The sequence below is a fragment of the Variovorax sp. SG517 genome, from assembly GCF_013376045.1.
In the GTDB taxonomy this organism is placed as follows: domain Bacteria; phylum Pseudomonadota; class Gammaproteobacteria; order Burkholderiales; family Burkholderiaceae_C; genus Variovorax.
This window is the reverse complement of sequence record NZ_JABMJG010000011.1, coordinates 222,364-277,579: the sequence shown is the minus strand read 5'-3', so window position 1 is coordinate 277,579 and position 55,216 is coordinate 222,364. Positions and strand designations below refer to the sequence as shown.

52 protein-coding genes (1 of these 52 cut by a window edge) are annotated in these 55,216 nt (G+C 69.0%); 19 read left to right on the top strand and 33 right to left on the bottom strand.

Annotated features, from left to right (window positions below):
* Positions 1–28 precede the first annotated feature (28 nt).
* The 6 genes from FHT32_RS29650 to FHT32_RS29625 form a co-directional block, all read right to left on the bottom strand.
* Complete coding sequence (locus FHT32_RS29650; RefSeq protein ID WP_176668127.1) at positions 29–805, bottom strand: SDR family oxidoreductase; 777 nt, start codon at positions 803–805, stop codon at positions 29–31.
* Between the two features lie 18 nt (positions 806–823).
* The gene (locus tag FHT32_RS29645; protein WP_176668126.1) at positions 824–2,101 is read right to left on the bottom strand and encodes an L-fuconate dehydratase; all 1,278 of its coding nucleotides are present in this window, start codon (positions 2,099–2,101) and stop codon (positions 824–826) included.
* Between the two features lie 17 nt (positions 2,102–2,118).
* On the bottom strand, positions 2,119–3,021 hold the full coding sequence (locus FHT32_RS29640) for an ABC transporter substrate-binding protein (RefSeq protein ID WP_371132280.1): 903 nt from the start codon (positions 3,019–3,021) through the stop codon (positions 2,119–2,121).
* A gap of 105 nt (positions 3,022–3,126) precedes the next feature.
* Positions 3,127–4,161 (bottom strand): ABC transporter permease, encoded by a 1,035-nt coding sequence (locus tag FHT32_RS29635; RefSeq protein WP_176668124.1) that lies wholly within the window; start codon positions 4,159–4,161, stop codon positions 3,127–3,129.
* Between the two features lie 29 nt (positions 4,162–4,190).
* Positions 4,191–5,708, bottom strand: coding sequence for a sugar ABC transporter ATP-binding protein (locus tag FHT32_RS29630; protein ID WP_176668123.1), 1,518 nt, complete (start codon positions 5,706–5,708; stop codon positions 4,191–4,193).
* Positions 5,705–6,592, bottom strand: coding sequence for an amidohydrolase (locus tag FHT32_RS29625; protein ID WP_176668122.1), 888 nt, complete (start codon positions 6,590–6,592; stop codon positions 5,705–5,707). Before FHT32_RS29625 ends, FHT32_RS29630 begins: the two co-directional genes overlap by 4 nt.
* 161 nt (positions 6,593–6,753) lie before the next feature.
* Here FHT32_RS29625 and FHT32_RS29620 point away from each other — a divergent pair, with 161 nt between their 5' ends.
* Positions 6,754–7,569 carry an IclR family transcriptional regulator gene (locus tag FHT32_RS29620; protein WP_371132278.1) on the top strand — a complete coding sequence of 272 codons (816 nt, stop codon included), beginning with the start codon at positions 6,754–6,756 and terminating at the stop codon, positions 7,567–7,569.
* Between the two features lie 22 nt (positions 7,570–7,591).
* Here the strand turns inward: FHT32_RS29620 and FHT32_RS29615 are convergent, their stop codons facing one another.
* Positions 7,592–8,020 (bottom strand): helix-turn-helix domain-containing protein, encoded by a 429-nt coding sequence (locus FHT32_RS29615; RefSeq protein WP_176668121.1) that lies wholly within the window; start codon positions 8,018–8,020, stop codon positions 7,592–7,594.
* A 96-nt stretch (positions 8,021–8,116) separates the two neighbouring features.
* Between FHT32_RS29615 and FHT32_RS29610 the strand changes: the two genes are divergently transcribed.
* Complete coding sequence (locus FHT32_RS29610) at positions 8,117–8,986, top strand: class I SAM-dependent methyltransferase (RefSeq protein WP_176668120.1); 870 nt, start codon at positions 8,117–8,119, stop codon at positions 8,984–8,986.
* A 97-nt stretch (positions 8,987–9,083) separates the two neighbouring features.
* Here the strand turns inward: FHT32_RS29610 and FHT32_RS29605 are convergent, their stop codons facing one another.
* Positions 9,084–10,106, bottom strand: coding sequence for an SLAC1 anion channel family protein (locus tag FHT32_RS29605; protein ID WP_176668119.1), 1,023 nt, complete (start codon positions 10,104–10,106; stop codon positions 9,084–9,086).
* A 108-nt stretch (positions 10,107–10,214) separates the two neighbouring features.
* Here FHT32_RS29605 and FHT32_RS29600 point away from each other — a divergent pair, with 108 nt between their 5' ends.
* The gene (locus FHT32_RS29600; protein ID WP_176668118.1) at positions 10,215–11,168 is read left to right on the top strand and encodes a GlxA family transcriptional regulator; all 954 of its coding nucleotides are present in this window, start codon (positions 10,215–10,217) and stop codon (positions 11,166–11,168) included.
* Positions 11,169–11,223: 55 nt separating this feature from the next.
* On the opposite strand, the gene FHT32_RS29595 is transcribed toward FHT32_RS29600, so the two are convergent.
* Positions 11,224–12,186 carry a LysR substrate-binding domain-containing protein gene (locus FHT32_RS29595; RefSeq protein ID WP_176668117.1) on the bottom strand — a complete coding sequence of 321 codons (963 nt, stop codon included), beginning with the start codon at positions 12,184–12,186 and terminating at the stop codon, positions 11,224–11,226.
* Positions 12,187–12,368: 182 nt separating this feature from the next.
* On the opposite strand from FHT32_RS29595, the gene FHT32_RS29590 reads away from it, so the two are divergent.
* From FHT32_RS29590 to FHT32_RS29580, 3 genes are all read left to right on the top strand, one after another.
* Entirely contained in the window at positions 12,369–13,706 is a 1,338-nt protein-coding gene (locus FHT32_RS29590; RefSeq protein ID WP_176668116.1) for an MFS transporter, read from the top strand.
* 38 nt (positions 13,707–13,744) lie between these two features.
* Positions 13,745–14,272, top strand: coding sequence for a 2-oxo-4-hydroxy-4-carboxy-5-ureidoimidazoline decarboxylase (gene uraD, locus FHT32_RS29585; RefSeq protein WP_176668115.1), 528 nt, complete (start codon positions 13,745–13,747; stop codon positions 14,270–14,272).
* A gap of 134 nt (positions 14,273–14,406) precedes the next feature.
* Positions 14,407–14,883 carry a nucleoside deaminase gene (locus FHT32_RS29580; RefSeq protein WP_176668114.1) on the top strand — a complete coding sequence of 159 codons (477 nt, stop codon included), beginning with the start codon at positions 14,407–14,409 and terminating at the stop codon, positions 14,881–14,883.
* A 21-nt stretch (positions 14,884–14,904) separates the two neighbouring features.
* Here the strand turns inward: FHT32_RS29580 and FHT32_RS29575 are convergent, their stop codons facing one another.
* From FHT32_RS29575 to FHT32_RS29565, 3 genes are read right to left on the bottom strand one after another with little or no spacing between them, the layout of a single operon-like run.
* On the bottom strand, positions 14,905–15,882 hold the full coding sequence (locus tag FHT32_RS29575; protein WP_176668113.1) for a tripartite tricarboxylate transporter substrate-binding protein: 978 nt from the start codon (positions 15,880–15,882) through the stop codon (positions 14,905–14,907).
* Positions 15,883–15,914: 32 nt separating this feature from the next.
* Entirely contained in the window at positions 15,915–17,282 is a 1,368-nt protein-coding gene (locus tag FHT32_RS29570; protein ID WP_176668112.1) for a hypothetical protein, read from the bottom strand.
* Positions 17,279–20,026 (bottom strand): tannase/feruloyl esterase family alpha/beta hydrolase, encoded by a 2,748-nt coding sequence (locus tag FHT32_RS29565; protein WP_176668111.1) that lies wholly within the window; start codon positions 20,024–20,026, stop codon positions 17,279–17,281. The genes FHT32_RS29570 and FHT32_RS29565 overlap by 4 nt, the downstream gene beginning before the upstream one ends.
* Positions 20,027–20,147: 121 nt before the next feature.
* Here FHT32_RS29565 and FHT32_RS29560 point away from each other — a divergent pair, with 121 nt between their 5' ends.
* Positions 20,148–21,068, top strand: a complete 921-nt coding sequence (locus tag FHT32_RS29560) for a LysR family transcriptional regulator (protein ID WP_176668110.1) — start codon at positions 20,148–20,150, stop codon at positions 21,066–21,068.
* Positions 21,065–22,060 (top strand): tripartite tricarboxylate transporter substrate binding protein, encoded by a 996-nt coding sequence (locus tag FHT32_RS29555; RefSeq protein WP_176668109.1) that lies wholly within the window; start codon positions 21,065–21,067, stop codon positions 22,058–22,060. The genes FHT32_RS29560 and FHT32_RS29555 overlap by 4 nt, the downstream gene beginning before the upstream one ends.
* 17 nt (positions 22,061–22,077) lie before the next feature.
* Here FHT32_RS29555 and FHT32_RS29550 read toward each other — a convergent pair whose 3' ends face one another.
* The gene (locus FHT32_RS29550; RefSeq protein WP_256099213.1) at positions 22,078–22,650 is read right to left on the bottom strand and encodes a putative glycolipid-binding domain-containing protein; all 573 of its coding nucleotides are present in this window, start codon (positions 22,648–22,650) and stop codon (positions 22,078–22,080) included.
* Between the two features lie 85 nt (positions 22,651–22,735).
* Here FHT32_RS29550 and FHT32_RS29545 point away from each other — a divergent pair, with 85 nt between their 5' ends.
* The 5 genes from FHT32_RS29545 to FHT32_RS29525 all read left to right on the top strand — a co-directional run bounded on the left by FHT32_RS29545 (position 22,736) and on the right by FHT32_RS29525 (position 27,457).
* On the top strand, positions 22,736–23,308 hold the full coding sequence (locus tag FHT32_RS29545) for a C4-dicarboxylate ABC transporter substrate-binding protein (protein WP_256099212.1): 573 nt from the start codon (positions 22,736–22,738) through the stop codon (positions 23,306–23,308).
* Positions 23,309–24,787, top strand: a complete 1,479-nt coding sequence (locus FHT32_RS29540) for a TRAP transporter large permease subunit (RefSeq protein ID WP_176668108.1) — start codon at positions 23,309–23,311, stop codon at positions 24,785–24,787. It abuts the gene before it with no gap.
* A gap of 37 nt (positions 24,788–24,824) precedes the next feature.
* Positions 24,825–25,442, top strand: coding sequence for a YiiX family permuted papain-like enzyme (locus FHT32_RS29535; protein ID WP_176668107.1), 618 nt, complete (start codon positions 24,825–24,827; stop codon positions 25,440–25,442).
* 115 nt (positions 25,443–25,557) lie between these two features.
* The gene (gene dinB / locus FHT32_RS29530; protein ID WP_218088475.1) at positions 25,558–26,751 is read left to right on the top strand and encodes a DNA polymerase IV; all 1,194 of its coding nucleotides are present in this window, start codon (positions 25,558–25,560) and stop codon (positions 26,749–26,751) included.
* Positions 26,752–26,758: 7 nt separating this feature from the next.
* Positions 26,759–27,457 carry a TIGR02117 family protein gene (locus FHT32_RS29525; RefSeq protein WP_176668105.1) on the top strand — a complete coding sequence of 233 codons (699 nt, stop codon included), beginning with the start codon at positions 26,759–26,761 and terminating at the stop codon, positions 27,455–27,457.
* A gap of 3 nt (positions 27,458–27,460) precedes the next feature.
* On the opposite strand, the gene FHT32_RS29520 is transcribed toward FHT32_RS29525, so the two are convergent.
* The gene (locus FHT32_RS29520) at positions 27,461–28,006 is read right to left on the bottom strand and encodes a hypothetical protein (RefSeq protein ID WP_176668104.1); all 546 of its coding nucleotides are present in this window, start codon (positions 28,004–28,006) and stop codon (positions 27,461–27,463) included.
* Positions 28,007–28,008: 2 nt separating this feature from the next.
* Positions 28,009–29,058, bottom strand: coding sequence for a purine nucleoside permease (locus tag FHT32_RS29515; RefSeq protein ID WP_176668103.1), 1,050 nt, complete (start codon positions 29,056–29,058; stop codon positions 28,009–28,011).
* 138 nt (positions 29,059–29,196) lie between these two features.
* Here FHT32_RS29515 and FHT32_RS29510 point away from each other — a divergent pair, with 138 nt between their 5' ends.
* Positions 29,197–30,453, top strand: a complete 1,257-nt coding sequence (locus tag FHT32_RS29510; protein ID WP_176668102.1) for a DNA topoisomerase IB — start codon at positions 29,197–29,199, stop codon at positions 30,451–30,453.
* Here the strand turns inward: FHT32_RS29510 and FHT32_RS29505 are convergent.
* The 5 genes from FHT32_RS29505 to FHT32_RS29485 all read right to left on the bottom strand — a co-directional run bounded on the left by FHT32_RS29505 (position 30,396) and on the right by FHT32_RS29485 (position 36,456).
* The gene (locus FHT32_RS29505) at positions 30,396–31,076 is read right to left on the bottom strand and encodes a hypothetical protein (RefSeq protein ID WP_176668101.1); all 681 of its coding nucleotides are present in this window, start codon (positions 31,074–31,076) and stop codon (positions 30,396–30,398) included. The genes FHT32_RS29510 and FHT32_RS29505 overlap by 58 nt on opposite strands.
* 175 nt (positions 31,077–31,251) lie before the next feature.
* Positions 31,252–31,431, bottom strand: a complete 180-nt coding sequence (locus FHT32_RS29500) for a DUF3606 domain-containing protein (RefSeq protein ID WP_176668100.1) — start codon at positions 31,429–31,431, stop codon at positions 31,252–31,254.
* A gap of 155 nt (positions 31,432–31,586) precedes the next feature.
* Complete coding sequence (locus FHT32_RS29495) at positions 31,587–33,104, bottom strand: class I adenylate-forming enzyme family protein (RefSeq protein WP_176668099.1); 1,518 nt, start codon at positions 33,102–33,104, stop codon at positions 31,587–31,589.
* A gap of 3 nt (positions 33,105–33,107) precedes the next feature.
* Positions 33,108–34,094 carry a tripartite tricarboxylate transporter substrate binding protein gene (locus FHT32_RS29490; protein ID WP_176668098.1) on the bottom strand — a complete coding sequence of 329 codons (987 nt, stop codon included), beginning with the start codon at positions 34,092–34,094 and terminating at the stop codon, positions 33,108–33,110.
* Between the two features lie 40 nt (positions 34,095–34,134).
* Positions 34,135–36,456 carry an acyl-CoA dehydrogenase gene (locus FHT32_RS29485; RefSeq protein ID WP_176668097.1) on the bottom strand — a complete coding sequence of 774 codons (2,322 nt, stop codon included), beginning with the start codon at positions 36,454–36,456 and terminating at the stop codon, positions 34,135–34,137.
* Positions 36,457–36,562: 106 nt separating this feature from the next.
* On the opposite strand from FHT32_RS29485, the gene FHT32_RS29480 reads away from it, so the two are divergent.
* From FHT32_RS29480 to FHT32_RS29470, 3 genes are read left to right on the top strand one after another with little or no spacing between them, the layout of a single operon-like run.
* On the top strand, positions 36,563–37,348 hold the full coding sequence (locus FHT32_RS29480) for a citryl-CoA lyase (protein ID WP_176668096.1): 786 nt from the start codon (positions 36,563–36,565) through the stop codon (positions 37,346–37,348).
* Positions 37,349–37,368: 20 nt separating this feature from the next.
* Entirely contained in the window at positions 37,369–38,532 is a 1,164-nt protein-coding gene (locus FHT32_RS29475; protein ID WP_176668095.1) for an acyl-CoA dehydrogenase family protein, read from the top strand.
* Positions 38,533–38,545: 13 nt separating this feature from the next.
* Positions 38,546–39,907: an MmgE/PrpD family protein gene (locus FHT32_RS29470; protein WP_176668094.1), complete on the top strand. Its 1,362-nt coding sequence runs from the start codon at positions 38,546–38,548 to the stop codon at positions 39,905–39,907.
* A 15-nt stretch (positions 39,908–39,922) separates the two neighbouring features.
* On the opposite strand, the gene FHT32_RS29465 is transcribed toward FHT32_RS29470, so the two are convergent.
* From FHT32_RS29465 to yaaA, 10 genes are all read right to left on the bottom strand, one after another.
* Positions 39,923–40,648 carry an aspartate/glutamate racemase family protein gene (locus FHT32_RS29465; protein WP_176668093.1) on the bottom strand — a complete coding sequence of 242 codons (726 nt, stop codon included), beginning with the start codon at positions 40,646–40,648 and terminating at the stop codon, positions 39,923–39,925.
* A gap of 2 nt (positions 40,649–40,650) precedes the next feature.
* Complete coding sequence (locus FHT32_RS29460; RefSeq protein WP_176668092.1) at positions 40,651–41,664, bottom strand: tripartite tricarboxylate transporter substrate binding protein; 1,014 nt, start codon at positions 41,662–41,664, stop codon at positions 40,651–40,653.
* 71 nt (positions 41,665–41,735) lie between these two features.
* Entirely contained in the window at positions 41,736–42,890 is a 1,155-nt protein-coding gene (locus FHT32_RS29455; protein ID WP_176668091.1) for a mandelate racemase/muconate lactonizing enzyme family protein, read from the bottom strand.
* A gap of 111 nt (positions 42,891–43,001) precedes the next feature.
* Positions 43,002–43,889 (bottom strand): LysR family transcriptional regulator, encoded by an 888-nt coding sequence (locus FHT32_RS29450; RefSeq protein ID WP_176668090.1) that lies wholly within the window; start codon positions 43,887–43,889, stop codon positions 43,002–43,004.
* A 172-nt stretch (positions 43,890–44,061) separates the two neighbouring features.
* Positions 44,062–44,952, bottom strand: coding sequence for a LysR substrate-binding domain-containing protein (locus tag FHT32_RS29445; RefSeq protein WP_176668089.1), 891 nt, complete (start codon positions 44,950–44,952; stop codon positions 44,062–44,064).
* 79 nt (positions 44,953–45,031) lie between these two features.
* Positions 45,032–45,937 (bottom strand): SDR family NAD(P)-dependent oxidoreductase, encoded by a 906-nt coding sequence (locus FHT32_RS29440; protein WP_176668088.1) that lies wholly within the window; start codon positions 45,935–45,937, stop codon positions 45,032–45,034.
* Positions 45,938–46,054: 117 nt separating this feature from the next.
* Positions 46,055–46,939 carry an NADPH-dependent 7-cyano-7-deazaguanine reductase QueF gene (gene queF, locus FHT32_RS29435; protein WP_176668087.1) on the bottom strand — a complete coding sequence of 295 codons (885 nt, stop codon included), beginning with the start codon at positions 46,937–46,939 and terminating at the stop codon, positions 46,055–46,057.
* Positions 46,936–47,841: an alpha/beta fold hydrolase gene (locus tag FHT32_RS29430; RefSeq protein ID WP_176668086.1), complete on the bottom strand. Its 906-nt coding sequence runs from the start codon at positions 47,839–47,841 to the stop codon at positions 46,936–46,938. The genes queF and FHT32_RS29430 overlap by 4 nt, the downstream gene beginning before the upstream one ends.
* 33 nt (positions 47,842–47,874) lie before the next feature.
* Complete coding sequence (locus FHT32_RS29425; protein ID WP_176668085.1) at positions 47,875–48,717, bottom strand: 2OG-Fe(II) oxygenase; 843 nt, start codon at positions 48,715–48,717, stop codon at positions 47,875–47,877.
* 156 nt (positions 48,718–48,873) lie between these two features.
* A complete protein-coding gene (yaaA, locus tag FHT32_RS29420) occupies positions 48,874–49,659 on the bottom strand; it encodes a peroxide stress protein YaaA (RefSeq protein WP_176668156.1) in 786 nt (261 codons plus the stop codon).
* Positions 49,660–49,765: 106 nt separating this feature from the next.
* Here yaaA and FHT32_RS29415 point away from each other — a divergent pair, with 106 nt between their 5' ends.
* Together FHT32_RS29415 and galU are read left to right on the top strand one after the other, a co-directional pair.
* Positions 49,766–52,645: a valine--tRNA ligase gene (locus FHT32_RS29415; RefSeq protein ID WP_176668084.1), complete on the top strand. Its 2,880-nt coding sequence runs from the start codon at positions 49,766–49,768 to the stop codon at positions 52,643–52,645.
* 98 nt (positions 52,646–52,743) lie between these two features.
* On the top strand, positions 52,744–53,634 hold the full coding sequence (gene galU / locus FHT32_RS29410; RefSeq protein ID WP_176668083.1) for a UTP--glucose-1-phosphate uridylyltransferase GalU: 891 nt from the start codon (positions 52,744–52,746) through the stop codon (positions 53,632–53,634).
* A 72-nt stretch (positions 53,635–53,706) separates the two neighbouring features.
* Here the strand turns inward: galU and FHT32_RS29405 are convergent, their stop codons facing one another.
* The 3 genes from FHT32_RS29405 to cysM form a co-directional block, all read right to left on the bottom strand.
* A complete protein-coding gene (locus FHT32_RS29405) occupies positions 53,707–53,934 on the bottom strand; it encodes a sulfurtransferase TusA family protein (protein WP_081265854.1) in 228 nt (75 codons plus the stop codon).
* Positions 53,924–54,499, bottom strand: coding sequence for an NUDIX domain-containing protein (locus FHT32_RS29400; RefSeq protein WP_019654253.1), 576 nt, complete (start codon positions 54,497–54,499; stop codon positions 53,924–53,926). The genes FHT32_RS29405 and FHT32_RS29400 overlap by 11 nt, the downstream gene beginning before the upstream one ends.
* A gap of 142 nt (positions 54,500–54,641) precedes the next feature.
* Positions 54,642–55,216, bottom strand: partial view of a cysteine synthase CysM gene (cysM, locus tag FHT32_RS29395; RefSeq protein WP_019654254.1) — the 3' portion only. The gene runs 328 nt beyond the window's last position; only the last 575 of its 903 coding nucleotides appear in the window; the start codon falls outside the window, past its right edge; the stop codon is at positions 54,642–54,644.

The following is a 55,216-nucleotide window of genomic DNA, read 5'->3' as shown; positions in this document are numbered from 1 at the left end:
GGGCAATTCCAATCGAAAGAGGAAAGGATCAGGTCAGCGCCCGGTCCAGATGCGTATAACCGCCGTCGACGAACACCCATTGCCCCGTCGTGTGCGAGGCGCGCTCCGACAGCAGAAAGACGACGTTGTTAGCGATCTCCTCGGGCGTCGTCATGCGGCGCCCGAGCGGGATCTTGTCGGTGATGTCGGCGAGCTTGCGATCGGGCTCGTCGAAGGCGGAAATCCATCGCTGGTAGAGCGGCGTCATCACCTCGGCCGGGATCACCGCGTTCACGCGCACGCCGTCTTCCAGCAATGAAGCGGCCCATTCGCGCGTGAGCGACAGCTGCGCGCCCTTGGCCGCCGTGTAGCCGCTGGTGTTGCCCTGCCCCGTCACCGCCGTCTTCGAAGAGATGTTGACGATGGCGCCCTTGCTCGCCTTCAGGTGCGGCAGGCAGTGGTGCGCCATCACGTAGCAATGGATCAGGTTGCGTTCGAGCGAGGCGACGAACGCATTACGCCCCGCCTCCAGCCCCACGCTGTCGTTCACGCCCGCGTTGTTGACCAGCCCGTCGATGCGGCCGAACTCTGCAGCCGTGTCGCCGATGGCCTTGGCGCACGCGGCCTCTTCCATCAGTTCCAGCTGGAAGAAGCGCGTGCGCGGCTGCAGCCTGCGAAGCCCTTCCTCGAAAGATGCATCGAGCGGGTTCTTGCCGAGGATCACCGGCACCGCGCCTTCCTGCGCCAGCGTCGTCGAGATGGCCGCGCCGATGCCGCTGCCACCGCCGGTGACGATCACCACCTTGTCTTTCAGGTTCAGGTCCATGTCGTGCGATGCCTTTCCTTATCCGCGAAAGCGGTACTGCTCCAGCGATTGCGGCTTCATCTCGATCGAGAAGCCCGGCCCCTTCGGCGGCATGTAGGCCGCGTTGCGGACCTCGCAGGGCTCCACGAAATGCTCGTGCAGATGGTCGACATACTCGGCCACGCGGCCCTCGCGCGTGCCGGAGATGCAAAGGTAGTCGATCATCGAGAGGTGCTGCACGTACTCGCACAGCCCCACGCCGCCCGCATGAGGGCACACGGGCAGTTTGTACTTCGCGGCCATCAGCATCACCGCGAGGATCTCGTTCACGCCGCCGAGCCGGCAGGCGTCGATCTGCACCACGTCGATGCCGCCGCGCATGATGAACTGCTTGAACATGATGCGGTTCTGGCACATCTCGCCCGTGGCCACCTTCACGGGCGCGATGCCCTCGCGGATCCTGCGGTGGCCTTCCACGTCGTCGGGGCTGGTGGGCTCCTCGATGAACCATGGCTTGGCAAAGGCAAGCTGCCGCACCCAGTCGATGGCCTGGCCCACTTCCCACACCTGGTTGGCGTCGATCATCAAATGCCGATCGGGCCCGAGCACCTCGCGCGCCACCTTCAGGCGGCGGATGTCGTCCTGCAGGTCGCGGCCCACCTTGAGCTTGATGTGGCTGAAGCCCGCGTCGATCGCTTCCTGCGCAAGCCGCCGCAGCTTCTCGTCGGGGTAGCCCAGCCAGCCGGCAGAGGTGGTGTAGCAGGGGTAGCCCTCGGCCTTCAGCGTGGCGATGCGTTCCTGCTTGCCCTTCGATGCCTCGCGCAGCAATGCGAGCGCCTCGTCGGGCGCGATGCAGTCGGTGATGTAGCGGAAGTCGATGCAGCGCACCAGTTCCTCCGGGCTCATGTCGGCCACCAGCTGCCACACGGGCTTGCCTTCGGACTTGGCCCACAGGTCCCACATCGCGTTGACCACGGCGCCCGTCGCGAGATGGATCGCGCCCTTGTCGGGGCCGATCCAGCGCAACTGGCTGTCGGAGGTCACGTGCCGCCAGAAGCGGCCCATGTCCTCGGCCACCCATGCGAGGTCGAGCCCCACCACCAGGTGGCTCATCGCCTCGATGGCCGCGCAGCAGATCTCGTTGCCGCGGCCGATGGTGAATGTGAGGCCATGACCTTCCAGCCCCGGCTGGTCGGTCTCGAGAACGACGTACGCCGCCGAGTAGTCCGGATCGGGATTCATCGCATCGGAGCCGTCCAGATGCTGCGAGGTGGGAAAGCGCACGTCGAGCACGCGCATGGAGCGGACGATGGTCATGGGTCTTCTTCGTCGTATCAGTCGTACAGCACCGCGGCGATCTTGGGATCGGCGATATTGGTCTTGTCGTACCAGAAGAAGCCGGTGTCGACGATCTTCGGCAGCTTCTCGCCCTTGACGGCCTTCACCGCCATCTCGACGGTCTTGTAGCCCATGCCCACCGGGTTCTGCGTGATGGCGCCGGCCATGCTGCCGTCCATGATCGCGTTCTTCTGCTGCTTGCCCGAGTCGTAGCCGATGATCACGACCTTGCCGGTGCGCTTCATCTCCTTCACGCCGTTGACCACGCCGATGGCCGAGCCCTCGTTGGCCCCGAAGATGCCCTTGATGTTGGGCGATGCCTGCAATATCGACTTGGTGATCTCGGTCGACTTCAACTGATCGCCGCCGCCGTACTGCACGCTCACTATCTTGATGTTGGGGTAGGCCGACTTGATGCGGTTGACGAAGCCGTCGCGCCGGTCGACGCCGGTGCGGCTGGTCTGGTCGTGCACCACCAGCGCCACCTCGCCGCTCTTGCCGATGAGCTCGGCCATCTTGTCGGCAGCCAGCGCGGCGGCGGCCTTGTTGTCGGTGGTGGTCGTGGTCACCGGAATATCGCTGTCCACGCCCGAGTCGAAAGCCACCACCGGGATCTTCGCGGCCTGCGCCTTCTTCAGCAGCGGAATGGCGGCCTGGCTGTCGAGCGCGGCGAAGCCGACGGCCTGCGGCTTCTTCGCGAGCGCGGCCGAGAGCATGTCGATCTGCTTGTCGACCATGGCCTCGGTCTCGGGGCCTTCGAAGCTCACCTTCACCTTCAGGTCCTTGGCGGCCTGCTCGGCGCCCGACTTCACGGCCTGCCAGAACTGGTGCTGGAAGCCCTTGGACACGAGCGGGATGTAGATCTCCTGCGCCTGCTGTGCCTGCGCGAAGCCGGCCATGCCGGCGATCACAGCGCCCAGCGTGTACGCAACGGCTGTTCTTCTCTGGATCATGCGAAGTCTCCTGTGGTTGTAAGGAACGGACGGATCGGAAACTCAGGGAATTCAGTGCGCCTTGCTGCCGCTGCGGCGGCGCAGGATGTCTGCGTACACGGCCAGGATGATGATCACGCCCGTGACCACCGTCTGCCATTCCTGCGCGACCGAGAGAATGCGCAGGCCGTTGGTGAGCACGCTCATGATGAAGGCGCCGATGATGGTTCCCACGATGGTGCCGGTGCCGCCGCTGAGCGAGGTGCCGCCGATGACCACCGCCGCGATGGCGTCGAGCTCGTAGCCCTGCCCCAGCGCCGGCTGGGCCGAGTTCAGCCGCGACGCGATCAGCAGGCCCGCGATGCCGCAAATGCCGCCGCTGACCGTGTAGACCACGATCTTCCAGAAGTCGGTGTTCACGCCCGACAGGCGCACCGCCTCCTCGTTGCTGCCGAGCGCGAAGGTGTAGCGCCCGAGGATCGTTCTGTTGAGCACGATGCTCGCGGCCACCGCCACCAGGAAGAGGATCAGCACCGCATTGGGAATGGGCAGCGCCGGCACGATGTCGCCGATCAGCGAATCCTGCGAGATGGCGGTGAAGCCCGGCGTGTCGTTGAAGTAGATCGGCTTGGTGCCCGAGATCACCAGCGACAGGCCCTTGAGCAGCATCATCATGCCCAGCGTCGCGATGAAGGGCGGGATCTTCAGCTTGGCGATCAGCAGGCCCGAGACGAAGCCGCTGAGCGCGCCGAAGAAGATGGCGGCGCAGATGCCCAGCCACAGCGGCATGCCCATGTAGGTGAGCACCACGCCGGTCATGACGGCGCAGAAGGTCATCAGCGTGCCCACCGAGAGGTCGATGCCCGAGGTGATGATGACGAAGGTGCAGGCGATGGCGAGCACGCCGTTCACCGCGGTCGACTGCAGGATGCCCACGAGGTTGTCGGCCTGCAGGAACTGCGGCGAGGCGAAGCTGAAGAACACCATCAGCGCGACGAGGCTGGCGAAGGCCAGCAGCTTCTGCCGCGTGGCGGGCCGGAAGAGCCGGGACTTCAGCGTCCTCAGCGAGAAACCGGGGCTGACGGCGGTGGCGGTCGGGGTCGTCAAGGGGAGTCTCCAGTCTTGGTCATGGGTGGTCATGGAGCGAAGGCCGCAGCTTCGCGCCGGGTGGCGAGCTGCATGATCTTTTCCTGCGAGGCTTCGCGCGCCGAGAGCTCGCCGGTGATGCGGCCCTCGCACATCACGAGCACGCGGTGGCTCATGCGCAGCACCTCGGGCAGTTCCGAGGAAATGATGACGATGGCCTTGCCCTGCGCGGCCAGTTCGTTGAGCAGGCGGTAGATCTCGGCCTTGGCGCCCACGTCGATGCCGCGCGTGGGCTCGTCGAAGAAGAGCACGTCGCAGTCGCGCAGCAGCCACTTGGCGATGACGATCTTCTGCTGGTTGCCGCCCGACAGCAGCCGCACCTGCTGGCGCACCGAAGGCGTCTTGATGCCGAGCTGCCGCACGTAGCGCTCGCCGGCCGACTCCACCGCCGCCTGGTCGATGAAGAAGCCCGCCGACAGGAAGCTCCTCATGCTCGCCAGCGCGATGTTGGTTTCCACGTCCATGCCGGTGGCCAGGCCGAAGTGCTTGCGGTCTTCCGACAGGTAGCCGATGCCATGGGCCACCGCGTCTTCCGGTGAGCGGATCGCCACCTTGCGCCCCCGGACGAAGATCTCTCCCGCCTCGATGCGGTCGGCGCCGAACACGGCGCGCGCCAGCTCGGTGCGGCCCGCGCCCATCAGCCCCGCGAAGCCCAGGATCTCGCCGCGCCGCAGCACGAAGCTCGCGTCGCGCACCATCGACCCGCGGCGGATGCCCCTGGCCTCGAGCACGATCTCGTTGCCGGAAGTGTCGGGCATCTCGTGCTCGGCCTCCGCGAGCTGGCGGCCCACCATCATGGCGATGAGCGTGTCCATCGGCGTGTCCGCCATCGGCACGGTGGCGATGTACTGGCCGTCGCGCATCACGGTCACGCGGTCGGCGATGCGCTTGAGCTCATCCATCTTGTGCGAGATGTAGACCACAGCCACGCCGCGCGAGCGCAGGTGGCCGATGATGCGGAACAGGTCGGCCACCTCCTCGTTGTTCAGCGCGGCGGTGGGCTCGTCCATGATGAGCACGCGCGAATCGAACGACAGCGCCTTGGCGATCTCCACCATCTGCTGCCTGGCCACCGTGAGTTCGCCCACCGGCGTGCGCGGGTCGAGCTTCAGGTTCATGCGCTCGAAGATGCGCTGCGCCTCGCCGCACATGGCCTCCTCGTCGATGAAAAGACCGAAGCGCCCGCGCGGCTCTCGGCCGATGAAGATGTTCTGCGCGGCGCTCAGGTGGTTCATCAGGTTGAGCTCCTGATGGATGATGCCGATGCCCAGCGCCTGCGCGGCGCGCGGGCTCTCGATGTCCACAGGCCGGCCGTCGAGCAGCACCTCGCCCGAGTCCTTTCGGTACACGCCCGCCAGCACCTTCATCAGCGTGGACTTGCCCGCGCCGTTCTCGCCCATCAGCGCATGCACCTCGCCGGGCAGCAGTTCGAACTGCACCTTGTCGAGTGCACGCACGCCGGCGAAGGCCTTGCTCAGGTCGCGGATGGAGACGACGGGTTGCGTCATTGGCTTTCCTGGTGGGATGGCAGGCCGTAGAAGCGCTGCGCGGTGCCGTGCCACACCTGGGCCTGCTCGCGCGGGGAAAGGCCGCCGATGCAGGCTTCGCTCACGGCGATCCAGCCCGCGTAGTCGCCGGCCAGCGTGAGCACTGGCCAGTCGCTGCCCCACATCAGCCGCGCGGGGCCGAAGACCTCGAGCAGGTGCTCCCACACGGGGCGCACCGCCTGTGCGACGGCATCCGCATCGCGCTGCATCGCGGGCGGCGCCTCGGTCCACAGGCCCGAGAACTTGCAGCAGACCTGGGGCAGCGCGGCCAGGGCCGCGATGTCTTCGCGCCAGCGGGCGAATTCTTCGCCGCCGTGCGCACCCACCGGCGGCTTGGCCGCATGGTCGATCACCACCGGCAGCTGCGGCCACCGCTTCGCGAATTGCAGGAGCCACGGAAGGTGACGGGGATTCACGAGCGCGTCGAAGCGCAGGCCAAGCGTCAGCATGGCGTTCACCGCATCGGGGTGCGGGCGGCGCGCGATCCAGTCGTCGTCGGGCAGGTCCTGCAGCATCGGACGCACGCCCTTGAACTTGGGATGCCTGGCCATCCGCTCCAGCGAGGCGGCGGCGTCGGGCCGGCCCAGGTCGACCCAGCCGACCACGCCGCCGATCTCGTCGCGGCTGCCCGCGAGGTCGAGCATGAAGTCGGTCTCGGCGTGGGAATCGGCGGCCTGCACGAGCACGGTCCGGCTCACGCCGTGGGCCTGCAGCAGCGGCGCCAGGTCTTCGGGCATGAAGTCGCGCAGCAGCGGCGCCAGCGCGGGCACGTCGGCGCGCAGCCACGTGTAGTCGCCGCGCGCGGGCCGCCAGAAGTGCTGATGCGAGTCGATGCGCTGGATCATTTTTCGGGTCGCTCGCAGCAGGTTTGCCGGTCGCCTTGTCTCTTTAGTCCATTACTGAACATAGTATTTACATACGAACTTTCTGCGTCAACCTTCCCTCATGGGTGCTTTCCCGTAGAACGAAACTTGCAAGCCACGTCTCTTGCTGGTGAAATTCATTGGTGAACAAAAACAATCAAATTGATAACTCGAGCAGGCCCTCCGACGACCAGGAGCAGCAGGATCGCTACCGCGCCCCCGCGCTCGACAAGGGCCTGGACATCCTCGAACTGCTCGCCGACCAGCCCGAGGGCCTGACGCGCGGCGAGATCGTGAAGGCGCTCGACCGCGGCCCGAGCGAGATCTACCGAATGCTGGAGCGGCTGGTGGCGCGGCAGTACGTGCTGCGCTCGCTCGCCGGCGACCGCTACAGCCTGAGCCTGAAGATGTTCGACCTGGCCCACCGCTACCCACCGAACCACAGGCTGGTGACGCAGGCGCTGCCCGTGATGGACCGCTACGTGAGGGAAGCCGAGCAGTCGTGCCACCTGGGCGTGTACGACCGGGGCAACGTGCAGATCGTGGCGCAGGTCAACAGCCCCGCGGCGAGCAGCATGACGGTGCGGCCCGGCACGCGCGTGAACCTGCTCGACACCGGCTCGGGCCAGGTGCTGCTGGCCTGCGAATCGGAAGAGCGGCGCCGGCAGATGCTGGCCGAGCACGTCGCGCTCGACGGCGAGGTGCAGATTCCGCCCGACGAGCTGGAGCACATGCTGGAGGCCGTGCGCGCCACCGGCTACCGGCAGCGCGAGAGCATGCAGTACTTCGGCGTGATCGACATCTCCTGTCCCATCCTCGGCCCGCGCGGGCATGCGCTGGCGGTGCTCACCACGCCGTACATCCGGCGCATCGACCGGCATGCGATTCCGTCGCTGGACCGCGCGCGCGAGCTGATGCTGCAGGCCGCGCGCGATCTCTCGCTGCTGGCGAACGCCTGACCGATCAGCCCTGCGCCGCCTTCTACGGTTTCGGCGGCTTCTTCTTTTTCTCCGTGCGCCCGCCGATCGCGCCCGATGCGGCGGCGCCGAGGATGCGCCGGAAGGTCGGGCACTCCATGTGGCTGGGCGCGCGGCAGACGGCCGCATGGCGCAGGCCGTCGCGCATCGCGCTCAGGTTGCGGATCGTGCGGTCGAGTTCGTCCGCCTTGGCGCTGAGCATGAGCCGGTCGATGCGCGGCTGCCCGTTGGGGCCGAACATGCGCGCGATCTCGTCGAGCGAGAAACCGGCGGCGCGGCCCAGCGCGATCAGCGCCAGCCGCTCCAGCACGCCGTCGTCGAAAGTACGGCGCAGGCCCAGGCGCCCGGTGGAGGCGATCAGCCCCTTCTCGTCGTAATAGCGCAGCGTGGACGCGGGCAGGCCGGAGCGCCTGGCCACTTCGGCGATATCCATGTGCTTCCTCCTCTTGACTTCAAGCCGGCTTGAATTTGCATAGTGCGGCTTCCGCCTCGCGAAGGCAAGCAAGAGGAAACGATCATGGAGAAAACCATGCAAGCAAACACGCAAGCGGCCGGCGACGAACAAGCCAGGCTCTGGAACGGCCCGGCCGGCCACGCCTGGGTCGATGCCCAGCAGACGCTGGACCGGCTTTTCGAGCCCCTGGAGAAACTGCTCGTCGAGGCCACCTGCGCCACCGGCGCGAGCCGCGTTCTCGACGTCGGCTGCGGTACCGGCGGCACCACGCTGGCCATCGCGCGCAAGCTGGGTGCCGGCGCCGAGTGCACCGGCATCGACATCTCGCAGCCGATGATCGCCGCCGCCCGCAGCCGCGCCAGCCGCGACGGAATTTCCGCCCGCTTCATATGCGCGAACGCGCAGACCCAAGCCTTCGAGCCCGCGAGCTTCGACGGCATCGTCTCGCGCCTTGGCGTGATGTTCTTCGACGACCCCGTGCGCGCCTTCGCCAACCTGCTGCATGCGGCGAAGCCCGGCGCCGGGCTGCGCTTCATCGCGTGGCGAAGCGCGGCCGAGAACCCGTTCATGACCACCGCCGAGCGCGCGGCCGCGCCGCTGCTGCCGCAGTTGCCGCCTCGGCAGCCGGGCGCGCCGGGCCAGTTCGCCTTCGCGGACCGCCAGCGGGTGCAGGCCATCCTAGAGAAAAGCGGCTGGCGCCACATCGACATCCAGCCCGTCGACCTGCCCTGCACGCTGCCCGAGAAAGAACTCGTCGATTACCTGAGCCGCCTCGGCCCTGTCGGCATCGCGCTGCTGCAGGCCGACGACGAGACGCGCGCACGGGTCATCGATACGGTGCGCGCCGCCTTCGAGCCGTACGTGCACGGCGACGAGGTCCGCCTGACCGCCTCCTGCTGGCTGGCCGTCGCACGCGCACCGGAGAAGGGGCGTGCCGATGCCTGAGACCGCGAAGCTGCCCGCCGATGCACTGGTCGGCCGACGGATCGCCTGGATGCCGCGCGGCCGCTTTCTTCACACCGGCTGCGCGGCGGCCTGAAGCTCAGGCGAACAGCTTTCCGTTGAGCGCGATGCGTACCGTCTTCACCGTGAGAACCGCCAGCGCCAGGTTCAACGCGACCAGCAGCACCACCGCAACCACCCACAGCGGGGCGCTCGCACGCGACTCGGCGTACTTCAGCGCGGCATTGGCCAGGGCCGCCATCGGAAAGCCGATCGCCCACCAGCTCGGCGAGAACGTCGCGCCGCGACGGAACACCTTCGGCGCAACCACCGCGAAGATGAAGAGGCCGAAGTAGAAGAGCATCGAGGCGAAGCGGTCGATCTCGCCGACGACGTTGGTGTAGGCCAGGAAGCCCACGGCGAAGGGCGCCACCAGGATCATCAGCGAAGGCTCCATGGCGGGAGCGAGCGGGTCGCGGTGCACGAGCCGGCCGATGATCATCGTGAAGAGCACGAGCGCCAGCACGGCGCCGATCGCGCTCGCGGCCAGGTTGACTTCGCCGGCCCACGCCATCGGCATGTGGGCGCCGGTGACGGGAATGTCGAGCGTCGCCACGCCCGGGATGATCCAGGCCGGCACGGCGAGCGACGCGTCCACCTGCCCCTTCAGCAGCCGAGACAGCGCGACGAAGCTCAGCGCGAAGGTCGCGCTCAGGCCCAGGGCCCAGGCGAAGTGCGCGACGGGTGCGCTGTAGGGCGCGATCACCACCGACAGCAGCAGCACCGAGATCGCGATGGTGCCGAAGAAGTTGCCCGCCACCGGGTGCCTGAACTCGGCCTGCACCGCCTGCGGGTGCCTGGCGAGCTTCATCAGGTAGCCCGCCGAGATCAGCACGAACACGCCCAGCGCGAAGGCTCCGACGGCCTCGCCGACGATGGCCGGCGCGCCCAGGCTGTCATGCGCGAGCCGCCAAGCGAGGGCCAGGCCCGACAGCCCCATCACGGAGGCGAAGAGGTTGACCGGGAGATTGCGCACGGAGGCCTGCGCGCGCGGCGCGGCCGCCGCGACGGGCGAAAGCACCGGGGAAGACGGGTTCAGAGGATTCAGAGCCTGTTCTTGCATGTTGTTCTCCTTGGCTGGATTTGCATTAGTTGGTATTTTCCGCCAGACTCACCGGGCCATCTCCCTCAACTCACGGCGTTTTCCGCCAATCCCCGGGCCTTGTCAGCCATGCGCATCGCCATCCTCGCCTTTCCCCGTTTCCAGCTGCTCGACATCGCCGGGCCCGCCGACGTCTTCGCCGAGGCCTCGCACCAGCTCGGCAATCCGCGCGCCTACCAGGTGCAGGTGATCGGCACCAAGGCAGGCGTGCTCAAGAGCAGCGGCGGCCTGAAGCTCGCCGTCGACGCCACCGTGGAAACGCACCGCGGCGCCATCGACACCCTGCTGGTCGCGGGCAGCCCCCGCATCGAGGACATGGAAAGCGACACGCAGCTGCAAGACTGGCTCCGGCGCCAGGCGGGCGCCGTTCGGCGCTACGGCTCGGTGTGCTCCGGCGCCTTCGTGCTGGCGGCTTCGGGGCTGCTCGACGGCAAGCGCGTCGCGACCCACTGGAACGTCGCCACCGGCCTCGCGGCCGCGTACCCGCGTGCGCGCGTGGAGGCGGACGCCATCTACGTGAAGGACGGCAATCTCTTCACATCGGCCGGAGTCACGGCCGGCATGGACCTCGCGCTCGCGATGGTGGAGGAAGACCACGGCCGCGAACTGGCGCTGCGCGTGGCGCGCCAGCTGGTGATGTTCCTCAAGCGCCCTGGGGGCCAGAGCCAGTTCAGCGCCCACCTCGCAGCCCAGACCTCGGAGCGCTCCGCCATGCGCGAGGTGCAGGACCACGTGCTCGCGAACCTGAAGGACGACCTGTCCGTGCCCGCCCTCGCCGCGCGCGCAGGCATGAGCGAGAGAAGCTTCGCGCGCATCTTCCGCAGCGAGACGGGAACGACGCCCGCCGAGTTCGTGGAGAACGCGAGGATCGACGCCGCCCGCCGCCTGGCCGAGGAGTCGGACGCGCCGGCCAAGCGCCTGGCCGACGCGGTGGGCTACGCGAACGTCGACGGCTTCCGGCGCGCGTTCTCACGGCGCCTGGGGGTCAGCCTGGTGGAGTACCGCAGGCGCTTCGCGAAGTGAGGCAGCGGTAGCACCGCCTCTCGCCCATCGATAGGGTCCTTCGCCCTGCCGCTGCTCAACACGCCGGCGGCCCGCTCGCCGCGCCTGGCGCCGCCTGCGCCAGGTGGCCGCCCACCGTCGAGAGCAGGCCGCGCAGCCAGCGATGGGCGCCCTGGTGCTGCGAGCGCTCGTGCCACAGCTGGTAGAAGCGCATGCGCGGAAAGCCCTCCGGCGCATCCACGCACACCACCGGCAGGCTGCGCGTGAACTGCCCGGCGAAGTGGCGCGCGGTGGTGAACACGAGGTCGCTCTCGGCCACGAGGTAGGGCGCCATCGCGTAATAGGGCACGAAGACGCGCGCGTCGCGCGTCTGCCGCAGCCCCGCCAGATGGCTGTCGACCACCGCGCGGTGCGACTTGGCGAACGGCGTGGGCACCACGTGCGCGGCCGCGAGGTAGCGCGGCAGCGTCATCGCGCCCGGTGCGGCCAGCGGGTTGCGCGGGCTCATCATGCACACCAGCTCGTCCTCGATCAGCAGCGACAGGTGCATGCGCTCGGGCGGCAGCGGCCAGTTGCCGATCACGATGTCGAGCTCTCCCTGCGCCAGAGAGCGCTCGTAGTCGTAGCCGGGCGTCAGCGGGTGGACCAGCAGGCGCGCCTGCGGCGCCTCGGCGCGGAAGCGCGCCACCACCTCGGCCATGAAGCTCGCGGCCAGATAGTCCGGCGTGGCGATGGTGAATGTGATGGTGCTGGAGGCGGGCTCGAAGCGCTCGGGGCCGGCCAGCATGCGGTCGATCTCGCCGAGCACCTCGCGCGCGCTGTCGCGCAGCTGCAGCGCCCGTGCAGTGGGCACCATGCCGCCGCGCTCGCGCACCAGGATGGGGTCTCCGAAGGCATCCCGCAGGCGCCGCAGGGCCGCGCTGACGGCCGGCTGCGTCTGGTTCATGCGGACCGCGGCGCGAGAAACGCTGCGCTCGGCCACCAGCACCGCCAGCACGCGCAGCAGGTGGATGTCGACAAGGTCCTGGCTTCTGGTCATGTGTGCAGGGGTTCGACCGGATGGCGCGCCGCCGCGGGTCGCGACCTATCGCTCTGGTTTATGCCGCACATTCCGCGCGCCGTGCGCGCGGCCGGACCATTGTGCCTACAGTGCCCACGCAGGCGGCGCTCCTTTTGCCGGCCCGGATCGCAGTGCCCCACACCAAGGACCTGGAGAAAAGCATGACATCGACCACAGCGGCCGCATCCGCCCGGCCTTCCGACACCCCGTCCGAGCTGGACGGGGTCTACCGCAAGATCATCTGGCGGCTCATTCCCTTCCTGATGCTGCTGTGGGTGCTGGCCTGGATCGACCGGGTCAACATCGGCTTCATCAAGCTCACCATGCTCGACGAGCTCAAGTGGAGCGAGGCCATGTACGGCCTGGGCGCGGGCATCTTCTTCCTGGGCTACTTCTTCTTCGAGGTGCCCAGCAACCTGCTGCTGCAGCGCATCGGGGCGAAGAAGACCATCATGCGCATCACCATCGGCTGGGGCCTGACCTCCATCGCCACGATGTTCGTGAAGACGCCGGAGATGTTCTATTTCCTGCGCTTCCTGCTGGGCGTGTTCGAGGCCGGCTTCTACCCCGGCATCATCCTGTACCTGACCTACTGGTTCCCCAACGACCGGCGCGCCAAGGCCTTCGGCATGTTCATGTCGGCCTCCGCGTTCGCGGGCGTGATCGGCGGGCCGCTGGCCGGCACCATCATGACCGGCATGCACGGCGTGAACGGCTGGTCGGGATGGCAGTGGGTACTGCTGCTGGAGGGCATTCCCTCGGTCATCGCCGGCTTCGTCACCTACTTCTACCTGACCGACAGGCCCGAGCAGGCCAACTGGCTCACCGCGCGCGAACGCCAGCTGGTGCACGAAGACCTGGAACGCGACGGCCGCTCGCTGGGCCAGCGCGAGCACAGCATGCTGGCCTCGCTCAGGAGCGGGCGCATCTGGCTGCTGATCCTGATCTTCTTCTGCATCATCGCGGCCAATTCCTCGCTGACCTTCTACGGCCCCACGCTGGTCAAGGAAGTGGGCTTCGCCAGCCCGGTCGCGGTGGGCTGGATCATGGCCGTGGCCTACCTGTGCGGCGCCATCGGCATGATCTGGAACGGCTTCCACTCCGACAAGCAGCAAGAGTCGCGCTGGCACTGCGGCCTGGCCGCGGCGCTGGGCGCGGTGTCGCTGCTGGGCGTGGCGCTCTTCCTCGGGCACAGCGCGCTGGCGGTGCTGGTGGGCCTGACGCTGGCCATCGTCGGCACCATGAGCGCCATCCCCGTGTTCTGGCAGATGCCCAACCGTTTCCTGGCCGGCACCGCGGCAGCGGGCGGCGTGGCGCTGATCAACTCCATCGCCAACCTGGCGGGCTTTGGCGCGCCCTGGATGCTGGGCCTGATCAAGACCTCCACCGGCAGCCTCTCGCCCGGCCTGTACGTGGTGGCGGCGGTGGAGATCTGCGCCACCTTGCTGATCCTGGCCTGCGTGCCCTCGCACCGCAAGCAGCCGGCCGCGGCACGCTGAGCGGAAACCATCGCGCCAGCCATCACCGAGAACGACCGATGACCCTCACCACCACCCGCCTGGACCTGGCCGCGCTCAATGCGATGGACCGCGACGCCTTCGTCGCCGCCGTCGGCCCGACCTTCGAGAACTCCCCCTGGGTCGCGCAGGCCGCGTGGTCGCGCCGGCCCTTCGCCGATGTCGACGCGCTGCATGCCACGATGCTCGACGTAGTGCGGCAGGCGCCGCAGGAACGCCGCATCGCCTTCCTCTGCGGCCACCCCGAGTTGGCGGGCCGCGAAGCCCAGTCCGGCACGATGACGGCCGAGTCCGTCGGCGAGCAGCGCAGCGCCGGGCTCGACGCGCTCAGCCGCGACGAACTGGGCGAGATGCAGCGCCTGAACCGCGCCTACCGCGAGCGCCACGGCTTCCCCTTCATCATTGCCGTGCGCCGCAACACCAGGCAGCAGATCTTCGAGGCGATGCGCACGCGCACGGCGGCGAGCACGGAAACCGAGCAGCGTGCCGCGCTCGACCAGATCGGCCTCATCACCCGCGGGCGCATCGACGCCCTGCTGGACGGCTGAAGCCTCCGGCGCGCCTCCCCTTCCCCACTACTGGTTCTTCGACGCCGCGCAGCGCTACCGCGTGCCGATGCTGTGCGCGCCCTGGCTCTTTTCAACCTACCGCGGCAGCCGATTCGCCGCAGGAGTTTCTGCAGATGTCCCATCCCGATCAAGGCGCGGAGAAGTACATGGTCGACGCCATCCGGCTGGCCATGCGCAACGTGCGCGAACGCAGGACCTGGCCCTTCGGCGCCGTGCTGGTGCGCGACGGCAAGGTTCTGGCCCGGGCGGTCAACGAAGTCGACGCGCTGTGCGACCCCACGGCCCATGCCGAGATGCAGGCGGTGCGCACCGCCGCCAAGGCGCAGGGCGGCACCGACCTGTCGGGCAGCGTGGTGTACGCCAGTGGCTACCCGTGCCCCATGTGCCTCACGGCCATGTACCTGGCCGGCGTGAAGGAGGTGTACTACGCCTACTCCAACGAAGACGGCGAGCAGCACGACCTCTCTGCCGAACGCGGCTACCTGGAGATCGCGCGGCCGCTGGAGCAGCGCGAGATGCCCGTGCGATCGCTGCCCGTGCGCGACGAGGGCGAAGACCTGTACGAGGCCTGGTCGCGCTCGATGCGCTGAACGCAGGCCCCTGGATCAGCCTCAGTCCGCGTACACGCCGGCCGCCTTGATCACCGGCGTCCACTTGGCGATCTCGTCGATCACGAACTTCTTGTGGCCCGCCGGCTCGACGCGCCCGTCGGTCGCCACCACGGCGCCGAGCTGCTCCTCGCGATGGATGAAGTCTGGGTCCTTCAGCGCGATCTTCACCGCGTCGTTGAGCTTCTTGAGCACCGGCGCGGGCGTGCCCTTGGGCGCGTACAGGCCGTGCCAGATCGTGACCTGGAAGTTCTTCAGGCCGGCCTCGTCGAGCGTGGGCAGGTCCTTCAGCATCGGCAGCGCGAGGCGCTTCGAGGTGGTGACCGCGAAGGCCTTCACCTTGCCCGCCTGGATATGCGGCGTGGTGTTGGTGGTCTGGTCGCACAGCAGGTCGATCTGGCCGCCGATCAGGTCGGTGATGGCGGGGGCCGTGCCCTTGTACGGCACGGGCGTCATCTCCGTCTTCGTCGCGCTCTGGTACAGCAGCCCGCACAGGTGCGAGGCCGAGCCCACGCCCGCGTTGCCGATGTTGATCTTGCCCTTGTTGGCGGCGATCCAGCCGCTCAGTTCCTTGTAGCTGGCCGCCGGAATGCCCGCCTTGGAGATGAGCGTCATGGGCACGTCGTTGACGATGCCCAGGTACTCGAAGTCGGTCTCGACCTTGAAGGGCACGTTGCGCACCAGGCTCGGCACGGTGGCCATCGCGATGTGGTTGAGCAGCAGCGTGTAGCCGTCGGGCGCGGCGCGCGCCACCTTGGCCGCACCGATGGAGCTGCCGGCGCCGGGCACGTTGTCGATGATCACGCTGGCCCCGCCCAGCGGCTTGCGCAGCGCCTCTGCAAGGTCGCGCGCGACGCGGTCGGTCGGCCCGCCGGCCGCGAAGGGCACGACGATGGTGACGGGCTTGCCGCCCGGGAAGTCCTGCGCGTGAGCAGCGACGGCGGCGGCGGCGATCGCCGCGAGGGCGAACAGTTTCTTCATGATGTCTCCGTGACGTTGGCTTGAGAAATGGTTCAGGGTGCGCGCGCCGGCACGCGGCTTTCCAGCGCGGGCGGCTGCCATGCGGGCTGGATGTGGCAGCCGTTCTTGCCGTCGGTGTCGTAGCGCGGCATCAGCGCCTTGCAGCGCTGCGCGAGGCCCTCGGGCGTGGGCTTCTCGCCCTTGTCGATCCAGTCGAGCAGCGCGGCGAAGAGCGCGGGGTATTCCGAATCGCTCAAATAGCTGTGCTCTCGCTCGCTGCTGAAACTCTGAACCAGCAGGTCGCCGGTGCCGGCCGCGTCGCGGATGCGGCGGTAGGAGTTCTCGAGTTCGACGAAGGCAGTCGGGTCGTCGATGGCATGCAGGCCCACGGTGGGCAACGCGGTGCGGCCGGTGGGCTGGCTGTCGGCCGCGAGCGCGCCCTTGGCCTGCGGGTCGGCCGCATAGCGCAGCACACCGGCATTGAGCGCCGCGTCGTCGGCCGAGCCGCTGTAGACCACGCCGATGTTGCCGAAGGGGTTGCGGCCCTCCAGACGCTTCTGCACCAGGTCCTGGAACAGCCATGTCGCCCACGCGAGATGGCCCAGCAGCGAGCGCTCCTGGATCTTCACGACCGAAAGAATGGTCTTCAGCCGCGCCGCCTGCTCGGGCGTGCGCTGCGCTGCGGGCAGGCCGACGCCGGTGCACTCCTTCACGCGGGCGGCGAGGTCGGCGCGCGTGAGCTTCGAATCGAGCGGCAGGCCCATCCACAGCGGGTACTGCGGTTCGTCGGGGCGCGGATGGTTGCGGCAGACATGCTGGTAGACCACGCGCAGGTCGAGCCGGAAGTCGTAGGCGCTGTTGCCGCCACCGAGCACGCCGCTGGTGAGCAGCAGGCCGTCGTAAGAAGACTTCGCGCCGCCGGCCGGCGCATAGAGCTCCGCCGCCTTCGCCGCCACGCCCGCGCCGTAGCTCTGGCCGTGCAACAGCGTGCGGTGCGGCTGGCCGAAATGGCGCACGAAGATCCGGCGCAGGCGCTCGGTGTCTTCCGCCGCCATGGTCACGCCGTAGCCGCCGCGCCGGTAGGTGGAGGCGGCCCATGCATAGCCGGCCTTCACGGTGACGGCCCAGCGCTTGAGGTCTTCCTCGCTGCGCTCCAGCTTGGGCGGTCCGGTCTCGGGACCGCCGTGGGCGTGCATCACGAGAACGCGGCCGGCGTCCTTCACCCAATCCTTCGGGATCGCGATCCAGTAGAAGGAGCCGGCGCCGTCTTCACCGGTGAAGCAGCGTGCCGATTCGGGCACGGGCGAGGGACAGGCTGCGGGCTTCGGGCCGGAGGGCGCGGCCTGTGCATGCATGCCGGATGCCGCAGCGAGAAGCGCGAAGGCCGTTGATGCGGCAAGGCGGGACAGAGTTTTTTTCAATGACGCACTCCAAGTTCCAGTGCGGCGTTGACTCCGTCGGCCGTGACGAAGGCAAGAACGCCGCCGTTGAATATGAAATTGCCAGGGCGGCCGACATCGGCCTGTGCCACACCGAGCACGGGCACGTCGTAGCTCAGGTTCGCTGCCGCCCCGCCGAGATTGAAGCTGGAGCCCGCCACCATGGCTTCGCGGTTGCGCCCATCCACACCGGACACGGCGTAGGTGCCGTCGGCGACGCCCGGCGCCAGGGGCGTCTGCGGAGCGAACATGCGCAGGCCCGCGTTGGCTTTGGACTCGCGCACGAGGTGCAGAGGCACAGGCTTGCCATTGACCAGACCGATCACCATCGAGCCGGTGATCACACCTCCGGTGCTCGTCGCAGAGCCGTTCGGGTCGGTGGTATGCACGTCGAAGGCATTGCGAGTCGCGTTGTAGGTGAGGTAGCCCTTTTCGGGACTCGCGCAGCTTGCAACATAGAGCATGAAGCCCTGGACGGGATCACGGCAGTACTGGAAGGTGCCCGCATTGCGCAGCTTCACCGCGAACCTCTGGGCGGATGTGACCGTCGCCGGTCCCGTGGTGTCCTGCTGCACACCCGCGACATTGCCTTCGAAAGCGACCGGATTGAAAGTCGCGGGACTCGCGGCGTTCTCGAACGTGTTCTGAAACGCGAGCAGTGGCGCGAAGCCGCTTCCCACCGGTGCGCTGACGCCTCCCGCCAGCACGCCGCCCGCCGCGAAGGTGAAGACCGCGCCGCTCTCGCTGCTGGCGTAGCTGCACAGCCCTTGCGAAACCAGATTGCCCGAGCGCTGAAGATCCTTTCGGCCGTCCTGCGCGCTCGCGTCGATGGTCACCGTGTAGGCCATGGTGGCCGGATCGATCTGCACCCGCAGTTCCTCGCCGAAGCTGTCGCCGCCCTTGTAGGTGGTCACGGCCGCGGGCAGGTTCGGGCAGGCCAGCGGGTCGCCGACCTCCGTCACGCAGCTGTAGTTGACGGCTGCGTCGAGGCTGCCGCTGCCGCGGTACTTGGGCCAGGCCGGGAACAGGCACAGCGGACGCGTGCGGCCGTAGGTGCCGGCCACCGCGTCGACCGCAACGCCGGTGGCGGGCGCGAGGCCGTTCTCCACCCAGCCTTCGAGCGCGGCCAGCGAGTCCCAGTTGGGAATGAAGCTGCCGGTGCCGTGGCCCATGCCGGGCACGGTGTAGAAGCGCACGCTCCGGTCGACCGAGGCCTGCCCCAGCGTCGCGACGAGTTGCCTGTAGTAGTTGATGGTCGAGTTCGGGCTGATCACCTCGTCGGCCAGGCCGTGCAGCATGATGAGCCGGCCGCCGTGCGCGAAGAAGGGCGCGAGGTTCGGGTTGGTGGCGTCCGTGAGGTTCGATACCTCGGTCACGCGCGCCGCGTAGCTGCCAGGGTTCAGCGGATCGAAGCCCAGCGTGTCGAAGTCGGCGATGCGCGTGACGAAGAACTTCACCCACTGGTCGCCGGTGACGTACATGTTGGCGTCGGCCGACGTGGCGGGGTTGCCGGGCACCTTGCGCGTGCCGAGGTCGCGCGTGGTGAAGGGGCCGGCCACCAGCGCGCCTTCGAGCAGGTTGTAGCCGCCCGCGCGCTTCACGCCGTTGGCCAGCGAGTAGGTCGTGAAATCCAGCGGCGACTCGATGGCGCGCACGGTGTCGATCTGCGCGTCCGACAGGCAGGTCTTTGCCGTCTTCGTGCCGCCGGGGCAGGTCAGCGAGGCCAGGATCTGCGCGTTGAGCTGGCGGCAGCTCTCGACGTTGCTCACGATGTTGTCGGCTGCGCCGTCGAGCTTGTCGCAGGCCTGCATCGCTGCCTTCTGCACCATCAGCGTCTCGCTCAGGTCCATCCAGCCGGCGCCGCCGTTGTTGTAAAGCGCGCGGCCCACGGCCACGTTCGACAGGCGCGTGCCGGTGTAGTTGAGCGCGGGCTCGTTGGCGATCACGCCGTCGTAGTCGAGCGGCCAGCGCTGGATGTAGCTCAGCGCATCGCGCCCGCCGGTGGAGGTGCCCAGGAAGTAGGCGTGCTTCGGCGCCACGCCGTAGCGCGCGAGCACCAGGGCCTGCGCCACGTCGCGCGTCTTCTTGAGCGAGTTGCCGCCGTAGTTGGCGAGCTGCTCGTCGTTGGCCGCGAACTTGCCGTCGGTGATGCTGCCCGACTGGTGGCCCGAATCGTCGCCGTAGGTGGCGTAGCCCAGCGCGAGCGGCGCGGGCTTGCCGGCGGGGCCGAAGCGGATGACCTCGGTGCCGTCGATCAGCACGCCGTCGAAGCCGCCGCCGCCGAAATGGATGGTCTTCCGGTTCCACTTCTCGGGCAGGTTGACCGCGAAGTTGATGGACTGCGAATTCGCATCGACCGGCTGGATGGTGCCGCGCACGCGGCAGTAGTCGCCGAGCGTGTTGCCCGCGTCGCTCGCGGCGACGGGCGTGGCGCTGGTGACGGTGGCGCCCTGCGTGGGCAGGCTGATCAGCGAGGCTGGCAGGCTCCGGCCTGCGAGGTCGGCGCAGGATGCGACCGGCTGCACCGGCGGAGGCGGCGTGTTGTCGGGCGGGTCGCCTGCCGGTGGGTTGTCGCCCACGCCGGCGGGCAGCGTGCTGGTCGGGGGCAGGAAGGCGAAGCCGCCGCCTCCTCCCCCGCCTCCGCCGCCGCATGCGGCCAGGACCAATGAGATGCCGATCGCGCTGGCGACGGCGAGGAACTTCGATGCAGGGCGCTCTTTGCGCATGGACTTGTCTCCGGCATGCGGCCTCGTTGGACCGCTTGTTCTTGAATGGGCGGCCGGAAGATAGATTCGGTGTGACCTAGGGTCAAATAAAATAACAAGGCACTTTTCATATCAAAAACATATGGACATACGAGCACTGCGCTACTTCGCCGCCGTCGCCGAGACCGGCCACATGACGCGCGCGGCCGAGCGGCTGGGCATCCAGCAGCCGCCGCTGAGCCTGCAGATCAAGGCGCTCGAACGCGAGTTGGGCGTGCTGCTGTTCCGCCGCCATCCGCGCGGCGTGGCGCTCACCGACGCGGGCCGGCTGTTCCAGGCCGAGGCGCTGCGCATGCTGCAGGACATGGATGCGATGAAGCAGCGCATGACCCGCGTTGCCAAGGGCCAGGCCGGCAGGCTCGCGGTGGGCTTCACCAGCTCGGCGGCGGCGCACCGCTTCATGCCCGACGCACTGCGCGAATTCCGCCGTGCCTACCCCGAGGTCGAGCTGCAGCTGCGCGAAGACAACGCGGCCGAACTCACCGAGGCACTGGCCGCCGGACGCCTTCACTGCGGCCTGCTGCGCGTGCCGGTCGCGCGGCCCGAGGGGCTGCTGTTCGAGACGCTGCTGCGCGAGCCGGTGCTGGTCGCCATGCCCAGCGACCACCGCCTTGCCCGCGGCCGCGACAAGGACTCGCGGGCGCTGCCGCTCGCCAGGCTTTGCGAGGAAGGCATCATCCTCGTGCGGCGCCCGGGCGCGCCGGGCCTCTATGCCGACCTGCTCGCGCTGTGCCACGCCAAGGGGCTGCGCCCGCGCGTGGTGGCCGAAGTCGATCGAATGATGACCAACCTCAATCTCGTGGCCGCGGGCGTCGGCCTCTCGGTGGTGCCGGCGTCGATGCACGGCGTGCACGCGCACGCCATCGCCTATGCGCGGCTGGCCGACGGCGGCCAGCTCGACGCGCCGCTCACGCTGGTCTCACGTGCGGAGGAAGACAACCTGCCCGCGCTGAATTTCGCGGCGCTGCTGCGCCGGCTGGCGCAGGAGAACGCCGGCTCATGACACGGCCGGGCCGCCGCCAACTGCTGCAGCGCGCCGGCACCCTGCTGGCGGCGGCCTGCGCATTGCCGGGCGTGCTGCGCGCGGCGCCCGCCCAGCGGCCGAACAAGCCGGTCCGCCTGATCGTGGTCTACCCGCCCGGCGGCGTGAGCGACGGCATGGCGCGCGTGCTGGCCGAGCCGCTCGCACGTTCGCTCGGCGTGCCGGTGATCATCGAGAACCGCCCCGGCGCCGGCGGCAGCTTGGGCATGGACTCGCTCGCCCGTTCGGCCCCCGACGGCAGCACGCTGGCCTTCTCCGCCATCAGCCCGCTCACGCTGCACCCGCTGCTCGCGCGCGTTCCCTACGACCCGATGCGTGCCTTCATGCCCGTGGCCAGCGTGATGCGCACGCCGGTGCTGGTGGTGGGCACGCCCGCCTTCACCGGCCGCGGCTTCAGCGAGCTGATCGCGCAGGCGCGCAGGCAGCCCGGCGAAGTGCGCTGGGCCACTTCGGGCGTCGCCACCATCGGCCACCTGGTGCTCGCGCAGGTGCGCGTGCAAAGCGGCACCGAGATCACGCACATCCCTTACCAGGGCGGCGGCCCGCAGCTCAACGATGCGCTCAGCGGCCAGTTCGAAGTGCTCTCCACCAACGTCGCCGCGCAGCAGCTGCAGTACATCGAAGGCGGCCGCTTCCAGGCGCTGGCCGTGGGCGCGCCCGCACGCATCGAGGCGCTGCCCGGAGTGCCCACGCTCGCGGAACTGGGCTTCGAGAAGGCCAACCGCGATTCGCTCTTCGGCATCTTCGCGCCGGCACGCACGCCGGTCGCGGTGGTGCAGATGCTCAACGCGGAGATCAACCGCGTGCTCGAAAGCGACGCAGTGCGCTCGCGGCTGCGCGCGGCCTACAACCTGCCGGCGGGTGGCGGCAGCGACGCCTTCGCGTACGAGATTGCACAGGACCGGCGGCGCAACCGGGAGTTGGTCGCGGGCGACCGGTCGCAGTTCGACTGAATGCGGTGCCTGGCCGACTACTTCTCGGCCACCCAGAGCCGGGGGTAGTCGCTGACGAAGCTGTCGGCCGTCACGCTCAGCGTGGCCGCGTAGTCGAAGCGCTTCGCCTCGTAGGCGTATTCGCTCTCGCTGCGCCGCTCGTAGCGCTGCATCAGTTCGCTGAGCACGCCGCCGCCGTCGATGTCGAGCCACGCCGCGGGGGCATCGGCACCCTCGCCTTTCGCGAGGCCCAGGCGGCGCAGCTGCAGCAGGTTGGTGGCGGGCGTGAAGCCCAGGTCGAGGTCGATGCAGTGCGAGAGGTCGGACACGGGCTCGTCGTTGAGCTTCCAGTGGCCGCGCGCATCGCGGGCAATCGACAGGTCGACCGCCGAGTCGCCGAGCCATCCGCGCACCGTGCCCCACTGGGTGTGCCATAGCAGGTCGCAGCGCACGCGGTAGTGCAGCTGGCCGATGCGGCCGTCTTCCAGGCGGAACACGGCAGCTCCGTCGAGTTGCCAGGCCGAGGCATTGCGTTCGAGGCGGCAGGCATCGTGACCCGGTACGTCGAGCCTGCGCCAGAGGATGGAGGCGACCGTTTGCATGGCGCGCATGATGGCACCGGCATGCTGCGGCGCGCAAGCAATGACCCGCCGCCCCGCAGGTGCCAGTCAGGTTCGGGGGAGACGATTTCCGCGCATGACGCCATCGGCAGACACCCCTCCCCCCGTAGACCCCGGGCAGCCATCCGGCTCGACCGCGCCGCGCTGGCTCGACTGGATCGACCGCGTGGCGATGACCTTCGCCGTCGCCATCGCGCTGCTGCTCTTCGCCCAATGGCCGCTGCGCGACCTCGCCGGCTCCGGCAACGGCCCGACGCAGGCCAACGACCTGGCGCAGTGGCTGTTCGCGCTGTACGTCGCGGTGGCGCTGCGGCATGCCGGGCGACGCGGCGCGCACCTCGTGGCCCGGCCCGACCTGGCGGCCGCCACCGCCGGGCGCCACGCGCGCCTGCGCCGCATCGGCGCGGCGCTGTGCGTGCTGCCGTGGTCGCTGTTCCTGGTCTTCACCGCCGCGGCGCCGGTGATGCGCTCGGTGGAGGCGCTCGAACTCTTCCCCGACACATTCAACCCCGGCTACTTCATGATCAAGGTGGCACTGCTGCTGCTCGCCGCGCTGCTGGCGGTGCAGAGCGCGCTCGACCTCCGGCAGGAGCTGCGCCCGGCGGACCCGCCCGAAGACACCGGGCAACCCGGACAACCCGGCCCGTAGATGCCCTGGCTCGGACTCGCCCTGCTCGCGCTGGCCCTGGCGCTGATGATGACCACCGGCTGGCCGACCTATGCCGTGCTGCTGGGCACATGCACCGTCGGCGCCCTGGCCGGCCTCGCGCTGGGCGCCTTCGACCTGGCGCTGCTGCAGAACCTGCCGTGGCGCATCGTCGGCCTGCTGGAGCACGACCTGCTGCAGGCGCTTGCGCTCTATGCACTGGTGGGCGCCCTGCTCAACCGGCTGGCGCTGGCCGGCCACCTTTACAACGGCCTGCGCAAGCTGCTGGCCTTCGTCGCGCCGCGCGCAGCGCCGGAACTGGCGGGCATGGTGCTGGGGCTGCTGCTGGCGCCGATGAACGGCTCGGTGGGCGCCAGCCTGCTGACGCTGGCGCGCACCGCCGGCCAGGGCTGGGCGCGCGAGGGACTGCCAGCAGCGCGGCGCACCGCGCTCGTGGCCGTGACCAGCACGCTGGGGGTGATCGTGCCGCCCTCGCTGGTGCTGCTGCTGCTCGGCGACGCGATGCTGCGCGCCCACACCGAGGGCCTGAACATGGCGCGCGAACTGGCGCTGCCTTCGGCGAGTGCCGCCAGCCGCGTCGTCAATACGCAGGACATCCTGCAGGCCGCGCTGGTGCCTGCCGTCGCGCTGCTGGTCGGCTGGCTCGCCGTGGCATGGTTCGGCGCGCGCAACAAGCCCCGAAACGCTGCCCCGCGCGAGCCGCTGAGCCGCGGCGAGGGCTGGACCTTGCTGCTGGTGCCGCTGCTGATCGGAGGGCTGCTGGTGCTGGTCACGCTCAGCAAGGTGCGCGCGGTGGAAGGCGCGGCTGCCGCCTGCGTGCTGCTGCTGGCGTGGGGACTGGTGTCGCGCCAGCTCACGCGCGCGGTGCTGTGGCAGGTGCTCGACGACGCGATGGCGCTCACCGGCGCGCTCTATGCGCTGCTGGTGGCGGCCACCACCTTTTCGCTGCTGCTGCGCGGCTTCGGCACCGACGGGCTGATCGCGCGGCTGATGCTGTCGCTGCAGCAGCATCCGATGCTCGGGCTCGCGGTGGTGCTGGCGGTGCTGCTCGCCTTCGCCTTCGTTCTCGACGCCTTCGAGCTGATCTTCCTGATCGTGCCCATCGTCATGCCGCCGGTGCTCGCGCAGCTGGACGACGCGGCCTGGATCGCCACGCTCACGCTGCTGGTGCTGCAGGCCGGCTTCCTGCTGCCGCCCTTCGGCTACGCGCTGGTGCTGGCGCGCGGGCAGGTGAAGCCGCGCCCGCCGGCGGCCGCAATCGCGCGGGTGCTGGCGCCGTATCTCGCGGTGCTCGCCGCGGTCACCGCGCTGGTGATGGTGCTGCCCCAGACCACGCGCTGGCTGCGCACCTCGCCAACCGCGCTCGCGCCCGCCGAGCCGATGAACGACGAGGCGGTGGAGCGCCTGATGCGCGAGATGGCGCCGCCGGATACGGGCGAGAGTGCCCCGCCGCAAGAGTAGAAGCAGCCGCGCATGGCGTGCAGCACAATGCGCGTCCATGACATTCCGGCTCCCTGCAGTCATCGCACTCGCCCTGTCTCTGCTCCTGGCCGGCGCTGCCCGCGCGTCGACGCAGCTGAAGGACGGCGACATCATCTTCCACACCTCGCGCTCGGCCCAGAGCCTCGCGGTGCAGCGCGCGACCGGCTCGCGCTACAGCCACATGGGCATCGTGCTGACGAAAGACGGCAAGCCCTACGTGTTCGAGGCGGTCTCCACCGTGCGCTACACGCCGCTCGCGCAGTGGACGGCGCGCGGCAACGGCGGACACTACGTGGTCAAGCGGCTGCGCAACGCCGGCACGCTGCTGACCCCGGCCGCGGTGGCAAAACTGCGCGCACGCACCTCCGACTTCGAGGGCCGCCCCTACGACTTGACCTTCGAGTGGTCCGACCAGCGCATCTACTGCTCCGAGCTCGTGTGGAAGCTCTATCAGCGCGCGCTCGGCGTGCGCATCGGCGAGCTGCAGAAGATCCGCGAATTCAACCTGACCGACCCGGCCGTGCGCGCCAAGATGCGCGAGCGCTACGGCGACAAGGTGCCGATGGACGAACCGGTGATCTCCCCCGTGGCGATGTTCGACTCGCCCCTGCTGGTGACGGTGGAGACGCGCTGACCCGGGCCGGCGAATCGCCCCGCATGCGCAAGCGGCGCCCAGCCGCGAGACAATTGTTTCCGTGAGCTCCCAGACCCCATCGGCCCCGAAGATCCGCCGCATCGCGCACCTCGACATGGACGCCTTCTACGCGTCCGTCGAGCTGCTGCGCTATCCGCAGCTCAAGGGCAAGGCGGTGGTCATCGGCGGCGGACGGCGGCGCGCGGACGAGGCCATCCGCAACCTGCCCGAGGGCGGCACGCTGGCCGACATTCCTGTCGACTCCTTTCCGCTGCTGAAGGACTACACCGGCCGCGGCGTGATCACCACCGCCACCTACCCCGCGCGCCAGTTCGGCGTGGGCTCGGCGATGGGGCTCATGAAGGCGGCCAAGCTGTGCCCGCAGGCGATCATCCTGCCGGTGGACTTCGACGAGTACCGGCGCTATTCGCGCGCCTTCAAGAAGATCATCCTGGAGGTCGCGCCGCTCATGGAAGACCGGGGCGTGGACGAGGTCTACATCGACTTCACCGACGTGCCCGGCGGCCAGCGCGAAGGCGGGCGCTCGCTGGCGCGGCTGCTGCAGAAGGCCATCTTCGACGCCACGGGGCTCACATGCTCCATCGGCGTGGCGCCCAACAAGCTCATCGCCAAGATGGCGAGCGAGTTCAACAAGCCCAACGGCATTTCGATCGTCTACGAGGACGACCTGGAGAAGCTCATCTGGCCCCTGCCCTGCCGCAAGGTGAACGGCATCGGCCCCAAGGCCGACGAGAAGCTCAAGCGCTTCGGCATCGAGACCGTGGGCCAGCTCGCGGCGCGCGACCGCGACTGGCTCATCGCCAACTTCGGCAAGGCCACCGGCGCGTGGATGCACGAGGTGTCATGGGGCCGCGACGACCGCCCCGTGGTGACCGAGAGCGAGCCCGTGTCGATGAGCCGCGAGACCACCTTCGACCGCGACCTGCACGCGGTGCGCGACCGCGCCGAGCTGGGCGCGATCTTCACCCGGCTTTGCGAGCAGGTGGCCGCCGACCTGCAGCGCAAGGGCTACGTGGGCAAGACCATCGGCATCAAGCTGCGCTACGACGACTTCAAGATCGCCACGCGCGACCAGACCATCGACCGCTTCACCGACGACGCGAAGACCATCCGCCACACCGGCGGCCTGTGCCTGAAGCGCGTGCCGCTGGAGCGCCCGCTGCGCCTGCTGGGCGTGCGCGTGGGCACGCTGGCGAAGGCCGGCAGCCCCGAGGCGCTGGCGCCCGCCGGCGCCGGCACGCACCGCGCGGCGGCCGAACCGGTGGCGACCACCGCTTCGCTCTTCTGAGGGCGCGATGCTCGGACGCTGGCTGCGGCGCATCGTCTTCACGCTGCTGGGCTTCGTCATGCTCGTGGGACTCTACGTGGCCACGGCCTGCGCGCTGGTGCTCTGGCCCGCCAACGCAGAACCACCGAAGAATGCGGTCGCCGAAGAAGTGCAGGCCTGGGTGCTGAGCAACGGCGTGCACACCGACTACGTGTTCCCGATCCGCTCGGCCACCGTCGACTGGCTTCAGCTCTTTCCGTTGAAGGACTTCAGGGCGCCGCCGTCCGACGCCGAATTCATCGCCATCGGCTGGGGCGACCGCGAGTTCTACCTGAACACCCCCACCTGGGCCGACCTGACCGCATCGCGCGCGCTCGGAGCCCTGGCCGGAGGCAACCGCGCGCTGCTTCATGTGAGCTACCTGCGGCGCGGCCAGCTCGGGCAAGGCGCCTTCGCGCTGCCGCTCACGCAGGCGCAGTACGCGCAGCTCGCGGCCTACGTGCGCGCCGCACTGCCATCGGGCCGCGCCACACCCATCGCAGGCGCCCACTACGACAACCAGGATGCGTTCTACGAGGCCGAAGGCGGCTACAACCTCTTCGAGACCTGCAACACCTGGACCGGCCGCGGCCTGCGGCGCTCAGGCGTGACCGTCAGCCGCTGGACGCCGTTCGACTTCACGGTGACGTGGCACCTGGAGCCAGGACGGCCCGGCGCGGTCCGGTAAAAGTCAGTAGAGGTGCGGCTCCTCGTCGAGCACGCGCACCGGCGGCGTGCTCGCGAAGACGTCGAGCGCATGCGTGCGGTCCACGCACATCAGGTTGGTCACGCGCCTCTCCCAGGCCCAGTAATCCCAGCCGTTGGCGCGCCGGTGCGTCACCACGCGCAGCCACTGGCCGGGCCGCAGGACGCCCAGCGGTTGCGGCTGACCGGTGTGCCGCACCGCGTCGCCGTGCCACCAACCGATGGCCATGCCGCCCCGGTGCTCGTGCCATTCATAACCCTGCTCGCGCAGCTGCTGCGCATTCCATGACTTCCAGGCGGCCAGCGCAACAGGCTGGTTTTCGAACGCCCCGCCGTCGGGACGCAACGAGATCTCCTGCCACAGCACGCCGCCCGCGACGGGCGGCTGCAGCAACTGCGCCTCGAGCCCGGTGAGGGGCAGGCGCATCGGCGCCTGGTTGCGCAGCCTGCCTTGCTCCGCATCGCGCCCGGCCTTCGTCCAGAGGCAGCGGATGCTCTGCACGGCCAGCCACATGGCGGGATCGTCCGTCACGCTCAGGGCTTCGGCACCCCGCCCGACCACTTCGTCCAGTTCGCGACGATGTGATCGACCACGCGCGAGCCCACCAGCTCGATGTTCTCCACCGTCTCGGCGAAGCCGCCTGCCGTCTCGCCCGGTGCCGGGTCGAGGTGCTGCAGCGTGGTTTCCTTCGGGTTGCCCTGGTCGAAGTTGACGGCGCCGCGCAGGCTCATCACGCGGTCGGTGCCGTGGGTGCGCTTGATGACGAGGGTGATGGCTGCCGCCTCCATCTCGGTGATGACGTAGTCGTCGGCGCCGTAGAGCTTGGCGATGTACTGCGCCTGCTTCGACATGCCGGGGCCGTGGAAGAAGGTGTCGCCAGTCATGTGGGTGCCGGTGCCGACGAAGGGCGCGCGGCGCGCAGCGGCGTCGGGGTAGCGCAGGCGGTACTTGCGGGCCGAGTCGGAGTCCTTCAGGGGCGTGTCGGCCGAGAGCTTCATGGCCCAGCTCACGAGGTCGGGGTTGAGCTTGAAGCGGCGGTATTCCTCGTAGCCCTTGCGCGGCATGAAGGTGGGCTCGCCGGGCTTGTTCTCCTCGGGCGCCCAGCGGTGGCCGAGGTCGTAGTCGACCAGCCACGTCGCCCAGCTCACCTCGCCGATGGTGCCGCGCGAGGGCGGTGTGCCGGCCACGCCCGAGATGACGTAGTAGCTCTGCGAGAAGTCGAACTGCGGGTTCAGCAGGATGGCCTGCATCGACGACGACGAATTCACCTTGCCCATGCCCAGCACCGAGCCGCACACGCCGTCGGCGTTGCAATACACGGGCTGCAGCGCGCCGGGCACGGCGATGGGCTTGGCGTCCTTCCAGTAGCGCTCGTACCAGTACTGGAACTCGCCGGCACGGTCGCCGGTGTTCTTGCCGATCTCGAACATGGCGGCGACGAAGACCTTGACCTTCACGGGCGCGGCCGGGGCCTGAGTCGAGGCAGTCGTGGTGGAAGTGGAAGCGCAGGCCGTGAAGAGCAGCGCCGCGGCGGGCACGGCCAGCCAGCGGGCGGCGAAAAGGGAAGGCTTGAAAGAATTCATTCTGGAACCCGGTGAGAAAGAAAACAGCAGGACCGGCACCGCAAGCGCGCCCGGCGCACCGCCGGCGCCTGCGGCGTCCTACAACCGGCGATTGTCGGTGCTGGCAAAAGCACGGTGTAACGCCACCACGCAAGCCCCATGCCGGCCCATTCCTCCGCTTTCTCCGCATCCGCTTCATCTTCCACGCCCGCGAAGCCACCCTCCAGGCCGACGCCCATCGCCAACGGCCTGGTCTACGTGAACCCCGACATGCCCGGCATCCGCCGCCTGAAGCACGGCGACCGTTTCCGCTACCGCGACGCCAAGGGCAGGTGGGTGCGCGACGCGGACGAACTCTCGCGCATCCGCATGCTGGCGATTCCGCCGGCCTACACGCAGGTGTGGATCTGCCCGCTGCCCAACGGCCACCTGCAGGCCACCGGCATCGACGCGCGCGGGCGCAAGCAGTACCGCTACCACCCCGACTGGCGCTCGATGCAGGACGAGACCAAGTTCGAGCGCCTCGAGGCCTTCGCGCTCGCGCTGCCGGGCATCCGCGCCCGCGTGGCGCGCGACCTGCAACTACCTGCGGGCCGAAAGGCGCCCGGCCGCGCCCAGGTGCTGGCGGCACTGGTGCGCCTGCTCGACACCACGCTGCTGCGCGTGGGAAACGAGGAATACGCGAGCAGCAACGGCTCCTTCGGCCTCACCACGCTGCGCAACCGGCATGCGGCGGTGAAAGGACAGGCGCTCAGGCTGCGCTTCCGCGGCAAGAGCGGCGTGATGCACGAGGCGCAGCTGGACGACCCGCGCGTCGCAAAGATAGTGCGGCAGTGCCAGCAATTGCCAGGGCAGGCGCTCTTCCAGTACGTCGACGCGGACGAGGAAGGCGATGGCAAGACCGGTGAACTGCGCGGCGTCTCCTCCACCGACGTCAACGACTACCTGGCCGAGGCATCCGGCGGCGAGCGCTTCACCGCGAAGGACTTCCGCACCTGGCACGGCACGGTGCAGGCGCTCGAACTCACCCGGCTGGCCTGCGAGCCCGGCCGCACCGCCGCCGACGGCAGCCGCTACAGCGCCAAGGACATCCTCGGCGCGGTGGCGAAGCAACTCGGCAACACGCCCGCGGTCTGCAAGAAGGCCTACGTGCACCCTGCCGTGCTGGCGCTGGGCAGCGCGCTGTCGGACGGCGACGAGGCCACCGCCACGCTGTTCGAGAAGATCGGCGGCAGCCGCACCGCGAGGCCGTCGCGCGGGCTGTATGCGGCGGAACGCCGGCTGCTGTCGTTCCTGAAGGCGCACCGGCGCGAGCAACGACGCACCGCCGCAGCCGCCGGAAGAAAGAGCGGAAAAGCTCAGGTCCGCGTGGCGAGCACCAGGCGCACGCTGGCGGCATCGAGCGCCACCGCGTAGCCCAGGTCTTCCGCGAGGTTCTGCAGCGCCACGGCATCGATGGCCAGCGCGCGCGGCGCGCGGTGCGCGTCGAGCACGGCCTCGGTGGCGCCGGGCTCGCGCGGCAAAGCCGTGAGACGCAGCGCGTTCGCGCCATCGGCCTCGATGCGGATGGTGCCGGCCTCGTCCGCGCCGTCGTGCAGGTAGCCCATCGCGCCAAGGAACAGATAGCGCAGCGCCGCGGCGGCGGGCCAGCGGTGTTCGTCGTCGGAAGGGGTCAGCGAAGCGTCGGTTTCCAGCGCCACGCCGTGCAGGTCGAAGGCGGAGCGCATCAGCGTCACGCACTGGGCCACCAGCGCGCTGCGGGTGATGCCGTCGTCGACGGTGGCCAGCTCCCAGTCGCGCAGCGAACGAATGGCTTCCACCAGCTCCGAAACCTGGTTGTCGATCAGCCCCACCCGCTCCTCGCAGGCCGCGGCATCGACGGTGGGCGCGCCAATCTGCCGCTTGAGCATCAGCAGCGCCATGCGGATCACCGAGACCGGGGCGGCCATGTCGTGCCGCAGGGCGGGCAATGCGCGGGTAAGAAGTTCGTGGCGCACGCCGGCGGCAATCCAGCTGCGCGCGCTGGGGGAGGATTTCATCGGGCGGCGGCCACGGGCATCGGGTTCGACATCGGCAGGATCAAGAACAGCTTGCCTCCAGAAACGTTCTGGTAACAAGTATGAAGTATCAAGCCCACCCCCAGGTGTAGGAGGGTGCCTACCGTGGTGCCGCCTCCGGCTTCCGCCCGGGCGGCCACCGGCTGCCGCCAGGCGCTCAGGGCTTGCCGAGGTAGGCGCGCACGTCCTTCACCTCGACACCGGCCGCCGCGATGGCCGAGCGCAGCTGCGCCTCGGTCACGCCCAGCGTCTGGGTCCAGTAGCGCACCTCGTGCGCCTCGTTCACGTTGATGCGGGCGGCATCCTGCGGCCCGCGCTTGCTCAGGTCATCGGCCATGGTGTGTTTCCTGTGTTTACCTTGGAGAAGACTTCACCTTGCGACGCCCGCGCGGCTCCTTATGGCGGACGGCAGCGCACCCGCTTGCAGGAGAAGTCCGAAGCGGCCGCGGCTGGAGATGTCCGGAAGCGGCGCGCCGCCGCCCTTGCCCGCGCTTAGCTGCGCGCCACACCCACTGCGGCTGCCAGACAGCGCGCCTTCAGTTCACGCTTGAGCAGCTTGCCGTTGGCCGTGGTGGGCATCGCATCGATCAGCTCGATGCGCGCCGGGCGCTTGTAGGGCGAGAGGTTCCCGGCAAGGTGTGCGCGCAGCGCTGCCTCGTCGAGCGTCGCGCCCGGCTTCAGCTCGATGAAGGCGACCACCTGCTCGTTGCCGTCGGCCTCCGGTACGCCGATCACCGCGCACTGGTGCACGCCCTCGAAGCGGCCGATGACCGCCTCGATCTCCGCCGGGTACACGTTGAAGCCCGAGCGGATGATCATTTCCTTCAGCCGCCCGACCACGAAGAGCGCGCCGTCCTCGCCGAAGCGCCCGAGGTCGCCGGTCGCGTACCAGCCGCCGGGGCGCATCACCTGCGCGGTGGCGGCCGCGTCGCGGAAGTAGCCGAGCATCAGGCCGGGGCCGCGCAGCCAGATCTCGCCGGTGTCGCCCTGGGCCACGTCGTTGCCGTCGGGGCCGACGATGCGCGCCTCGCCGCCTTCCACCGCATGCCCGGCGGAGGTATCGGCGCGTGGCGACTCGGTGCGAGTGAGAAACACCGAGCCCGCGTACTCCGACAGCCCGTAGCCGTAATGCAGCGGCTGCCCGAAGAGCCGCTCCACGCGCTGCTTGAGCGCCGGATCGAGCGGCGCCGAACCGGTGTAGACGTAGCGCAGGTGCGGAAAGCGCGGCACCGCATGCCCGGCCTCGATGTGCGCGAGCAGCCGCGCATACATCGTCGGCGGGCCGAGCAGGTTCGACACCTGCTCGTGCGCCAGCGCCTGCAGCACGTCGGCCGGCGAGAAGCAGCCGCGCAGCACCAGCGCCGCGCCTCCGGTGAGCGCGGCCATCAGCACCGTGCCGATGCCGAAGATGTGCGTCATCGGCAGGAAGGCATAGACGCGGTCGTGCCCGTCCAGTGCGCGAATCCGCGCCGACACTCGTCCGAAGTGCAGCAGGCCGCGGTGCGACACCATCACGCCCTTGGGCGTGCCCGAGGTGCCGGAGGTGAAGATGATGGCGGCCGTGTCGCCCAGCGCCGGGTCGGGCTCGGTGCGCGCGTCTTCGCGGGTGGCCGAGCGCATCACGCCTTCCAGCGAAGTCGGCTTCGCACCGGCCCTGCCCGCATGCTCCGCGGCGGCTTCGGAGGCTGCCGTCGTGTAGCAGCACAGCCGCGCATCCGCCCGCTCGGCGATGGCCGCGATCTCGCCCGGCGACATGCGCGCGTTCACGCCGCACGACCATGCGCCCATGCGGCTGCAGGCCATGATGAGCGCGATGTGCGCGGCGCAGTTCTCCGCCACCAGCAGCACGCGGTCGGTCGGCCGCACGCCGGCGGCCAGCAGGTCCTGCGTGGCGGCATCGGCCATGGACTGAAGCTGCGCGTAAGTCGTAGTGCCGCCGGGCTCGAAAAGAAACACAGCCTCTGGCGTGCTCGCTGCACGCTCTTCGAGCAGGTGATGGATCCGCCGCATCGCCTATTCCGCCTCGATGCCCTTGGAGGCCGTCGCCCACAGCTGCCGGTCGGACTTGCCCTTGGCGGCCAGCACCTGGGCCGCGCCCGACCACACGTCGTAGCCCTGCTCGCGCAGCCGGCTGGCGATGTCCTCGCGCGCCAGCATCTTCTGCGCGGCGGCGTTGATGCGCGCGACCAGCGCCGGGTCCATGCGCGCCGGCCCGTACAGGCCGAACCAGCCACCCACGTCGTAGCCCGGCAGGCCCGACTCGACCATCGTCGGTACGTCCGGCAGCATGCGATTGCGCTGGCGCGAGGTGACGGCCAGCGCGCGCACCTTGCCCGTCTGGATGAAGGGCTTCGAGGTGGCGATGATGTCGAACATCATGGTCACGGTGCCCGCCATCACGTCGGCGAGCGCGGGCGCGCTGCCCTTGTAGGGCACGTGCGTGAGCTGCACGCCGGCCATCTTCTCCAGCAGTGCGCCGCTCAGGTGGTTGGAGGCGCCCACGCCGGCCGATCCGTAGAACACCTTGCCCGGCCGCGCCTTCGCATAGGCCAGCAGCTCGGCCACGCTGCGCACCGGCACCTCGTTGTTGACGACGAGCACGTTGGTGTAGTCCACCAGCGGCGCGATGGGCGCGAGATCCTTCATCGGATCGAAGGCCATGTGGCGCTGCACGTTGGGGTTGATCGTGATCGTCGGGCTCGCGCCGAAGAAGAGCGTGGCGCCGTCGGGCGCGGCCTTGGCCACCGCGTCGCCGCCCAGCGAGCCGCTGGCGCCGGGGCGGTTGTCCACGATCACCTGCGTGCCCAGCTCCTGCCCCAGCGCGGGCGCGAGCAGGCGCGCGGCGCCGTCCACCGGGCCGCCGGCCGAATAGCCGACCACGAGCTTGATGAGTGATGGAAGTGGCTGCTGCGCGAATGCACGGTGCGGCAGCACGCCGAGTGCCGCGCCGCCGGCCACCGCGGCCATGAGCTGGCGGCGCGAGAAGTGGATCGATGTCATGAGCGTTGTCTCCTGTTTTGAATTTCTTCGACGCCCTCGCTCACACAGGCAAGTCGAGCACCTGCCGCGCGAGGATGTTGCGCTGTATCTCGTTGGTACCGCCGTAGATCATTGCGGCGGTAGAGCCGATGAGCGGCGAGAGCACGTTGAAGGTCTGGCCGTCGAGCACCTGGTCGCCGGCGACCGCGCCCTGCTCCTCGCCGGCCTCGACCAGCAGCGCGCCGATGCGGTTGTAGGTCTCGCTGGCCCATATCTTCAGCAGCGACACCGACGCCGGCAGCGGCTTGCCCGCGCGCACGATGTTGGCGAAGCCGGTGTAGGCGGCCGAGAGGTCGAGCACGTCGAGCCGCAGCGCCGCAAAGCGCTGCGCGAACACCGGGTCGGCGAAGAGGCGCCGCGCCTGCGCCAGCCGCGCGAGCTGGCCCAGCGCGTACTGCGACTGCTTGGGGCTGCCCAGGAAGATGCGCTCGAAACCCAGCAGCGCCTTCGCGATGCTCCAGCCGCCGTGCAGCCTGCCCACGAGGTTTGCGGCCGGCACGCGCACGTTGTCGAAGAACACTTCGCAGAACTCCGGCTCGCCCGCCAGCGTGTGGATCGGCCGGATGGTGATCCCCGGCGTGCGCAGGTCGCACAGCAGGAAGCTGATGCCCTCCTGCTTGCGTGCGTCCTTGTCGGTGCGCACCAGCATGAAGATGTGGTTGGCGTCCTGTGCGAGCGTGGTCCAGATCTTCTGGCCGTTGACGATGAAGTGCTCGCCCTGCGCGTCGCGCGCCGGCATCGCCTCGGTGCGCAGGCCCGCGAGGTCGGAACCGGCGTTGGGCTCCGAATAGCCCTGGCACCACACATGCTCGCCGCTGAGGATGCGCGGCAGGAAGCGTTGCTGCTGCTCCGCAGTGCCGTGCTGGATCAGCAGCGGCCCGATCATCACGATGCCCTGGTCGGGCGCGCGCGCCACGCCGTGCTGCTCCAGCTCCTCGATCCACGCGATGAGCTTGTCCGCAGGCAGCCCCATGCCGCCGTGCGACTGCGGCCATGCGGGCGCGATCCAGCCCTGCGCCGAGAGCGTGAGATACCACTCGCGCATCTCGCTCCAGCGTGCGCGGTGCGAGAGATAGCGCAGCTGCTGCGGATAGCGCTGCTGCAGGAAGGCGCGCACCATGCGGCGGAAGTCGGCCTCGGGCATGGCGGACCAGTCGGCGGTGCGCGGAAACCCGCCGTTCCACTCGGCAATGCCCGGTGTAGCCTCTGCATCGCCCGACAGCACGGCGTGCCTGCGCTGATGCGCGCTCACGTTGCCCAGCCAAGCCGAGAGGCACAGCACGCGCTTGTAGAAAAGGCTCAGGTCGCACTCCTGCGTGTAGCCGATGGCGCCGTGCAGCTGCACGGAAGCGCGCGAGGCCTGCAGCGCGGCGGCAGTGCAGCGCGCGTTGACGCGGCTGGCCTCGGCTTCGAGCCGCTGCGCCGGCAGGCCCTGCACGGCCAACGCGAGCACCTCGTCCAGCGTGGCCTTCGCCACTTCGAGGTGGATGAACATGTCGACGCAGCGATGCTGCAGCGCCTGGAAGCTGCCGATGGGCTTGCCGAACTGCGAGCGGGTGCGCAGGTAGGCCAGCGTCTGCGCCAGCATCGCCTGCCCCGCACCCAGCAGCTCTGCCGACTGCAGGATCTGGCCAGCCGCGAGCGCATGGCGCAGCGCCTCCTGCGCGGCCGGCCCATCGGCGAGCACCGCACCGGCCGGCAGCACGGCCTGCTCGAAGCGCAGGTTCGAGGCCTGGCTGCCGTCGACCAGCGGCACCGGCGTTTCGATCACGCCCGCGGTGCCGCGCGGCACCCACAGCAGCACGGCGTCGTCGTCACCGCGCGCCGACACCAGCCAGCCGCTGGCGGCCGCGCCGGGCAGCACCATGAGCTTCTCGCCCTGCAGCAGCACGCCGCCTCCGGGTCGTGGCTCGCAGCCGCAGGCCAGCGGCACCGCGCTCAGGTCGCCCGCGCTCTCCTGCCAGGCCAGTGCGGGCAGGCTGCGGCCCGCGACCAGTTCGGCGAGCAGCGCGTTCGCGCCAGGCGTGTCCAGCCGCGCCAGCAGCAGCGCACCGAGGCCGGCCACGGCCAGCAGCGGCTCGGGTGCCGCATGCTCGCCGGCCGCGCGGAAGATCTCGGCCGCGCCGTCGAGCCCCAGTGCCAGCCCTCCGGCCGATTCGGGCGCCAGCATGCCGGTCCAGCCGAGCGCGGCGATGTCCTGCCAGCCCTCGGCCTCGTCGCCGCCGGGGCGCTCCATGCGCTCGCGCCGACGTTGCAGGGCACGGCTGCGTTCGAAGTAGTCCAGTGCCGATTCGCGCACTGCCGCAAGTGATTCGAGGTCCATCGCCGCAGCGTGACAGAAGGCCCTGCAAAGCGGCATTTGCATTTGCCGAAGGGAGGGTTTCGCAATCAGAGAGCCGCTGCGCGCGCGTGCGGGCTAGATTCGGCCCATGACCACCAAGATCAAAAAGTCTCTGCATACGGCGCTGGGCCACAGCACGCCCGACAAGATCACCGTGCGCGGGCGCGACCTGCCCTCGGAGATCCTCGGCCACCTGAACCTGGGCGACATGGCCTTCCTGGAGCTGACCGGGCGCATTCCCACGCCGCAGGAGTCGGTGACCTTCAACGCCATCGTCGTCACGCTGGTGGAGCACGGCGTCACGCCCAGCGCGCTGGCGGCGCGCCTCACCTACGCGGGCGCGCCCGAGGCGCTGCAGGCGGCCGTGGCGGCGGGCCTGTGCGGGCTGGGCACGGTGTTCGTCGGCAGCACCGAGGGCGCCGCGAAGATGCTCTACGACGCGATCCCCTTCGGCGAGAAGCCCTCTCGCCCGCTCGCCGACATGGCGAAGGACATCGTGGCCGACCACCGCGCGCGCAAGCTGATCGTGCCGGGGCTGGGCCACCCGCTGCACAAGCCCATCGATCCGCGCACGCCGCGTCTCTTCCAGATCGCGGCGGAGAACGGGCTTTCCACGCACTACGTCGCGCTGATGCAGGCGGTGCAGGAAGAGGCCGAGCGCGTGTCGGGCAAGTCGCTGCCGATCAACGCGACGGGCGCCATCGGCGCGATCGCGGCCGAGTTCGGCTTTCCCTGGAAGATCATCCGCGGCTTCGGCGTGATGGCGCGCGCCATCGGGCTGGTGGGCCACATCCTGGAGGAGATCGACGATCCGATGGCCGTCGAGATCTGGCAGCGCGTGGAGAAAGAAGCGGGCGAGCCCCGCCAGGACTGAACAGCAGCAGCGAAGAACCGATGAACAACGCCAACGACAAGAACTTTCTCGACATCCGCGACGCCGTGCGCGACCTGTGCGCGCAGTTTCCCGACGCCTACTTCCGCAAGGTCGACGAGGCGCGCGGCTACCCCGCCGAATTCGTCGACGCGCTCACCAAGGCCGGCTGGATGGCCGCGCTGATCCCGCAGGAGTACGGCGGCTCGGGCCTGGGCCTGACCGAGGCCTCGGTCATCATGGAGGAGATCAACCGCTGCGGCGGCAACTCGGGCGCCTGCCACGGCCAGATGTACAACATGGGCACGCTGCTGCGCCACGGCAGCGAGGCGCAGAAGCGCGCCTACCTGCCCAAGATCGCCAACGGCGAACTGCGCCTGCAGTCCATGGGCGTGACCGAGCCCACCACCGGCACCGACACGACCAAGATCAAGACGACCGCCGTGAAGAAGGGCGACCGCTACGTCGTCAACGGCCAGAAGGTGTGGATCTCGCGCATCCAGCATTCCGACCTGATGATCCTGCTGGCGCGCACCACGCCGCTGGCGGAGGTGAAGAAGAAGTCGGAAGGCATGTCGATCTTCATCGTCGACCTGCGAGAGGCCATCGGCAAGGGGCTGGAGGTGCGGCCCATCCTCAACATGGTGAACCACGAGACCAACGAGCTGTTCTTCGAGAACCTGGAGATCCCGGCCGAGAACCTCATCGGCGAGGAAGGCCAGGGCTTCAAGTACATCCTCGACGGGCTGAACGCCGAACGCACGCTGATCGCGGCCGAATGCATCGGCGACGGCTACTGGTTCATCGACCGGGTCACGAAGTACACGAAGGAGCGCGTGGTGTTCGGCCGGCCCATCGGCCAGAACCAGGGCGTGCAGTTCCCCATTGCCGAATCTTTCATCGAGGTGGAGGCGGCCAACCTCATGCGCTACGAAGCATGCCGCCTCTTCGATGCGCACCAGCCCTGCGGCGCACAGGCCAACATGGCGAAGTACCTCGCGGCCAAGGCGAGCTGGGAGGCGGCCAACGCCTGCCTGCAGTTCCATGGCGGCTTCGGCTTCGCCTGCGAGTACGACATCGAACGCAAGTTCAGGGAGACGCGGCTCTACCAGGTGGCGCCGATCTCCACCAACCTCATCCTGAGCTACGTCGCGGAGCACATGCTCGGCCTCCCCCGTTCGTTCTGAAGGAGCGCATTGCATGAATCCAGTCGATCATCCGAGCAAGGTGCTCGCGACTTTCGCCGCCGAACTCAAGTTCGACGCCATCCCCGCCCCCGTGCTGCGCCGCACCGAAGACCTGATGCTCGACTGGCTGGGCTCGGTGCTCGCGGCGCGCACGGCGCGGCCGGTGCGCAGCATCGAGCGCTTCGCGCAGATGATGGGCCCGGCCGAAGGGCCCAGCGAGCTGCTCACCTCGCGACGCACCACGTCGCCGGTGTTCGCGGCGCTGGTCAACGCGGCGGCCTCGCATTTCGTGGAGCAGGACGACGTGCACAACGGCTCGGTGTTCCATCCGGCCGCCGTCGTCATCGCGCCTGCACTGGCCGTGGCGCAGAGCATCGGCGCGAGCGGCGCACAGCTGCTCACGGCCGTTGTCGCGGGCTATGAGGTCGGCATCCGCGTGGGCGAATTCCTCGGCCGCTCGCACTACAAGACCTTCCACACGACCGCGACGGCGGGCACGCTCGCGGCGGCTGCGGCGGTGGGGCGCCTGCTGGAACTCACGCCGCAGCAGATGCTGCACGCCTTCGGATCGGCCGGTACGCAATCGGCCGGCGTGTGGGAGTTCCTGCGCGATGCGGCGGATTCCAAGCAGCTGCATTGCGCGCACGCAGCTGCCAGCGGGTTGATGTCGACCTACCTCGCGCAGGACGGCTTCACGGGCGCGGCAAGGATCCTCGAAGGCGCGCAGGGCCTGGGCGTGGGCATGTCGAGCGATGCCGATCCGGCGAAGCTCACCGACGGCCTGGGTACGCGCTGGACGCTGGCCGAGACCTCCTTCAAGTACCACGCCTCCTGCCGCCACACCCACCCCGCCGCCGACGCACTGCTGCAGGTGATGCAGCAGAACAGGCTGAAGCCCACCGACGTGTCGCGCGTGACCACGCACGTGCACCAGGGCGCCATCGACGTGCTGGGCCGCGTCGATGTGCCCGCCACGGTGCACCAGGGCAAGTTCTCGATGGGCACGGTGCTGGGCCTGATCGCCGTGCATGGCCGCGCTGGCCTGGGCGAGTTCGACCGCGACTTCCTCGCGCCCGAGGTCGCGGCCTTCCGCGAGAAGGTGACGATGCAGCTCGACGAGGAGGTCGACACCGCCTACCCCGCGCGCTGGATCGGCAAGGTCAGCGTGCACACCGCCGACGGCCGCACGCTGCAGGGCCGCGTGGACGAGCCCAAGGGCGACCCCGGCAACAGCCTGAGCCGCGCCGAGATCGAGGACAAGATGCAGCGCCTCGCGCACTACGGCGAAGGCGCCACGGCCGACGAGGCGAAGGCGCTGTGCCGGCGCATCTGGCAATTGGCCGACACGCCGCGCGTGGGGCGCTGGCTGGCTTGAGCCCGTTCAGGCCGTTCAGGCCGGTGCGGTCCAGGCGAAGAGCCGGCCGCAGCCCGGCGAGCGCGCATCGAGCCCGGCAGTGCGCACAAGGTCCCAGAAGCCGGCGGGCGAGCTGGACACCACGGGCACCTGCAGGCGCGCCTCCACCTCGCGCACCGCGTCGAGCGTGACCAGCCCGCCGCAGGAGATCAGGATGCCGTCGGCACCGCGCTGCGCCTCGAACACCTTCACGCACAGGTCAACCAGCGCTTTCGCCGGCACCTTGCCCACGGCCTGCACGTCGGAGATCGACAGGCCTTCGAGCGCCAGCGGCTCGAAGCCGCTCTGCTCCAGGTAGCTGCGCAGCTGGGCATTGACCTCGTCGATGTAGGCCGTGGCCACCGCCACGCGCCGCACCTTCAGATGACGCAGCCCGTTGACGATGGCGTTGCTCATGGTCGTGCAGGGCAGGCCGGTGGCACGCGCCATCTCGACTTCGAGCTGCCGGTTGAAGGCCGCGCCGCGGAAGAAGCTCAGGGAGGTGCCCATGAGCGAGATCGCGGACACGCCCTCTTCCTTCTTCAGCGCCACCGCCTTCTCGACCACCGAGTCGATCACGTCGAGGTACCCGCGCGTGGAGATTTCCCCCAGGCCCAGGCCGCGCGCGCTGAAGCGGATGCGCTCGCCGTACAGCAGCGGGCCGTCCACCGGCACCTCGCCAGCCGCCGGTGGCACGATCAGGCCCAGATGAGGCTGCGCCATGCTCAGCTCCCCTCGGCCACGATGTGCTGCTCCGCGATGATCTTCTTCCATCGCGCGGTCTCGGCGGCCATGTCCTTGCCGAGCTGGGCCGGCGTGGCGTAGGCGCGCAGCGTGCCCTGCGCGGCCGCCGCGGTGCCGGCCTCGGGCGTGTCGAGCACGGCCTTCACCGCGGCCGAGAGCTTGTCGACGATGTCGTTGGGCGTGCCGGCCGGCGCCAGCACGAAGATGCGCGGCGCCACGTCGAAGCCCGGCAAGGCGTCGGCCAGCGGCGGCACGCTCTCGGCGCCTTCGAGCTTGGCGGTGTTCATCATCGCGAGCGCGCGCAGCTTGCCCGCCTTGGCCTGCGCCATGCCCGCCGTGGCGCTCACCACGCCAATCGGAATCTGGCCGCCGATCACGTCGGGCACGATCTGCGCCGCGCCGCGATAGGGCACGTGCACCACCGGGCTGCCGGTGGCCTGCTTGAGCATCTCGAAGCCCAGGTGCTGCACCGTGCCCACGCCCGAGGTGGCGTACGAGTAGCGCGAGGCATTGGCCTTGAGCTCCTTCACCAGCTCGGCCGGCGTCTTCGCGGGAAAGTCGTTGCCCGTCACGATCATCAGCGGCGAGATGAAGGCCCCCGCCACCGGCTTGAAGCTGGTGAGCGGGTCCAGCGCGATCTTCGGCTGCAGCAGCTTGGCGGCGAGCAAGGCGCTGTCGCCCATCATCAGCGTGTAGCCGTCGGGCGGCGCCTTGGCGACGAAGTCGGCCGCGATGAGGCCGGTCGCCCCGGTGCGGTTCTCCACCAGCACCTGCTGGCCCAGCACGTTCGACAGGCGCGTGCCGAGCAGCCGCGCCACCGCATCGACGCCGCCGCCGGCGGAGTAGCCGACGATGAGCCGGATGGGCTTGTCGGGGTACTTCTGGGCCTGGGCCCAGGCCGCCGGCGCCGAGAGGGCGGCAGCGAGGCCCAGGGCGGCCATCGCGCGCAATGCATGGCGGCGCGCCGGTGGTCGAATCGCTTGTGTGGCTTTCATCATGTCTCCGTTGTCTTTGATCGGACGCCGGCCGTCTGTCGCGGCCTGGTCGTGAGGGAAGAAAGTTTGGCTCAGGCCTTGCCCTTGCCGTGCGAGGTCGGCAGCTTCGCCAGCTCGCGCACGCGCTCGGCGTTCGGCGCGAAGCCCAGGCCGGGCGTCTCGGGCAGCGTGAGCCAGCCCTGCTCGGGCACCGGCAGGCCGTCGAAGATCTGCTTGAGCATCTGCACCGCGACGTAGTGGTACTCGACCAGGCCGCCGTTCGACACACCCGCATGCAGGTGCATGTTGTGGAAGGGCCAGGCGCCGCCGTTGTCGATGGGCACGTTGAAGGCCTGCGCCATGCCGGCGATCTTGAGCGCCTGCGAGTAGCCGCCCGAGATGGTCACGTTGGGCTGCAGCACGTCGGCCGCCTGGTTCACCAGCAAGTCGCGGAAGCGGAAGGCCAGGCCCTCGTTCTGCCCGCAGGCCAGCGGGATGCGGGTGCGCGCGCGCAGCTGGGCCATCTGGCGCACGTCGTTCTGCGTGAGCGGCTCCTCGAAGAAGCTGATGCCATAGGGCTCGATGCGGTGCGCGAGTTCGGTGGCGTGAAACAGGTCGAGGCCGCAGTTGGCGTCGACGTAGAGCTTGACGTCGGGGCCCACCGCCTCGCGCACGGCAGCCACGCGGCGCACGTCTTCCGCGATGACTTCGTCGAGCGGACGCGGCTCGTCGCGGCGCGCGAGCGCATGGTTGCCCACGGTCATCTTCAGCCGCTGGAAGCCCTGCGACACCCACAGCCTGGCGGCAGCGGCGAGCTGATCGCGCTCGAAGAAGCCGAATCCGAAGGTGGCATACACCGGCACCTTCGCGCGCGCGCCGCCGAGCAGGCGCCACAGCGGCTGGCCCAGCGCGCGGGCCTTGATGTCCCACAGCGCGATGTCGAGCGCGGCGATGGTGTGGCTGGCGTAGCCGGTCTGGCCGCGCGGCGAGAGCAGCCAGTAGAGCTTCTCCCACAGGCGCTCGGTGGCCATCGGGTCCTCGCCGATCAGCGCGGGGCCCGCCACCTCGCGCACCGCGGCGGCGATGATTTCTTCTTCCGTGATGGCCGTCATGCCGTGGCCGACGATGCCGGTGTCGGTCTCGATCTCGGTGAGGCACAGCGACAGCGAGGTCTGCTTGTTCATGCCGACCACGTCGATGGTCACGGGAATGTTCAGCGGCGTGGCGCTGACGCGAACGATCTTCAAGTCTGTCTCCTTCGTTGGTGCACGCATCTTTGCGTGCGAACCGCGGGAGAACAATTCGTTTTTGGCGAGTCCGAGCCTTCGCGCACCACGAAGACTGACCAGCGGGCAGGCTCAGTCGGGCCGACCCAGGTGCTCCAGCACCGAGCGCGCGGCCACCGTCAGCTCCTGCTGCCTGCGCACGCACAGCAGGTGGCGCCTGTGGGCCCAGGGCGCGTCGAGCTTCAGGCAGCGCAGCTTCAGTATCTGCAGCTGCGGCAGGATGGCCGCATAGGGCAGCACGCCGATGCCCGCGCCCTGCTCCACCATGCGGCAGACCATGTCGAAGCTGCCCACCTGCATGCGCACCTTCAGCGGCACGCCGGCCTCCAATGCGGCGGACAGCAGCACGCGGTGCAGCGCCGTGCCTTCGCGCACCACGATGTGGTCGTGGCTCAGCACCTCGTCCACGCCGATGCGCCTGCGCCGCGCGAGCGGATGGTCGCGCGCCACCACCACCGCCAGCTCGTCGGTGCGATACGGCAGGCACTCGAGCCCTTCGGCGGGCGTGTTGCCCTCGATCACGCCGATGTCGGCGAGGCCGGCCTGCACCGCCTTCACCACCTCGGTGCTGGCGCGCTCCTGCAGGTCGATCTTCAGCACCGGATGCAGGCGCAGGAAGGAGCCGATCTGCGACGGAAGGAACTGCGCGATGGTCGATGCGTTGGCCGTGATGCTCACCACGCCCGCCACGCCGTTCTGGAAGTCGTCGAGTTCGGCGCCCAGACGGTCCATGGCCGAGAGCACCGCACGCGCATGCAGCAGCAGTCCATGGCCCGCCGAGGTGAGCGTGACGCCGCGCGCATGCCGCACCAGCAGCGGCAGCCGCGCGCGGGCCTCCAGGTCGGAGATGCGCTTGCTGGCCGCGGCCAGCGCGATGTGGCAGCGCTTGGCGCCCTCGCTGATGCTGCCGTGGTCCGCCACGGCCACGAACAGGCGCAGCGACTTCAGGTCGGCCGACATACGCCCCCGTCGTTCAGGTTTTTCGACGAGCCGATGCATCGCCCACGATGCGCACGCTCGCCACGGCCAAGCTCAGGAACACCGCGGAACCGGCTTTGCCGGGCCGCAGGTGTTGCCCCCTGCAAGGGGGTTGGCGAAGCGACACGAAGTGCGCGAAGCCTGGGGGTTAGCCTCATGACGCGACGAGATGGTCGAACAGCTCACGCGCGGAAGCCGGCAACTGCTCGCGACTGCGCGCGATCAGCTTCAGCTCGCGCTCGGCCCAGGCGTCGCTGAGGGCCACGGTCGAGATGCGCATGGCCATCGACAGCCGCTGCGCCGACGACGCCGGCAGCACGCCGACGCCCACGCCCGCCTCGATCATCAGGCAGATGGCCTCGAAGCTGCTGACCTGGATGCGCGGATTGAAGCCGCGCCCCGCGAGCTCGGCGCGGCGCTGCAGGAAGCGGTGGATGGCGCTGCCGTGGTGCAGGCCCACGTGCTGCTCGTCGAGCGTGTCGGCAAAGGCCACCGAGGGCACGCCTGCGAGGCGGTGCGTGGTAGGCACCACCAGCACGAGCTGGTTGCTGCCGAAGGGCCGCGAGTCGAAGTCGCCCGTGTGCACGTCGCCCGCGAGGATGCCGATGTCGGCCTCGCCGTCGGCCACCGCGCGCACGATCTCCTCGCTGAGGTATTCGCGCAGGTCCACCTGCACGGCCGGATGCTGCGTGAGAAAGCCCGCCAGCTTCTGCGGCAGGTATTCGGTGATGGAGGTGGTGTTGGCGAACACCCGCACGTGGCCCTTGATGCCCTTGCCGAAGTCCTGCATGTCGCAGCGCAGGTGCTCCATCTGCTGCATCACGCGCTTGGCGTGGTAGAGCACCGCCTGCCCCGCCGCCGTGAGGCTCACGCCCTGCGCACTGCGGTGCAGCAGCTTGCCGCCCACGGCCTCCTCCATCTGCTTGATGCGCGTGGAGGCGGCGGCCAGCGAGATACAGGCCTTCTCCGCGCCGCGCGTGAGGCTGTGCGCGTCCGCCACGTAGACGAACAGTTTCAGGTCGAACAGGTCGAAGTGCAGGTTCACCGGGCGCCGGAATCAAGGGGAAGCGGAACGCGCATTGTCCGGCGAATGAAGCCGCTCGCAGCCCTCTGCGGGTTTGTCCTCAGACCGGGTCCCAGCTGAATACGTCCGCCGAGCGGTCGAGATCGAAGAAGCTGGCGCGCATCGCGGGCATGGCGTGCTCGGCGATGCTCTGCGGCGTCCAGCCCTCGGAGCGGTGGATGGAGCGCACCGGCCGTGGCTGGCTGATGAGCGAGATCTCGTTGTTGCGCACCGAGAAGATCTGCCCGTTGACCGCCGCCGCGGCATCGCTCGCAAGGTAGACGGCCAGCGGCGCGACCTTGGCGGGCGTCATCTGCTTGATCTTGTCGACGCGGGCGCGCTGCTCGTCGGTGTCGGTGGGAATGGCGCCGATCATGCGGCTCCAGGCGAAGGGCGCGATGCAGTTGGAGCGCACCTTGAATTTCTGCATGTCCAGCGCGATCGACTTCGACAGCGCCACGATGCCCAGCTTGGCCGCCGCATAGTTGGCCTGGCCGAAGTTGCCGATCAGGCCCGAGGTGGAGGTCATGTGCACCAGCGCGCCCGACTCCTGCTCCTTGAAATACGTGGCCGCCGCGCGGCTCACATAGTAGGCGCCGTACAGGTGCACCTTGAGCACCGAGTCCCACTCGTCGACCGACATCTTGTGGAAGAAGCGGTCGCGCAGGATGCCCGCGTTGTTCACAACAGCGTCGATGCGCCCGAAGCTGTCGATGGCGCACTGCACGATGCGCGCCGCGCTCGCGGCATCGGCCACGCTGTCGGTGTTGGGCACGGCCTGCCCGCCGGCCGCGCGGATCTCGTCGACCACCTGCTGCGCGGGGCCTGCGCTGCCGCCGACACCGTCGAGCGCCGCGCCGATGTCGTTGACCACCACCTTCGCGCCGTGCGCCGCCATCGCCAGCGCGATGTCGCGCCCGATGCCGCCGCCCGCGCCGGTGACGACGACCACTTTTCCTTCAACCATGCTTGCCTCTGCTGTGGATGTTCGTTCGCCCGCGGATCGCGGGCGAAATCCAGAATGCCACAGGGAGGGCGACAGCGGGTTTGGGGTTTCCGAAGAGGGGCTTCGGAAGGCCCCGGACTACTGCCGCGCAGTCCGGATGTTCGGCGGCAGCGCCTGCGGCCAGCTCGTGCGGAAGGGGTTGATGTCGAGCCCGCCGCGGCGCGTGTAGCGCGCGTACACCGCGAGCTTGTTCGGCTTGCAGCGGGTCCAGATGTCCGTGAACATGCGCTCGGCACAGGGCTCGTGGAACTCGTTGTGGTTGCGGAAGCTGACGATGTACGCGAGCAGGCCGGCCTGGTCGATAGGCGGGCCGCTGTAGCGGATCTGCACGCTGCCCCAGTCGGGCTGGCCGGTGACGAGGCAGTTGCTCTTGAGCAGCCGGCTGGTGAGGGTCTCGTTGACGGGCGCCTGCGTGGCGTCGCTGCTCAGCAGCTCGGGCGTGGGCTGGTAGTGGCTGCACTCGATGTCGAGGCGGTCGAGGTCGAGGCCGTCGAGTTCGTGCACCGGCTCGCGGTCGAACATGTCGGGCGCCAGCAGGGTCACGCCGATGGTGGCCTGCTGGTCGCTGCCGCGCCATGCCGCCTCCGACAGGTCGGCGCGCAAGCGCTCGCGCACCGCGTCGACGCTCGCGAACTGGCTGTTGTTGAAGCTGTTGAGGTAGAGCTTGAAGCTCTTGCTCTCGATGATGTTGGGCGTCTCGCAGGGAATGGTGAAGTGCGCGATGGCCAGCTGCGGCTTGCCGCGCAGGTTGAGCCAGCTCACCTCGAAGGCGGTCCAGAGGTCGGCGCCGAAGAAAGGCAGCGCGCCGGCCTTGATGCCCATGGCCTCGCGCTGCGTGGCGCGCGCAATGGGAAAGAGCAGCGTCGGGTCGTAGTGGTCGGCGTAGGCGGACGCGCGGCCCAGCTGGGATTGCTCGGGCGTGTTGGGGTTCGCGGGGTTCGTGGGGTTCGGGTCGTGGCTCATGATGGTCTTGTCGTGGCGGCGTCGGCCGCGTGCGCGAAGGGCGCGATGTGGTTGGCGAGGATGGTGCACACCTGGGGCGGCAGGTCGTGGCCCATGCCGGGAACGGAAACGAACTTCGAGCCCGGGATGCGCCGGGCCGTGTCTTCGCCGCAGGCGATGGGCACGAGCGCGTCGGCCTCGCCGTGCAGCACCAGCGTGGGCGACTGGATGCGCGGCAGCAGCGCGGGGCGCTCATCGTCGGCGCCGATGGCGAGCATCTGCCGCATCAGGCCCGCCGGGTGGTAGGAGCGGCGCATGCTGAAGACGAGCCGCTCGGAGAGCTCCTCGTCGGTCTGCGGATAGGCCGGGCTCTGGATGAGCCGCAGCAGCCGGATGCTGTGCGCGACCAGCGCCGCCTCGTCGCGGCCCATCGGCCGGCGCATGAGCATGGCGGCGACCTCGCGGCGCGGGCCGGGCAGGCCGCGCGCGCCGCTGGAGCTCATGACGCTCACCAGGCTGGCCGTGCGCTGCGGCGCGGAGGCCGCGATGCGCTGGGCGATCATGCCGCCCATGGAGGCGCCGACGATGTGGGCCCTTTCGATGCCCAGCGCGTCGAGCACGCCGAGCGAATCGAGGGCCATGTCCTGCAGCGTGTAGGCCGAGCGTACCTTCAGGCCGAGCCGGTGGCGGATGGTCTCCCACACGATGTTGCCCACGCCCGCGTGGTCGAAGCCCTGGCTCAGGCCGATGTCGCGGTTGTCGTGGCGCACCACGCGAAAGCCCGCGTCCACCAGCTGGTGCACGAAGGCCGTCGGCCAGGCGACGAGCTGCATGCCCAGCCCCATGATGAGCAGGATGACGGGGCGCCCCTCGCCTCCGGTGTCGTCGACCTCGATCTGCAGCCCGTTGGCGGTGACTTTCATCGATTGCTTCGTCGTGCCTGTGCTTCTTGCTTCTTACTTGAACTCGCGCTCGCGCAGCCACTTGGTGGCGACCCACTTCTCGCCCGCCAGCACCGGCGCGCCGCCGTGCAGGGTGCGGGTCACGGGGTCGGGCCGGTCGTAGCTGAAGAACACGCCGCAGCCGCGCGCCGGGGCCACTTCGAGGCCCACGTCGGGGAAGGTGGTGGCACCGCCGCCCTCGGGCTCCTGCAGGTACATCACCAGCGTGGCGACGCGCTGGCCGCCGCGCTTGAGGATGGTGGGCGTGCCCGGCTCGCTGGGGTCGAAGTAGTCGTAGTGCGGGCGGTACTGGGCGCCGGGCGCGTAGCGCAGGATCTGCAGGCCCTCGCCGAACTCGAGCGGCCAGCGCAGCAGCGCGGCGATGCGCTGCTCGAGGCGCGCGACGATCTCGTTCTCGCCGCGCTCGAAGAACATGCCGTCGCTGGTGCGGTCGACGTTGAGCACCTCGCCGCCGGTGCGCGTCTCTACCGTGAGCGAGCGCGCGAGCCGCACGCGCGCGGCGGCGATCAGACCTTCGCATTCCTCCACCGACAGCAGGTTGCCGAAGACGATCACGCGCGGATGCCGCATGGTCTGCAGCACCTGCACGCGGCGGTCGCCCGCGTCGATGTGCAGCGGCGCGCCGTCGAGGTCGGGCCCGGGCATCTTCGCCTGCACAGGCGGCAGCGCGACTTCCACGTTCGGGAAGCCGGCTTCGAGCTGGGCCAGCGCCGTATCGGCGGCGGCGTCGTGCCAGCCGGCCGCGCGCATGGAAGCGCGCAGCGCCGGCACCGAATGCCCGGCGGCGAGCTGGGCTACCAGCCACTCGCGCAGTTCCGGACTGATCGCTTGGGACATCTCAATACTCCTGCACGCTGCGGCATCCCCGCAACGCATGAAAAAACCGCCACGCCCCCAATGCCAGGAACACCGCGGAACCGGCTTTGCCGGGCCGCCGGTGTTGCCCCCTGCAAGGGGTTGGCGTAGCGACACGAAGTGCGCGAAGACTGGGGGTCAGTCCAACCTTCTCCTGAAGACCAATCTGTCTGGCTTGGACACGGATGCATCGAAACCATAACCTTCGAGGTCGAACTTTTCCAGTGCCTTGGGCGTGGCCGCCTTGTGCTGCACGGCCCAGCGCGCCAGCAGGCCGCGGGCGCGCTTGGCGAAGAAGCTCACGATCTTGTACCGGTCGCCCTTCCACTCCTCGAAGACGCATTCGACCACGCGGGCCTTGAGCACCTTCTGGTCGACCGACTTGAAGTATTCCTGCGACGCGACATTGACCACCACGGGAGTGCGGTCGGCCGCGAGGCGCTCGTTCAGGTGCTCGGCGATGCGCGGGCCCCAGAAGGCGTAGAGGTCCTTGCCGTGGCGGTTGGCCAGCTGGGTGCCCATTTCCAGACGGTAGGGCTGCAGCAGGTCGAGAGGGCGCAGCAGGCCGTAGAGGCCGCTGAGGATGCAGACGTGCTCCTGCGCCCAGGCCAGCTGGGCCTTCGTGAGGGTGCGGGCGCCGAGGCCGCCGTAGACGTCGCCGTCGAAGGCGAAGGCCGCCTGGCGGGCGTTCTTCGGGGTGCTCTTGCTCGACCAGGCCTCGTAGCGGGCCACGTTCAGGGCCGAGAGCTTGTCCGACAGGCTCATGAGCTCGGAGATCTGCTGGGGCGACTTCTCGCGCAGCAGCTTGATCAGTTCGACCGAAGGGCCGCGGGGTGACTCGAAATGGGGCTGGGTTGCTGGGATTTCGGAGGGGACGGGGGTTTCGTAGTCGAGCGACTTGGCAGGGGAAAGCAGGAAGAGCATCCCGGAATTATCAGTGGCGGCCATGACAGGGGCCGCCCCGGTAAAATCGCCGGCTACCTCCCTGTGTCCCCCAACGGCTCCCCAAAGGGCCGTTCCTGCATTTCCCATGAGCGAACCCACCACCCCTCCCGCCCAGCCTGGTCTGGACAGCCTTTCCAAATCGTTCGAGCCCGCCGCCATCGAGGCGCACTGGGGCCCCGAATGGGAGAAGCGCGGCTATGCCAAGGCCGGCTTCCGAGGCACGCAGCAACCCAAGGAAGGCGCCGAGTCGTTCGCGATCCAGCTGCCGCCGCCCAACGTGACGGGCACGCTGCACATGGGCCATGCGTTCAACCAGACGATCATGGACAGCCTCACTCGCTACCACCGCATGAAGGGCGACAACACGCTGTGGGTGCCTGGCACCGACCACGCCGGCATCGCCACGCAGATCGTGGTGGAGCGCCAGCTGCAGGAACAGAAGGTCAGCCGCCACGACCTGGGCCGCAAGAACTTCGTGGCGCGCGTGTGGGAATGGAAAGAGAAGTCGGGCAACACCATCACCCAGCAGATGCGCCGCCTGGGCGACACGGTGGACTGGAGCCGCGAGTACTTCACGATGGACGACGACCTGTCCAAGGTGGTCACGCACACCTTCGTGAAGCTGTACGAAGAAGGCCTGATCTACCGCGGCAAGCGCCTGGGCAACTGGGACCCGGTGCTCAAGACCTCGGTGAGCGACCTCGAAGTCGAGAGCGAGGAGGAAGACGGCTCGCTCTGGCACATCGCCTACCCGCTCGAAGACGGCAGCGGCACGCTGACCGTGGCCACCACCCGGCCGGAGACCATGCTCGGCGACACGGCCGTGATGGTCCACCCCGAGGACGAGCGCTACAAGCATCTCATCGGCAAGCGCGTGAAGCTGCCGCTGGTGGACCGGCTGATCCCGATCATTGCCGACGACTACGTCGACAAGGAATTCGGCACCGGCGTCGTGAAGGTCACGCCCGCGCACGACTACAACGACTACGCCGTGGGCCAGCGCCACAAGCTCGAGATGATCGGCGTGCTGACGCTCGACGCCACCATCAACGACAACGCCCCCGAGAAGTACCGCGGCCTCGACCGCTTCGTGGCGCGCAAGGCCATCGTGGCCGACCTCGACGCGCTGGGCCTGCTGGTCGAGGTGAAGAAGCACCGGCTGATGGTGCCGCGCTGCGCGCGTTCGGGCGCCATCGTCGAGCCGATGCTCACCGACCAGTGGTACGTGGCCATGACGCGCCCCGGCGCCGACGGCCAGTCGATCGCGCAGAAGGCGATCGACGTGGTGAAGTCCGGCGAGGTGCGCTTCGTGCCCGAGAACTGGGTCAACACCTACAACCACTGGATGGAGAACATCCAGGACTGGACCATCTCGCGCCAGCTCTGGTGGGGCCACCAGATTCCCGCCTGGTACGACGAGGAAGGCAACGTGTACGTGGCGGAAGACGAAGCCGCCGCGCAGGCCAAGGCGCCCGGCAGGAAGCTGACGCGCGACGAGGACGTGCTCGACACCTGGTATTCGTCGGCGCTGGTGCCCTTCTCCTCGCTGGGCTGGCCCGAGAAGACGCAGGACCTCGACCTGTACCTGCCCTCGACCGTGCTGGTGACCGGCTACGACATCATCTTCTTCTGGGTCGCCCGGATGATCATGATGACCAAGCACTTCATCGGCAAGGTGCCCTTCAAGCACGTGTACATCCACGGCCTGGTGCGCGACGCGCAGGGCAAGAAGATGAGCAAGTCGGAAGGCAACGTGCTCGACCCGGTGGACCTGATCGACGGCATCGAGCTGCCCGCACTGCTCGACAAGCGCACGCAGGGCCTGCGCAAGCCCGAGACGGCGCCCGCCGTTCGCAAGAACACCCAGAAGGAATTTCCGGAGGGCATTCCCGCCTTCGGCGCCGACGCGCTGCGCTTCACCTTCGCTTCGCTCGCCTCGCTGGGCCGCAGCATCAACTTCGACTCGAAGCGCTGCGAGGGCTATCGCAACTTCTGCAACAAGCTGTGGAACGCCACGCGCTTCGTGCTGATGAACTGCGAGGGCCAGGACTGCGGCCTGCTGGAGCACACCAAGGAAGAGTGCCAGGTCGGCGGCAAGGCCCACGGCTACCTGAAGTTCAGCCGCGCCGACTACTGGATCGTGTCGAAGCTGCAGCGCGTGGAGGCCGAAGTGGCCCAGGGCTTCGAGGAATACCGCCTCGACAACGTGGCCACCGCGATCTACCAGTTCGCCTGGGACGAGTTCTGCGACTGGTACCTGGAAATCGCCAAGGTGCAGATCCAGACCGGCGACGATGCGCAGAAGCGCGCCACGCGCCGCACGCTCATCCGCGTGCTCGAAACCCTGCTGCGCCTGGCGCACCCGGTGATTCCGTTCATCACGGAAGAGCTGTGGCAGAAGGTGTCGAAAGTTGCAGGACGTGAGGGCGAGTCGATCATGATCGCCGCCTATCCGAAGAGCCAGCCCGAGAAGATCGACGAGGCGGCCGAGGCCTATGTGGCGCGGCTGAAGGCGCTGGTGGATGCGTGCCGGACGCTGCGTGGCGAGATGAACGTGTCGCCCGCCACCCGCCTGCCGCTCTACGCGGTGGCCGACGATGCCGAAGGCGCGGCCTTCCTGCGCGAATCGGCGCCGGTGCTGCAGGCGCTCGCCAAGCTCAAGGAAGTGAAGGTCTTCGACGACGAGGCCTCGTGGTCGGCTGCCGCCGAGGCCGCGCCCGTGGCCGTGGTGGGTGCCGCGCGCCTGTGCCTGCACATGGAGATCGACAAGGCCGCGGAGAAGGTTCGTATCGGCAAGGAAGTCGCGCGCGTCGAAGGCGAAATCGCCAAGGTGCACTCGAAGCTTGGTAACGAAGCGTTCGTCGCGAAGGCTCCGCCAGCCGTGATCGAGCAGGAACGTAAACGTCTGACTGACTTCACGGCCACTCTGGAGCGCCTGCGCGACCAGCTTGTACGCCTCGGCTGACAGACCGGGGGCGTCGAAGGCGTATAGGATGCCTGGAGCGGCTGCGCGCCGTTTCGCATCCTGCCATCCCCTCTTTGACGAAAGACGCTGAACCGCCCATGTCCACATCCGCGACCCGCATCCGCAAGGCCGTATTTCCCGTTGCAGGCTTCGGCACCCGCTTCCTGCCGGCCACGAAGGCGCAACCCAAGGAAATGCTGCCGGTGGTCGACAAGCCGCTGATCCAGTACGCCGTCGAAGAGGCGTACGCAGCCGGCATCCGCGACATGATCTTCGTGACCGGCCGCAACAAGCGCGCCATCGAAGACCACTACGACACCGCCTACGAGCTCGAGAGCCAGCTCGAAGCCAGCGGCAAGACCGCACTGCTCAACATCGCGCGCTCGGTCATGCCCGACGACATGACCTGCTCCTACGTGCGCCAGCCGCGCATGCTGGGCCTGGGCCACGCGGTGCTGTGCGCCGAACACCTGGTCGGCAATGAGCCCTTCGCCGTTCTGCTGGCGGACGACCTGATGGTCGGCCCCGATGGCGGCCAGCCGGTGCTGGCGCAGATGACCGAAGCCTTCGGCCGTCTCGGCGGCTCGCTGCTCGCGGTGCAGGAAGTGCCGCTCGAACACGTCAAGCGCTACGGCATCGTGGCCGGCGACAAGGTCGAAGAGGGCCTGGTGAAGGTCAGCCGAATGATCGAGAAGCCGAAGCCCGAAGAGGCGCCCTCGCGCCTGGGCGTGGCCGGCCGCTACATCCTCATGCCGGGCGTGTTCGACGAGATCCGCAACCAGCCCAAGGGCGCGGGCGGCGAGATCCAGCTGACCGACGGCATCGCGGCGCTGATGAAGAAGGAATCCGTCTACGCGTACTCGTACAAGGGCATCCGCTACGACTGCGGCAGCAAGGAAGGCTTCCTGCAGGCATCAGTGGAACTGGCCCTGGCGCACCCGGAAGTGGGCGCGGATTTCCGCGAGTACCTCAAGAGCCTGAAGCTGTAGTCCGTCGCTTCGGGCACATGTGCAAAGGGCCGCGACCGCGGCCCTTTTTCTTTGTTGGCTGCCTGCGCCTTGTCAGCGGCGCTTCAGCACGTGGATGAAGTCGGTGCCGACGGTCTCCTGCTCCATCAGCTCGTTGCCGGTCTGGCGCGCGAAGGCCTGGAAGTCGCGGATCGAGCCCGGGTCGGTCGACACCACCTTCAGCAGCTGGCCGCTCGTCATCTCGTTGAGCGACTTCTTCGCCTTGAGGATGGGCAACGGGCAGTTCAGGCCGCGCGTGTCGAGTTCGCGATCAACTTGCATTGCCTGGCTCCGGCGGCAGGTTCAGGCCGCGGCGGCGCTCCTCGTTTTCCGCGGCGGTGAAGAACACGGGCTCGTGCCCGCGCGTGCGCAGCCAGTCGGCCAGCGCATAGCCGGTGCCGGCGGGCCAGCACTTGAGGTCGGGCAGGTCGTAGAGCCGGTAGTCGACCAGTTCGGGCGAGAGCTTCACCTCGCCGTCGGCCACCACGTGGTAGGCGATGATGACCTGGTTCATGCGCTGGAAGTCGTAGGCGCCGACGATCTTCGTGGCGCTCACGTCGAGGTTGGTCTCCTCCTTCACCTCGCGCGCGATGCCCTCCTCGGGCGTCTCGCCGGCCTCCATGAAGCCGGTGATGAGCGCGAACATCTTGCCCGGCCACGCTGCATTGCGCGCCAGCAGCACCTGGCCGCGGTACTCGACGATGGCCGCGAGCACGGGCGTCGGGTTGTTCCAGTGCGTGTGACCGCAGTTGGGGCAGCGCAGGCGCTCCTTGGGGCCGCCGTCTTCCATCAGTGCGATCCACTCGAGCGGCGTGGCGCAGACCTGGCAGAACTTGGGATGGGGCATGGGGTTCTCAGCCTTCTTGTTGTTGAGTAGTGGCCCCTTCCAGGAACACCGCAGAACCGGCTTTGCCGCGCTGCAGGTGTTGCCCCCGGAGGGGGTTGGCGAAGCGACACGAAGTGCGCATAGCCTGGGGGCGCGGGCCTTGTCAGGCCGGGAAGACGCCGGTGGAGAGGTAGCGGTCGCCGCGGTCGCAGACCACGAACACGATGGTTGCGTTCTCGACCGTCTTCGACACTTCGAGCGCAGCCCACAGCGCGCCTGCGGCCGAGATGCCGCCGAAGATGCCCTCCTCGCGCGCGAGGCGGCGGCACATCTCTTCGGCATCGCTCTGGCTCACACTGATTTCTTCATCGACGCGGCTCGGATCAAAGATCTTCGGCAGGTACTCGGCCGGCCACTTGCGGATGCCCGGAATGCGCGAACCCTCTGCCGGCTGCGCGCCGATGATGCGCACCGCCGGATTCTTCTCCTTGAGGAAGCGCGACACGCCGGTGATGGTGCCGGTGGTGCCCATGGCGCTCACGAAGTGCGTGACCTTGCCCTTGGTGTCGGCCCAGATCTCGGGGCCGGTGGTCTCGTAGTGGATGCGCGGGTTGTCGGGATTGGCGAACTGGTCGAGCACGCGGCCCTTGCCCTGGGCCACCATCTGCTCGGCGAGGTCACGGGCGTATTCCATGCCGCCGCTCTTGGGCGTGAGCACGAGCTCGGCGCCGAAGGCCT

Bases quoted from the DNA above. Each gene is read 5' to 3' on its own strand.
- FHT32_RS29650 (WP_176668127.1), bottom strand. From the start codon at position 805: ATGGACCTGAACCTGAAAGACAAGGTGGTGATCGTCACCGGCGGTGGC.
- FHT32_RS29645 (WP_176668126.1), bottom strand. From the start codon at position 2,101: ATGACCATCGTCCGCTCCATGCGCGTGCTCGACGTGCGCTTTCCCACC.
- FHT32_RS29640 (WP_371132280.1), bottom strand. From the start codon at position 3,021: ATGGCCGGCTTCGCGCAGGCACAGCAGGCGCAGGAGATCTACATCCCG.
- FHT32_RS29630 (WP_176668123.1), bottom strand. From the start codon at position 5,708: ATGACGCAACCCGTCGTCTCCATCCGCGACCTGAGCAAGGCCTTCGCC.
- FHT32_RS29625 (WP_176668122.1), bottom strand. From the start codon at position 6,592: ATGATCCAGCGCATCGACTCGCATCAGCACTTCTGGCGGCCCGCGCGC.
- FHT32_RS29615 (WP_176668121.1), bottom strand. From the start codon at position 8,020: ATGGATATCGCCGAAGTGGCCAGGCGCTCCGGCCTGCCCGCGTCCACG.
- FHT32_RS29610 (WP_176668120.1), top strand. From the start codon at position 8,117: ATGCAAGCAAACACGCAAGCGGCCGGCGACGAACAAGCCAGGCTCTGG.
- FHT32_RS29605 (WP_176668119.1), bottom strand. From the start codon at position 10,106: ATGCAAGAACAGGCTCTGAATCCTCTGAACCCGTCTTCCCCGGTGCTT.
- FHT32_RS29600 (WP_176668118.1), top strand. From the start codon at position 10,215: ATGCGCATCGCCATCCTCGCCTTTCCCCGTTTCCAGCTGCTCGACATC.
- FHT32_RS29595 (WP_176668117.1), bottom strand. From the start codon at position 12,186: ATGACCAGAAGCCAGGACCTTGTCGACATCCACCTGCTGCGCGTGCTG.
- FHT32_RS29590 (WP_176668116.1), top strand. From the start codon at position 12,369: ATGACATCGACCACAGCGGCCGCATCCGCCCGGCCTTCCGACACCCCG.
- uraD (WP_176668115.1), top strand. From the start codon at position 13,745: ATGACCCTCACCACCACCCGCCTGGACCTGGCCGCGCTCAATGCGATG.
- FHT32_RS29580 (WP_176668114.1), top strand. From the start codon at position 14,407: ATGTCCCATCCCGATCAAGGCGCGGAGAAGTACATGGTCGACGCCATC.
- FHT32_RS29575 (WP_176668113.1), bottom strand. From the start codon at position 15,882: ATGAAGAAACTGTTCGCCCTCGCGGCGATCGCCGCCGCCGCCGTCGCT.
- FHT32_RS29565 (WP_176668111.1), bottom strand. From the start codon at position 20,026: ATGCGCAAAGAGCGCCCTGCATCGAAGTTCCTCGCCGTCGCCAGCGCG.
- FHT32_RS29560 (WP_176668110.1), top strand. From the start codon at position 20,148: ATGGACATACGAGCACTGCGCTACTTCGCCGCCGTCGCCGAGACCGGC.
- FHT32_RS29555 (WP_176668109.1), top strand. From the start codon at position 21,065: ATGACACGGCCGGGCCGCCGCCAACTGCTGCAGCGCGCCGGCACCCTG.
- FHT32_RS29550 (WP_256099213.1), bottom strand. From the start codon at position 22,650: ATGCGCGCCATGCAAACGGTCGCCTCCATCCTCTGGCGCAGGCTCGAC.
- FHT32_RS29545 (WP_256099212.1), top strand. From the start codon at position 22,736: ATGACGCCATCGGCAGACACCCCTCCCCCCGTAGACCCCGGGCAGCCA.
- FHT32_RS29540 (WP_176668108.1), top strand. From the start codon at position 23,309: ATGCCCTGGCTCGGACTCGCCCTGCTCGCGCTGGCCCTGGCGCTGATG.
- FHT32_RS29535 (WP_176668107.1), top strand. From the start codon at position 24,825: ATGACATTCCGGCTCCCTGCAGTCATCGCACTCGCCCTGTCTCTGCTC.
- dinB (WP_218088475.1), top strand. From the start codon at position 25,558: ATGGACGCCTTCTACGCGTCCGTCGAGCTGCTGCGCTATCCGCAGCTC.
- FHT32_RS29525 (WP_176668105.1), top strand. From the start codon at position 26,759: ATGCTCGGACGCTGGCTGCGGCGCATCGTCTTCACGCTGCTGGGCTTC.
- FHT32_RS29515 (WP_176668103.1), bottom strand. From the start codon at position 29,058: ATGAATTCTTTCAAGCCTTCCCTTTTCGCCGCCCGCTGGCTGGCCGTG.
- FHT32_RS29510 (WP_176668102.1), top strand. From the start codon at position 29,197: ATGCCGGCCCATTCCTCCGCTTTCTCCGCATCCGCTTCATCTTCCACG.
- FHT32_RS29505 (WP_176668101.1), bottom strand. From the start codon at position 31,076: ATGAAATCCTCCCCCAGCGCGCGCAGCTGGATTGCCGCCGGCGTGCGC.
- FHT32_RS29500 (WP_176668100.1), bottom strand. From the start codon at position 31,431: ATGGCCGATGACCTGAGCAAGCGCGGGCCGCAGGATGCCGCCCGCATC.
- FHT32_RS29495 (WP_176668099.1), bottom strand. From the start codon at position 33,104: ATGCGGCGGATCCATCACCTGCTCGAAGAGCGTGCAGCGAGCACGCCA.
- FHT32_RS29490 (WP_176668098.1), bottom strand. From the start codon at position 34,094: ATGACATCGATCCACTTCTCGCGCCGCCAGCTCATGGCCGCGGTGGCC.
- FHT32_RS29485 (WP_176668097.1), bottom strand. From the start codon at position 36,456: ATGGACCTCGAATCACTTGCGGCAGTGCGCGAATCGGCACTGGACTAC.
- FHT32_RS29480 (WP_176668096.1), top strand. From the start codon at position 36,563: ATGACCACCAAGATCAAAAAGTCTCTGCATACGGCGCTGGGCCACAGC.
- FHT32_RS29475 (WP_176668095.1), top strand. From the start codon at position 37,369: ATGAACAACGCCAACGACAAGAACTTTCTCGACATCCGCGACGCCGTG.
- FHT32_RS29470 (WP_176668094.1), top strand. From the start codon at position 38,546: ATGAATCCAGTCGATCATCCGAGCAAGGTGCTCGCGACTTTCGCCGCC.
- FHT32_RS29465 (WP_176668093.1), bottom strand. From the start codon at position 40,648: ATGGCGCAGCCTCATCTGGGCCTGATCGTGCCACCGGCGGCTGGCGAG.
- FHT32_RS29460 (WP_176668092.1), bottom strand. From the start codon at position 41,664: ATGAAAGCCACACAAGCGATTCGACCACCGGCGCGCCGCCATGCATTG.
- FHT32_RS29450 (WP_176668090.1), bottom strand. From the start codon at position 43,889: ATGTCGGCCGACCTGAAGTCGCTGCGCCTGTTCGTGGCCGTGGCGGAC.
- FHT32_RS29440 (WP_176668088.1), bottom strand. From the start codon at position 45,937: ATGGTTGAAGGAAAAGTGGTCGTCGTCACCGGCGCGGGCGGCGGCATC.
- queF (WP_176668087.1), bottom strand. From the start codon at position 46,939: ATGAGCCACGACCCGAACCCCACGAACCCCGCGAACCCCAACACGCCC.
- FHT32_RS29430 (WP_176668086.1), bottom strand. From the start codon at position 47,841: ATGAAAGTCACCGCCAACGGGCTGCAGATCGAGGTCGACGACACCGGA.
- FHT32_RS29425 (WP_176668085.1), bottom strand. From the start codon at position 48,717: ATGTCCCAAGCGATCAGTCCGGAACTGCGCGAGTGGCTGGTAGCCCAG.
- yaaA (WP_176668156.1), bottom strand. From the start codon at position 49,659: ATGCTCTTCCTGCTTTCCCCTGCCAAGTCGCTCGACTACGAAACCCCC.
- FHT32_RS29415 (WP_176668084.1), top strand. From the start codon at position 49,766: ATGAGCGAACCCACCACCCCTCCCGCCCAGCCTGGTCTGGACAGCCTT.
- galU (WP_176668083.1), top strand. From the start codon at position 52,744: ATGTCCACATCCGCGACCCGCATCCGCAAGGCCGTATTTCCCGTTGCA.
- FHT32_RS29405 (WP_081265854.1), bottom strand. From the start codon at position 53,934: ATGCAAGTTGATCGCGAACTCGACACGCGCGGCCTGAACTGCCCGTTG.
- FHT32_RS29400 (WP_019654253.1), bottom strand. From the start codon at position 54,499: ATGCCCCATCCCAAGTTCTGCCAGGTCTGCGCCACGCCGCTCGAGTGG.